Genomic DNA, 54,070 nt, shown 5'->3' on the forward strand with positions numbered 1-54,070 from the left:
CGCCTTGTCGGCCAACTCAACCAGCTTGGCTACCAAGTCTCGCTCCAATCGGTGGAGGTGGCCTGACCTGCAGAAACAGTGGATTTTCGTATCAGCCGGGCGTCAACTCGGGCCCTGTGATCGGTAGTCCTTCCTCGCCACGCGAGCGGCGGCCAGCCGGTCGGCATCCAGGTCGAGACGCTGCCGGGCGCCTCCTCCCCGCGCAAGCGAGGGTCAGCCGGGTCAGTGACCACCACCCCGAAGGCCGTCCTGCTCCTCCCCGCGCGAGCGGGGGTCAGCCGATCCGCGCCAACATCGAACCCGCCCTCACCACCGCCCGAGCCGCAAACGCACCGCCACCACCCACCGGACCCGCCCCCCACCACCCCCACCCGTGCATGATGACCCTCACCTGATGCCAGATCACCAAACGCAGCATCACGCAGCACCCATCACGGACCGGAGAGGCACACCGCATGAAGCTCGCATTCGGATGGAAGCTCCACGGCGACGGCCGCAGCCCCGCCCCCGGAGCCGTGGTCCGACCCGACGAACGCCTCTCCTGGGGCCGCACCCTCGGGCTCGGCGCCCAGCACGTCGTGGCGATGTTCGGGGCCACCTTCGTCGCGCCCGTGCTCATGGGGCTGGACCCCAACCTCGCCGTCCTCGTCTCCGGTGTGGCCACCATCTTCTTCCTGCTCGCCACCGGCGGCCGCATCCCCTCCTACCTCGGGTCCAGCCTCTCCTTCGTCGGTGTCGCCGCCGTCATCAAGACCCAGGGCGGCACCGCCGCCACCCTCACCGGCGCGCTGCTCGTCACCGGCGCCGTCCTCGCCGCCTGCGGCGCCGTCGTCCAGGCCTTCGGCGCCCGCGTCGTCCATGCCGTGCTGCCGCCCGTCGTCACCGGCGCCGTCGTCATGCTCATCGGCTTCAACCTCGCGCCCGTGGCCGCCGGCACCTACTGGCCCCAGGACCAGTGGACCGCACTGCTCACCACCGCATTCACCGCCTTCGCCCTCGTCGTACTGCGCGGGTTCTGGTCACGCATCGCGATCTTCCTCGGGCTGCTCTTCGGCTACGCCCTCTCCTGGCTCCTCGACCGCGCCTTCGGCAAGATCCACTCCTCCATCGGCGGCGCCCCCGCCACCGACCATTGGCGGCTCGACCTCTCCGCCGTCGGCCACGCCCGCTGGATCGGCCTGCCCCACACCCATGCGCCCAGCTTCTCCCTCTCCGCCGTCCTCGTCGCCCTGCCGGTCGTCGTCGCGCTCATCGCCGAGAACGCGGGGCACGTCAAGGCCGTCTCCGAGATGACCGGCGACCCGCTCGACGACCGCCTCGGCACCGCCATCACCGCCGACGGCGCCGCCACCGTCCTCGCCACCGCCGTCGGCGGGCCCGCCACCACCACCTACGCCGAGAACATCGGCGTCATGGCCGCCACCCGCGTCTACTCCACCGCCGCCTACTGGTGCGCCGCCGGCTTCGCCATCCTCTTCGGCCTCTGCCCGAAGTTCGGCGCCGTCGTGGCCGCCATCCCCGGCGGCGTCCTCGGCGGCATCACCGTCATCCTCTACGGCATGATCGGCCTGCTCGGCGCCCAGATCTGGATCCACAACAAGGTCGACCTCACCAACCCCCTCAACCTCGTCCCCACCGCCGCCGGCATCATCATCGGCATCGGCAACGTCACCCTCAAATTCACCGCCGACTTCCAACTCTCCGGTATCGCCCTCGGAACCCTCGTCACCCTCATCGGACAACACGCCCTCCGCGCCCTCGCCCCCACCCACCTCAAACAACCACCGACCACTCCGCTCCTCGACGCCGGCACCAGCAGCTACGACGACCCGGCCTGATCGGGTCGGCGCCGTCGCCGACGGCGTCCATCGTCCCGGCGCAGACGAGGTGCGGGGTGCGGCTCCCTACCGCCCGCCGGGGCAGCGCGCGTAGAGCATCGCCCCCGGTGCGGCGCCGTCGGGGTCGGTGAGCAGCTGGCCCTCGACCAGGAAGCCGGCCTCGCGGAGCCAGGCCGCCAGCTGGTCCGGGTGGCGGCGGTGGACGTACACCTTCATCGGGTGGCCGCCATAGCCCTCCGTCTTCAGCCGCGACCCGGTGCCGGCGTGGAAGCCGAGCAGCAGCGGTCCACCGGGACGCAGCACCCGGCGGAACTGGGCCAGGACCCCGGGGACGGCCTCGTCGGGGATGTGGATCAGCGACCAGAAGGCGAGCAGGCCGGCGACGGACCCGTCGGCGAGGGCGAGGTCGGTCATCGAACCCACCTCGAACCGCAGCCCGGGATGGTCGCGCCGGGCCACCTCGACCATCCCGGGCGACAGGTCGATGCCGAACGCGTCGAGGCCCAGCTCGCGCAGGTGGGCGGTGACGTGGCCGGGTCCGCAGCCCACGTCCGCCACCGGCCCGCCGCCGGCGGCGCGCACCAGGTCGGCGAAGAGCGCGAGCCCCGACCGCACGAAGGGTGCCCCCGCCAGCGCGTCGCGGATGTAGTCGGCGTAGCCGGCCGCGACGGTGTCGTAGGAGGTCCGAGTGTCCGTCAGCCAGCCGTCCGGGTTCATGCCCGGCACAGTATCGGAGCGGTCGAGCTCCCCGCGCCGCCCGGCGAACCGCGGGGACCGGGCGCACGGCCGGCCCCCGCGCACCTCAGGACTCCGCAGGCGACCCCGGCCGGAGCAGGAAGGTGACCCGGATGCGCTTGCCGCCGCCGGGCAGGGACTCGACGGCGCAGGTGGTCGCGAGGAGCTGGACCATGGCCCAGCCGCGACCGCCGGGGGCCGCCAGGTCGCGGCGGTCGAGCGTCTCGCCCTCGGGCCGGCCGTCGTTCGCGTCCTCGACCTCGACCACCAGGGCGTCCTGCTCGGGGTCCAGCCGGGCGTCGAAGCGCGTCATGCCGCCGCCGTGGCTCTGGGCGTTGATGACGAGTTCGGTGACGGCCAGTTTGGCGTCCTCGACGGTGGCCGGGCTACCGCCGTCGACCGTCGCGAGCAGGGCCGCGAGCCGGGAACGGGCCTCGGCGGCGGTGCGCACCGGCTCCGCCGGCCGCCGTCGGAGGTTCCCGTCCGGGCTCGAGACCAGTGCGTCGGGCTGGGACATATCACGGCCTCGAATCGGGTGGTGCACGCTGCGGACTGGGCGTTGGTCTCGGTCGGGCGACCTTGTCGCATGTACCCGTGAGGGCGGGGACGATACCTGTACGAGCCATGTCATAGCGGGCCCGCCCCGGACGGACGGGCGGCGGATGCGGCCCGCTCGGCCTCCTCGACGCTGCCGACGACGGTGAAGAAGCCGTCGGTGGAGGTGATTTCGAACAGCCGGAGCACGGCCGGGGCCAGCGGTCCCACCAGGACCATCCTGCCTCCCGCGTCCTCGATCCCCCGCTGTGCCAGGACGAGGGCGCGCAGCGCGAAGGAGTCGGCGAAGCTGACCCGCGAGAGGTCCACCGCCAGCACGGCCGATCCGCCGGCGATGGCCTCCTGCAGTGAGTCGGTGAGTCCGCGGCCGGTGTCGTAGTCCAGTTCGCCGCTGAGCGCGAGGACCGACACGCGCTCTCCCGGTGGAGGCGGCGCCAGGCTGTTGTCGTCCGTCATGCCGTCATGCTAGGCCCTCGTCCTACGGATCCTGCCGGGCGCGCTGTGCCGCCCGTCCGTCCGCCGGGCCACAATGGGCCGAGGACGGCACGGACGCCGAGTGGGCAGGAGGGCAGGTGGACCGGGTGACCGGAACGGATCGGGGCACCCCCGAGCACGACCCGTTCGGCGCGGACCCGTCGGTCGGCGCGGACCTGGCTCGGGTGGACTGGTCGGCCACACCGCTCGGGGAGCCGGGCGGCTGGCCGCAGAGCCTGCGCACGGCGCTGGACATCCTGCTCTCCTCGCGGTTCTCCATGTGGATGGCCTGGGGCCCGGAGCTGACCTTCTTCTGCAACGACGCCTACCGGCGCGACACCCTCGGCCACAAGTACCCGTGGGCGCTCGGGCGACCGTTCCGGGAGGTCTGGGCGGAGGTGTGGGAGGACGTCCGGCCGCGCGTCACCAGCGTCTTGGAGGAAGGCCGGGCGACCTGGGACGAGGGCCTGATGCTGCTCCTGCAGCGGTCCGGGTACGTCGAGGAGAGCTACCACACCTTCTCGTACAGCCCGCTGCGCGACGAGGCGGGCCGGGTGGCGGGTGTGCTGTGCGTGGTCAGCGAGGAGACCCAGCGGGTGATCTCCGAGCGGCGGATGGGGACCCTGCGCGACCTGGGATCGGCCCCCGACGCGGTGCGGACCGAGCGGCAGTTCCTCGGTTTCAGCGCGGAACAGCTCTCCCGCAACCCGTTCTGCCTGCCCTTCACCCTGACCTACCTCTTCGAGGAGGACGGCACGGCCCGGCTCGCCTCCTCCTCGGGCTTCACCGACCCCCAGGCCGCCGCCGCCCGCCGCTGGCCCGAGGAGGCCGCGGAGGCCGCCGGGCGGGGGCGGGCGTCGCTGGTGGAGCTGACCGGCGAACCGTTCGCCGGGCTGCCGTCCGGGGCCTGGCACGAACCCCCGCGCCAGGCGCTGGTGGTGCCGCTGGGCGTCGCGGGCGCCCGGCCGACCGGGTTCCTGGTCGCGGGCCTGAACCGGTTCCGCGCGCTGGACGACGGCTACCGCGGCTTCGTCGACCTGGTCGCCGGGCACCTGGCCTCCGGGGTGGCCAGCGCCCGCAGCTACGAGCTGGAGCGGCGCCGCGCCCGGGAGCTGGCCGAGCTCGACCGGGCGAAGACCGCGTTCTTCTACAACATCAGCCACGAGTTCCGGACGCCGCTGACGCTCATCGTGGGACCGGTCGAGGAGTTGCGGCGGCAGCTCGCGGACGCCGACGAGGCGGTGCGCGCGGACCTGGAGACGGTGCACCGCAACGGCCTGCGGCTCGGTCGGCTGGTCAACTCGCTGCTCGACTTCTCCCAGATCGAGGCCGGCCGCATGCGGGCCCGCCTCGAACCCGCCGACCTCGCGGCCGTCACCGCCGATCTGGCCGCCGCCTTCCGCTCCGCCGTCGAGCGGGCCGGGCTGGAGCTCGAGGTCGACTGCCCCCCGCTCCCCGCTCCGGTGCTGATCGACCGCGGCCTGTGGGAGAAGGTGGTGTTCAACCTCCTCGGCAACGCGCTCAAGTACACCTTCGACGGTGCGATCCGGGTCCGGGTGCAGGCGGCGGGCGGGAGGGCGCGGGTGGAGGTCGAGGACACCGGCGTCGGCATCCCCGCCGCCGAGCTCCCGCACCTGTTCGAGCGCTTCCACCGCGTCGAGAACACTCGGGCCCGATCGCACGAGGGGAGCGGGATCGGCCTGGCGCTGGTGAAGGAGGTGGTCGAGCTGCACGGCGGCACCATCGCCGCCGCCTCCGAGCCCGGCCGGGGCAGTCGCTTCACGGTCTCGCTGCCGCTGGCGCCGGCGCCCGCGCCGAACGGCGGCTCACCAGCGCATCGGGACACCGAGGACGGCCGGCTGTCCGGCCGCGCCGAGCCCTTCCTCCAGGAGGCGCTGCGGTGGCTCCCGGACGGTTCCGCGGCCGAGGCCCGCTCCGAGTCCTCCGCGGAACCCGCGAGCGCCGGGAACGGCCCGGTGCCCGCGCAGGTGCTGGTCGCCGACGACAACGCCGACATGCGCGACTACCTCGACAGGCTGCTGCGCGGCGCCGGCTACCGGGTCACCCTGGCCGCCGACGGGCTGGAGGCCCTGGCCTCGGCCCGGCGGGACGTGCCGGAGCTGGTGATCAGCGACGTGATGATGCCCGGTCTGGACGGCCTCCACCTGGTGGCGGGGCTGCGCGCCGACCCGCGCACCGCCACCGTCCCGGTCCTGCTGCTGTCCGCGCGGGCCGGCCAGGAGGCCTCCGTCGAAGGCCTCGGTTCCGGCGCCGACGACTACCTGACCAAGCCCTTCGCCACCACCGACCTGCTGGCCCGCGTGCGCTCGGCCGTCGAACTCTCCCGGCTGCGCGACCACCACTCGCGCTGGCGCGCCGCCCTGGTCGACTCCCTCCAGGACGCCTTCTTCGTCTGCGACGAGGACGGCGGGCTGGTCGAGACCAACGCGGCGTTCACCGCCCTGCTCGGAACCGGCGCCCAGGACGCCCCCGGCCCGGACGGCACCCCAGGCCCGGGACAGCCCGGCACCCCCGTCGACGCCGGCCTGCGGCGCCGGGCCGCCACCGTCGCCCGGCGCGCCCTCGACGGTGGCGGCCGCACGACGGTGCCCATGCGCGCCGCCGACGGCCGCCGCCTCTGGGTCCAGGTCGCCGCCAACCGGGTCCAGGATCCCGCGACCGGACGCACCGTCATCGTCGGCACGATGCGCGACGTGACGGCCGAGCACTACTCGGCGCGCCGCGAGCAGGCCCTCGCCACCCTCAACGACCGGCTGACCCGCGCCCCCGACACCGCCGGGGCCCTGACCCGCGCGGTGGAGCAGCTGCGCGACCTGTGGCGGGCCCGCCGGGTGCTGGCCGCCCGCTTCGTCCGCGGCGACCTCACCGCGCCGCCCGCCGAGCTGCTGGCCGTCAGCGGCACGCCCGGCCGGCCCGTCCCCGACTGGTCGGACCTGCCCCGGTTCGAGCGGGAGCGGCTCTCCGCACTGCGCCGGGCGCCGGTGCTGACGCCGACCCCCTTCCCCGGTGGGGCCGGGATCCTCCTCGACCACCCGGACGGCCCGCTGGCCCTCACCCTCGACCTGGGCGACCCGGGCGGCCCCGGCGGCCGGCGCCCGTTCGGCCCGGAGGACGGAACCCTGCTCGCCCTGCTGGCCGACCGCCTCGCACAGGGCCTGACCCGCGCCCACCGGATCGACCGGGACCGCGAGACCGCCATCGCCCTGCAGCGCGCCATCCTGGGCCCGGCCGACCTGCCGGACCGGTTCGCCGCCCGCTACGAGCCCGCCAGCCGCCCCCTGGAGGTCGGCGGCGACTGGTACGACACGATGGCCCTGCCCGGCGGGCGGATCGGCATCGTGGTCGGCGACTGCGTCGGCCACGGGCTCGAAGCGGCCAGCGTGATGGGCCAGCTGCGCAGCGCCTGCCGGGCGCTGCTGCTCCAGGACCACGACCCCGCCCGGGCGCTGGCCGCGCTGGACACCTTCGCCGCCACCATCCCCGGCGCGCTCTGCGCCACCGTGTTCTGCGCCGTCCTGCACACCGCGACGGGCGAACTGCGCTACTCCAGCGCGGGCCACCCGCCGGGCATCCTGGCCCGGCCCGACGGGACGACCGCCCTGCTGGAGGGCGGCCGCTCGCTGCCGCTGGCCGTCGGTCCCGGGCTGCCGCGCCCCGGCGCCACCGCGACGCTGCCGCCGGGCGCCGTCCTGCTGCTCTACACCGACGGGTTGGTGGAACGGCGCGGGAGCACGCTGACCGAGGGCATCGAGCGGGCCGCCGAGGTGCTCCGGGCGGATGCCGACCTGCCGCTCGACCAGCTGGCGGACCACCTCACCACCCGGCTGTCCGCGGCCGGCGGCTACGGGGACGACGTGGCCCTGCTGCTCTACCGCCACCGCGGCCTGCCCCGTGACGGTGCGGGGCGGGCCGGCTAGGCCCCCAGCCGATCAGCACGGCCACGAACCCCCGCAGGCTCGACGAGCCCCTGCCCCTACCCCTGCCCGCCGGCCCGGGCTCCCGCGGCGGCCAGCAGCGCGCAGGCCACCAGGTTCGTCACGGGGTAGGCGGTCAGCACGGCCACGAACTCCCTGAGCGTGGCGCTGGGCCAGTAGTACGCCGCCGTGGGCGAGCCGGCGGCCTCACCGCGGACGCCGGCCCGGCGAGCGGTGATGGCCGCCCGCAGCGCGTGGAAGTCGTTGGTCACGATGACGCAGCGGTAGCCGGGCCGCAGACGCTCCATCAGCTCGCCGCTGAACCGCAGGTTCTCCGTGGTGTTCACGGAGTCCCGCTCCTGCAGCAGGTGGTCCCGTGGCACCCCGCGCGCCGCCAGGTACTCCGCCATCGCCTCGGCCTCCGGCACCTGCTCGTCCGAGCCCTTGCCGCCGGAGGCCAGCAGCACCGGCGCCCGTCCGTCCGCCGCCTGCCGCCGGTACAGCGACAGCGCGCGGTCCAGCCGGGAGGCCAGCAGCGGCGGGACGGTGGAGCCGTCGACCAGTCCGGCGCCGAGCACCACCACGAAGTCGACCCGGCGGCGCGCCGGGAGCCGCTGGTAGAGCAGGGCGTAGCCGACGAAGCAGGCGCAGAGGAACGACAGGTACCCCGCCACCAGCAGGGCACCCCCGGCGATGGCCCGCAGCACGCCGTTCTCGAACCGGGCGGCGGCGGTGAGCAGGCCGAGCAGGCCGAGGATGGCCAGTCCGGCCGCCCCCGTGAGCAGGGTGGCCGGTCTGCCGCCGCCCTCCCGCCGGGCCACCCGGATCCCGTTGGCCAGCAGGAACCCGGCGGTCACCAGCGCGGTCAGCACGGCCCCGACGAGGATGCCGGCGGTCGCGGCCCGCGCCAGCGGGCGGGGGAAGCGGTCGAGTTCGACGATCGCGCCGGCGAGCAGCAGCACCGTGCCCAGGCCGAGCAGGACGCCGTTGCCGAACCTGCGCCGGTCGCCGCGGAAACGGCGCAGGAAGAGCAGCAGGACGAGGGCGGCGCCCAAGCAGTAGGGGGCGAACGGGGAGCTCACGGTGGTTCCTCGGGTGGGGTGCTGGTGGGGCGGACCGGACTCAATGCTCGCCCGGAGGGTCCGGCCGTGCCGCTTGCAGGGCCGTCAGGGCCTGGTCGAGGCGGGCGTGGTGGGACACCAGGCCGTCCACTCCGGTGAGGGTGAGCAGGTGCTTGAGGTCGGGTGGTGCCGCGACCAGTGGGAGCGGCGTGCCGGGGTGCGGGGGTCGTTGGGCGGCGAAGATGAGTTCGGCGATCCCCATCGAGTCGCAGAACCGCAGGCCGGTGAGGTCCAGTACCAGCGGGAGGCCGGCCGGGAGGCGTTCGAAGGTCCGGTGCAGCCGTGCTGCCGTGTGGTAGTCCAGTTCGCCGGTGAGCACGACGACGGTCGCGCCCGCCGGCTCGGCACGGACGTCGATGGTGAGGGTGTAGGCGGGCACCTGGGCTCCGGGGGCAGTCGGGCGGGTCGGGCGGGTCGGGCGGGTCGGGCGGGTCGGGCAGCGGGCCGGGCGGGGTCGGTGGAGCTGGGCGGGGTCAGTGGAGGTGGGCGAGCAGCAGGGCGACGTCGTCGGCCTGGGCCTTGGCGAAGCTGCCGAGCAGCAGGTCGCCGGCGGCTTCGGGGTCGGCCGGGGCGCCGGCGAAGAACTCGCGCAGGCCCGCGAGGCCGTCCTCCAGGTTCTCCCCGGGGACCTCGACCAAGCCGTCGGTGACCAGCAGGAGGGTGCTCCCCGGTGGTGTGTCGTGGGCGGCGGCGGGTGGTTGGGGCAGGTCCAGGCCGAGCAGGATGCCGTGTTCGGTCAGGTAGCGGACCGTGCCGTCGGGTGACCGCAGCAGCGGCGGCAGGTGGCCCGCGTTGGCGACGTGGATCCGGCGGCGCCCTGGTTCGATCAGCACGAGGCAGACGGTGGCGGTGACGCCGGGGCGCAGCCGCACCAGCAGGGTGTCCAGCCGGTGCAGCAGGGTCTGCGGATCGTGCCCCTCCAGGGCGTAGGCGCGCAGCGCGTGCCGCAGTTCGCCCATCACCATGGCGGCTTCCAGGGAGTGCCCGGCGACGTCGCCGATGGCGAGCAGCAGTCCGGCCGGGGTGTCGATGGCCTCGTAGAAGTCGCCGCCGATCTCGCTGCGGTCGGAGGCGGGTTCGTAGCGGACGGCGAGGTCCACGCCCGCGACGGCGGGGAGCCGGCTGGGGAGGAAGCTGCGCTGGAGGGTGAGGGCCAGCGCGTGTTCCTCCGCCTGGCTGCGCAGGGCTTCCAGGGCGAGCGCGGTGGCCTGGGTCAGCTGGGAGAGCAGCCGGAGCTCGTCCGGCCCGGCCGCCGCCCGCGGATCGACGGCCAGCGCCACCGGCGGGCGGCCCGGCTTGGTCCGGGCGGCGAACAGCGTGACCGGGCCCGGGGGCGGGGTGTCCCCCGGTTCGGTGTTCCCCGCCAGCGCGTCCTGCCACTCGGCTGCGGTCAGCTGCGCGGTGTCGGTGCCGGTGGCGTCGCCGAGGGCGTGGTGGGCGAGCGCGTCGAGGAGGTCCGGCGAGGCGGTCGCCACCCGGACCGCTGCCTGCTGCCCGGGCCCGGCGGTCCCGGGCTCGGAGCAGTGCGCGAGGTTGAGCGTCTCGCCGTGCGGGCCCAGCACGACGACGGTGGCCCGGGCGGCGCCGAGTTCGGTCGCGCCCGAGGCGGCGGCGGTGACCAGCGCCTCGGTGCCCCCCGCGCCGTAGAGCGCGAGGGTGCTGCGGTGGAGCGCGGCGACCTGGGCCGCGAGCCGTTCCGCCCGCCGCCGGGCCCGGGTGTACCGCAGCACCGCGGTGACCGTGGCCTGGAGTTCGGCCGGGTCGATGGGTTCGGTCAGGTAGGCGTCGGCGCCGCGGTGCAGGCCCTGGGTGCGGTCGCTGGCCTCGATGGCGGTGGCCGAGATGTGGACCACCGGCAGGTCGGCCGTGTGCGGCCGCTGCTTGATCCGCTCGCACACCTCGAAACCGGTCATGTCGGGCAGCCGGACGTCCACGATGGCCAGCTCGGGCAGTTCCTCGGGCCGGGCGGCGTCCAGCAGCTCCAGCGCCTGGGCGCCGTCGACCGCCTCGACGACGGCGTGCCCGGCCCGGCCCAGCCAGCTGCCGACGATGTAGCGGGTGGTGTCGTTGTCGTCGAGGACCAGGACCGTGGCGGGTCCGGCGTCGCGGGGCGTGCCGGTCACGATCGGCCCTCGTCGGCGTGTTCCGGCGCCGGGTGCTCCGGCCCGTCGGCGCGCAGGGCCAGGGCCAGCCGCCGGCCGGTCAGCGAGGACTTGCTCAGCACCGAGCGGGCGTGGGCCAGCCGGCCCCGGTCGACGGTGGAGAGGCCGGCCGAGGTGAGGATGACCACGGGCAGGGCGCTCAGGTCCGGGGCCGCCCGGAGCCGGGCGAGCACCTGGTAGCCGTCGAGGCCGTCCATCTGCAGGTCGAGGAAGAGGCCGTCGGGGCGTTCGCGCCGGACGGCCTCCAGCGCGTCCCGGCTGTCGGCGACCTCGACGACGCGGTCGGCGATCTGCTCCAGCAGCGGCCGCAGGACGGCGCGGAAGGCCGGGTCGTCGTCCACCAGGAGGAGCACCGCGGCGCGTTCCTCCTCGCCGGGGCCGGGCGCGGGACGGCTGGGCAGGGTCACCGTGATGGTGGTGCCGCACCCGGGGGCGCTGTCCAGCCGGATCGTGCCGCCGAGCAGCCCGACCAGGCGGCGGGCGTAGGGCAGGCCCAGCCCGGTCCCGGGGCGGCCCCGCTGGTGCGCGCCCCTGACCTGGTAGAACTCCTCGAAGACGCGTTCCTGCTGGTCGGCGGGGATGCCGATGCCGGTGTCGGAGACGGTGAGCACCAGCTGCGCGGGGCGGCCGGGTTCCGCTGGTCCGTCCAGGCGGGCGGCCAGCCGGACGGAGCCGGCCTCGGTGAACTTGAGGGCGTTGGACAGCAGGTTGCGCAGGATCCTGGTGAGCATCGTCTCGTCGCCCAGCAGCGGGCCGACGTGCTCGGGCGCCTCGACCACCAGGGTGACGCCGGGCCGGGCGAGGCCGCGCAGGGTGCCCTCGAGGTGGGCGAGCACGGCCCGCAGGTCCAGCGGCGCCCAGGCGGGTTCGAGGGTGCCGGACTCCGCCTTGGCCACGTCGAGGAGTTCGTCGACGAGGGCGAGCAGGGTGCGCCCGGAGTCGGCGATCAGGGAGAGCCGGTGCGCGCGCTCCTCGGCCGGGGCGTCCGCGTCGGCGATCGACATCTCGGCCAGCCCGACCACGGCGTTGACCGGGGTGCGCAGCTCGTGGCTGACGTTGGCCCAGAACCGGGACTTGGCCTCGCTGGCCTCGCGCAGCTGCTGGGACTTCTCCTCCAGTTCCGCGTAGAGGGCGACCACGCCGCGGTTGGTCTCCTCCAGCTCCTCCGAGAGTTCCGCGTAGAGCGCGACGACGCCGCGGTTGGTCTCCGCGAGTTCCTCGTTGAGATGCCTGAGCTCCTCGCCCTGGGCCCTGGTCTGCTCCAGGGCCGTGATCAGGTCGCGGGTCTGGGCCTGGGCGTCCTCCAGGTCGCTGCTGCCGGTGTGCGCGACCAGCAGCTGTTCGGCCTGCTCCGGCCCCTCGGCGGCGGGAGCCGAGGCCAGCCGCTGCTCCAACCGGACCCAGCCACCCGCGGCGCTCCGCCCCCGGTCGGTGGGGAGCAGGCGCGCCGCCGCCTCCAGTGCATCGCCGCTGGGGCCCGCTCCCCCGCGCCACTCGAGGGTGACGTGCAGTGCGGGCCGGGGCGCGCCGTGCAGGTCGAAGTGGGCGGCGAGCCGCTGCGAGCCGCACAGGTCGCGGCCGAGCTCGCTCAGGGCGGTCGCGAGCCGGACCGCCTCCTGGCCGTCCGAGCCGAGCAGTTCGGCGACCGCCTTGCCGGTGCGGCGCAGCGCGAAGGTGTCCTGCACCGAGGCGACGCCGATGCTCCCCAACCGCACGGGCGCCGGCTCCGTCACGCTGTTCACCACAGCCCCTTCGCGACCAGGACCCCGGCGTCGTCCCGCCGCACGCCCGCGTCGCGCAGCAGCAGCGCGGCGGCCGTGACGGGCAGGTGGGAGAGGGCGCGGGCCAGCCCGGGGACCTGCCAGCGGTCGGTCAGTCCGTCGGAGTGCATGACCACCGCGCTGCCGGGCGGCAGCTCGTGGCGGACCGTGTGCAGGGTGGGCATCTGGTGGCCGACGATGCCCGGTGCGGAGGGCAGCGACCGCCGGGTGCCGGAGTGCGGGTCCACCACGAAGGTGGCGATGTTGCCGACGCCGCAGAAGGTGACCCGGTTCTCGGCGGGCTCGACCAGCGCGACCGCCACCGCGCCGCCCCGGCCGGACCTCATCTCCCGGTGGATGTCGGCGAGCACTCCCTCGGGCGACCGTGCCGGGCTGCGGCGGAAGGCCTCCACCGCGGTCCGGGTGGCCCTGGCGGCCAGCGGACCGTGGCCCAGGCCGTCGCAGAACACCACCAGGAACCCGGTGGTCTGCGCGGGCGGCGCGGCCGGGTGCGGCCGCTCCTCGCGCGGGACCGGCCGCGGGCGCGGGGCGCTGCCGGTGAGCACCGACCAGTCCAGGCCGCCCGCGGGGTGGGCCACCCGGTGGACGCCGGCGCCGCCGTCGGCCGGCGCGGCGGGCGGCCCCGGCCGCACGGACCGGGCGGCCCACGCGTCCCCGCAGTGGTCCTGACCGCTCATCGGCCGGGTGATCCCCGCGACCACCGGTTCCCGGACGGCCGCGGCACGGCGGCCGCCGGGCGTGCGGTTCCAGAAGCGGGCGGTCATCAGGGTTCCTTCGCCGGGCACGGAGAGCAGGTCGAAGGTGTCGGCCAGGCGGGAGATGGCGCCAAGGCCGATGCCGAGGGTGCCGCCGGAGGAGACGCCGTCGGTGAGCGCGTGCGGGACGTCGGCCATCCCGGGTCCGCTGTCCAGGGTGACGAACTCCAGTGCCGCCTCCGTGTCGGTGCGCACCAGGCGGAGCAGCAGCGACCCGTCGACGGCGTGGCGGCGCAGGTTGGTGGCGGCCTCGCTGACCGCGAGTCCGACCTCGGCGACCCGCTCGGGCAGCAGGCCGGCCCGGTGCGCGATGGCCCGGGCCGCGGTGCGGGCGGCGGCGGGCAGCGTCTCGGCCTCCCGGAACCAGGCCGCGTCCTCGCACTCGAGCAGGGGGAGGGTCAGCGGGCCCATTTGGTCACCGACACCTTCGTACCGGTCCCGGCCGAGCTCTCCAGCTCGAACTCGTCCACCAGGCGGCGTGCGCCGCTGAGGCCGAGCCCCAGGCCGCCGCCCGAGGTCCAACCGTCGGTGAGGGCCAGGTCGAGGTCGGGGATGCCGGGGCCGCTGTCCTCGAAGACGGCGTGCACGCCCTGCCGGCCGTCCCGCCGCAGGGCGGCGCAGCGCATCGCGCCACCGCCTCCGTAGACCAGGGTGTTGCGGGCCAGCTCGCTCGCCGCGGTGACCAGCTTGGTCTGGTCGACCAGCGAGAGGCCGCACTGCTGGGCGAGGGTGCGGACGAGCTGGCGGGCCCGCACCACGTCGTCGTTGGAGACGATCGGAACGGTCTGTTCGACGGTGTCCGCGGGCCCGGTCATCCGCGGTCCGCGCGAGTGGCGCGGGCGCGCTCCAGCAGGGCGAGGCCCTTCTCGAGGGTCAGGGCGGTGCGCACGCCCCCGAGCGAGAGGCCGAGCTCGACCAGGGTGATCGCCACGGCCGGCCGCATGCCGACCACGACGGTCTCGGCGTCGAGCATCCGGGAGATCGCCGCCGCGTTGGCCAGCATCCGGCCCACGAAGGAGTCGACGATCTCCAGGGCGGTGATGTCGATGACGACGCCGACCGCGCCGGTGGCCACGATCCGCTCGGCCAGGTCGTCCTGGAGGTCCAGCACGGTCTGGTCCTCCAGGTCGATCTGGATCGACACCAGCAGGACCTGGCCGAGCTTGAGGATGGGGACGCGGTTGGTCACCGGGAACCGCCGACCACGGACCGGTCGGTGCCGATCCGCTGCAGCACGTAGCGCAGCGCGTCGGCCAGGGTCGCCTTGGTGACGATGTCGCCGAACTGCACGCCGAGTGCCACCAGGGTCTGGGCGATCTGCGGGCGGATGCCGGAGATGGTGCACTCGGCGCCCATCAGCCGGGCGGCCACCACGGTCTTGAGCAGGTGCTGGGCGACCTCGGTGTCCACCGCCGGCACGCCGGTGATGTCGACGATGGCCTGCTCGGACCCGGAGTCCACCAGGCTCTGCAGCAGCTTCTCCATGACGATCTGGGTCCGCGCCGAGTCCAGCGTGCCGACCAGCGGCACCGCCACCACGCCCTCCCAGAGCTTCACCACCGGGGTGGAGAGCTCGAGCAGCTGCTCGGCCTGGGCGCTGATGATCTCCTCACGGGTGCGGGCGTAGGACTCGATGGTGAACAGGCCCAGCGCGTCCAGCAGCCGGGCCAGCTGCAGGTAGGCGGTGATGTCCTCGGCGGAGGTGTCCGTGGTCGGCGCCAGCACGTCCTTGCAGGCGAAGACGCTGGTGGCGGTTTCGGTGGGGGTGAAGCCGTGCTGGGCCCGGCTGCGGGAGAGCTCCACCAGCAGGGCCCGGACCTCGGAGTACTCCTCGCCCTGCCAGTCCAGCCCGCCGTTGCGGAGGGCCTGGGCCAGCGCCTGGCAGAGGTCGGTCAGCTCCCGCTCCAGCTCCGCCCGGCTGATCCTGCCGCGGAGGATGCCGGCCACGGCCTCCACCCACTGGTCCAGTACCGACACGTCCCGCGTCAACAGCTCGACGAGCCGGTCGGACGATTCCACTACCGCCATCTGGCGCACTCCTCAATTCCTGCACAACGGTCACGGTCCGCCCCTGCCGGAGCCAACCCGGCCGCGTCTACCCCCGAACCCGCACCGCATGCGCACTTTTTCGGACGCGTGTCCGAGCGGCGGTCACGCGGGGCCGGGCGGGCCGAGCAGGTAGTCGGCGGTGCCGGTGAGCTCGAGGAGGCGGTCCAGCAGCGGAGGCCGGTGGTCGATCACCAGCCGCAGGCCGGCGGTGTCGGTGAGCCGGCGGACCTGGAGCAGGGCGGAGAGCCCCATCGAATCGCACATGGTCATGGCGCCGCAGTCCAGGCGGACGGCCCGCGCGGACGGGTGGGCACGGAGCGCGCCGGCGACGGCCGCCAGCAGGGTGTCGCAGGTCTCGTGGTCGAGGTCGTCCTCGACCCGGACGGTGACCGGGTCGGACGGGTCGGAGCCGGGATCCGGGGCGGGGTGTGCGGTCATGCCGGGATTCCGTGTTCTGGGGTCGGAGCGGTGGCCGGCGCACCGGCGGCGGCCGCCACCGCGCAACGGCCGTGGTCGAGCACGGCGACCGCCCGGGGCAGGTCGCGCAGCTCGTGGCGCAGCAGCGCCACGGCGGGCAGCAGGGAGGCGGCGGGCACGGCGCGGGCGGTGAGCACGCCGGCGGTCCAGCTCAGGAAGGTGCCGAACAGCTCCGGGTCGTCCGTGTAGAGGGCCGCGGCGAGGAAGTCCACCAGGTGGGCCACGTCCTCGGCGGTGTGCTGCAGCTGTTCCTCGGTGTAGTCGCGCACGGCCGGGATCCGCTCCGCGAGGCCGGCCATGACGGCCCGGACCAGGTGCGGCGCGCTCCGGCCGACCAGCGTGTACTCCTGGTCGGCGAGGTGCGGGAGGTCGTCGATGGGCTGGTGCCCGGGCACGGGGGCGGCGAGGCCCGCCGCGAGCCGGTCCGCCGCGCCGCGGGCGTCGGCCGCCCAGGCGTCGGCGCCCAGCAGGCGGGCGTACCGGCCGCCGGGCCCGAAGGCGGCGCCGCCCGCCAGCACCGGCACCCCGACCGCCTGGGCGGCGGTGATCGCCGTGTGGGCGGTGGGCAGCCGGGGGGCGAGGGAGGCGGACAGGGCCAGCGCGGCCGGTCCCGTCCGGTGCAGGTGCTCGATCAGGTGCGGGGTCGGCACCTGGGCGCCGAGGTAGTCCACCGTCCAGCCGCGCAGGGTCAGCACCTGGGCGAGCAGCCGGGCGGGGAAGGCGTGCCACTCCCCGTCGACGCAGGCCACGGTGACCCGTCCCAGTGTCGTGCCGGGCCCGGCGGCCAGGACGGCCGGGTGGTGGGCGAGGGCGGCGACCACCCGCTCGTTGATGGCCGTGGCGGCGTGCTCCTGGGCCACCGTCAGCCGGTCGGCGGCCCATTCGAGGCCCACCCGGGCCTGCACCGGACCGATCACGTCGAGCAGGACCGACTCCGGGCCCGCCCCGGCGGCCAGGGCGCCGAAGACGGCGGCGGCGGCCGCCGCCTCGCTGCCCCGGACGACCGCGGCCCAGAGCTCCTCGGCCAGCTCCGCGCCCGCGGCCGCCGGCGCCGCGGGGGCCGGTGCGGGGGCGGTCACGCGGCCGCCTCCCCGGCTCCGGGCTGGCCGGCCGGGGGCAGCCCGTCCGCCCGCGGCGCGGCGACGACCATGACGGCCATGTCGTCCTGCCGGCCGCCGGCCACCCACTGGGTGGCGAGCATCAGGACGCGCTCCACGATCGCCTCGGCGGGCATCCGCGCGCACTCCCCCAGGGCGCGCCGCAGCCGTTCCTCGCCGAACATCCCGTCGCCGAGGGGGCCGCCGCGGGCCTCGGTGATGCCGTCGCTGTAGAGCACGCAGGCCTCGCCGGGGGCCAGTTCCACGGTGTCCGACTCGACCGTGGTCTGCGGCAGCGCTCCCACCAGGCTGCCGCGGGTGCGGGAGGCCTCCACCCGCCCGTCGGCGCGGACGATGAGCGGCGCCGGGTGGCCCGCCGCCGACAGCCGGACCGTCACCCGGTCCGCCCGGCGCCGCACCGAGGCCAGCACCATGGTGGCGAAGCGGGTGTGGCGCGTGGTCAGCAGCGCGCGGTTCAGCAGGGAGAGCAGCCGCGCGTGGTCGTCGGCGAGCGGCAGCAGCGCGTGCAGGGTGTTGCGGATCTTCCCGGTCAGCACGGCGGCCTCCAACCCCTTGCCGCAGACGTCGCCGAGCACCGCCAGGGTCTCTCCGCCGGGATCCGCCGCCGGGTGCACGTCGTAGAAGTCGCCGCCGACCCGGTCCCGGTCCGCCGAGGCCCGGTAGCCGCCGGCGTAGTCGGTCCCGTCGACGTGCTCCAGCCGCGGGGGCAGCAGTTCGCGCATCAGCAGGTCGGTGACGGCGGCCTGCTCGGAGTACATCACGGCGGCGGAGACGGCAGCGCCCGCGCGGGCGGCGAACAGCCGGGCGAAGACCTCCTCAAAGGGCGCGAAGGTGCCCTGGCCCGGGCCTCGCAGCAGGACCAGCGCGCCGGCGGCGACGCCGTGGCCGGGCAGCGGCGTGACCGACACCGCGCCGATCGCCGTCATCCCTTCGGGCAGCAGCCAGTCCGGCGCCGCCTCCGGGTCGATCCACCGGGACGGCACCGGCGGGAAGCCGCGCAGCGCCTCCGCCAGTCCGGGCACCAAGGCCGGGTCGGCCCGGAGCTGTCCGCGCACCGGCTGTCCGCCGCGCACGCAGGTGACCAGGCGCAGCGTCCGGCCGCTGGTCGGGGAGATGACCACGGCGGCGTCCGCCAGGTGCTCGGCCGCCTGCTGGGCGGTGGTCTCCAGACACCGCTCGACGTTCAGTGAGGAGAGCAGCAGGCCCGACAGGTGCGCCAGCAGCTCCCAGCGCGCCTCCTCGACGGCGGCCGCGAGCCTGCGGTCCGCTCCGTCCACCAGCCACCACACCGCGCTGCCGTCGGAGCGCGGGGACGGATGGGCCTCCACCTCGCGTCCGGCGAGGACGCCGCGGGCCGGGGCCCGCGGTTCCGGTGGCCCGGCCGGCCCGCCGTGCGGGGGCTGGTGGCGGAGCCGCAGGTGAGCCTCGATCAGCCAGGGCGCCGCCTCGGCGAGGTCCGCCTCCGGGCCGCCTCCGATCAGCTCCCAGGCGGCCTCGCTGCCGAGCAGGACCGTCCCCTCGGGGGCCAGCAGCAGGAGCGGGTGGGGCGCTCCGGCGAGGAAGTCGAGCTCGGCTTCCAGCCGGGTGCGGGAACTGTCCGTCGGAAAGGATGCCATCGCGCGGGCCCTGTCGGACCATCACCTCGTCACTTGTCTCGGCCGGCGGCCGGTGGCCGCCGCGGTTCGCGGGCGAACGGAGCCGACCGCGCCGACGGCCGCCAGGGGGGTGGACCGACGGAGACCAACCTTACTCCCAGGCACGGACCTGCCCCGATGTCGACATCGCCTGGCATGTATTCCGGGAGGGCGGGTAGTCGGGGGCAGTCCGTGCTGGAGCGACGGAGGACGAGGACAGACATGGGAACTGCCAGTACCGAGCTGATTCCGCCCGCGGAATGCCCGGCGGTGACATCGCCAGCCCCGCTCGGCGGGGTTTCCGGCCGCGCGGCCGCACCCGAGCTCGCCGGGATCGAGGACCCTCGCGAGGTGGCGCCCGCGGACGCCCGCGAGTTGACCCGGACCCTGCTGGTCCGGCTCGCCTCGCTGGAGGAGGGCACCCGTGAGTACTCGTACGTGCGCGGCACCCTGGTCGAGCTCAACATGTCGCTGGTGCGCTTCGTGCTCCGCCGGTTCCCCGTGCAGCGGGACAACCAGGAGGACCTGCTGCAGGTGGGCGCGCTCGGGCTGATCAAGGCGATCGACCGCTTCGACCCGGACCACGGTGTGGAGTTCATCACCTTCGCGGTGCCGACCATCTCGGGCGAGATACGCCGTCACTTCCGGGACAACACCTGGGCGGTGCACGTGCCGAGGCGGCTGCAGGAGCTGCGCCTCACCCTGGCCAAGGCCCAGGACCTGCTCGCCCAGCGGCTCGACCGCGCGCCGACCGTCGCCGAGCTCGCGGAGCACCTGGAGCTGCCGCAGGAGGAGATCGTCGAGGGTCTGACCGCGGCCGGCGCCCGCACCGCCGGCTCCCTCGACCTGCCGGTCGACACCGGGGACGAGGACGGCCTGCCGCTGGTGGAGCGCCTGCTCGGCTCCGACGAGGACCACGCCGGGCGGGTGGTCGACCTGGTCTCGCTCAAGCCGCTGATCGCGGCGCTGCCGCCGCGCGAACGGCTGATCCTCTCGCTGCGCTTCACCGAGGACCTGACGCAGTCTCAGATCGGGGCCCGGCTCGGCCTCTCCCAGATGCACGTCTCACGCCTGCTCAGCCGAACGCTCAAGCAGCTGCGCGAGGGGCTGAACGCGACGACGGAGCCCACGCGGCCCGGCCCGGACGGCCGGCGCCCGTGAGGCCCGGGAACGACGATGGAGGGCAGATGAGCGGCTCGGATCCGGCACCCGAGGCGGCGCAGGACGGCGGCCTGGTCGTACGGGTGCGCCGCGAGGACGGGGAGGTGGCCGTCTGCGGGCTGGCCGGCGAGCTGGACCTGGAGACCAAGGCCCCGGCCGCCGCCGCGATCGACGAGCTGATCGCGGAACGCCCGGCCGTGCTCGTGGTCGACATCGCGGGCGTGACGTTCTGCGACTCCTCCGGCCTCAACCTGCTGCTGCGGGCCCGCACGGCGGCGGCGGGCGAGGGCATCGACTTCCGGCTCGCGCACCCCTCCCCCGCGGTGGCCAGGGTCCTGCAGATCACCGGGACCGACACCGTCTTCACCGTCCTCGACGACGGCGACGCCGTCCTCCGTGCGGCAAGCCGATGAGGCCGGGGAGCGCCGGGCGGACCCGGCGGCGCTCCGGGGACCGGTCATGACCCCCGCGCTGGCGGTGCTCGAGGACCGCCGTGCGGCCGCCGTGCGGCCCCGCCCGGACGACGGGCGGGTCCGCTGGCTGGAACTCGCGGGGGTCCGCGGGCCGGTCGCCCGCGCCAAGGCGTTCACCCGGCAGGCGCTCGCCGACTGGTCCGGTCCCGAGGGCTCCGCACTGGCCGAGCAGGACACGGTCCTCCTGGTGGCCGAGCTGGTCACCAACGCCCTGGTGCACGCCGGCGGCCCCCGGGACATCGCGCTGCGCCTGCGCGGCGGCGTCCTGCGGGTCGAGGTCGGCGACCGCTCCCGGCTGCTCCCCGTCCCGCGCGCTCCCCGCACGGCCGGCACACCGGGCGGCCGCGGCCTGCTCATCGTGCAGCTGGCCAGCCTGCGCTGGGGTGCGGAACCGCACCGCCTCGGCAAGACCGTCTGGGCCGAACTGCGGATCGCCCCCGAGACGACGCCGCGGTGACCGGCCGGGCGGGGTGCGGGGAGGACTCGGCCGCACCCGTCCGACTGCCGCGAGCCGCTGCCCGGTCGCTGCCGGGCGGCTTTCTGGGAATCATGACAGGAGGCCTGACGGCCGCGCGGCGCTCCTCGCCGCACGGGCGGGGCCCCGAGGAGGTGGCCTGATGAGTTGGTGGCTCTGGGTGATCATCGTCGTGGCCGTGCTGACGGTGCTGACCGCGGCGGTGGTCTGGGTGCAGGCGAGGCGGCGCAGCGGGTCGGTCATCACCGTGCGCCGCGGGCACCGCGGCGGCAAGGGAGGTGTGCGATGACGCTCTTCCTCCTGGCCGGCGAGATCGCGAAGCTGCCGGTGGTGACCCTGGGCGGGGAGGCCGTCGCCCAGGTGAAGGACATCGTCTTCGAGGGCACCTCGGGACGGGTCGCCGGCCTCACTCTGAGCGGGCGGGGCCTCTTCGCCGGTCCGCTCAAGCAGGGGCTCCCCTGGTCGGGGGTGCACGCGCTGGGCCGGGACGCCGTGATGGTCGCCGACACCGACCGGTTCGAGCCCCGGACCGAGGTGGTGGCGACCTCCCAGGCCCAGGAGGGCGACGTGCTGGGGTCCCGGGTGCTGACCGACAAGGGTGTCGACCTGGGCGAGGTGGTCGACGTCGTGATCGCGGTCGGCGCCACCGCCGAGGTGGTCGGCTACCGGATCGCGGCGAACCGGCCGGACGACCGCCGGACCCGCCACCTGCTCGTCCCGGCGCCCGAGACCCTCGCTGTCTCCGGCGAGGCGCTGATCGTCCCGGCGGCCGCCGCCGATGCCATGACCGAGGAACTGCCGGAGTTCGAGGCCGCGCTCCGGACCTTCCGCGCCCGCCTGGGAGGAGACGCCTGATGCGCTTCACGGAAACCACGGGGCACCCCGTGGTGAGCGCCACCGAAGCGACCACCGTGGGGGTGGTCGCGGGCTTCGTGCTCGACCCGACCGGCGGGCGGGTGGCCGCGCTGCGGCTGCGGAAGACCTCGGGGGTGGGGAACCTGCTGGCCTGGTCCCGGATCCACGCGGTGGGCCCGGACGCCGTGATCGTCCGCCCGGACGAGGCACCGCCCGCCGATGACGAGGAGGCGGCGGCCGCCCTCGACACGCTCGCCGACAAGCACCGCGAACCGCTCGGCAAGCGGGTCCTCACCGAGCTCGGTGAGGAGGCCGGCACCGTGACCGACCTGGACTTCGACCCCGAGACGGGTGAGGTCCTGACGCTGTACACCACCGCGGGCGAGGTCGCCGGCCACCGCACCATCGGCCTCGGCGGCTACGCCCTGGTGATCGGCGCGGCGCCGTCCGGCTGATCGCGTTGCTCCGCGGCCGGACTGTTCCGCCGCGAACGGGTCAGACGAGGGGGAGCGGCAGCGACCGTGCCGCTCCCCACCCCACAGAACCGGAGAGAGACCGTGGCCGATTTCGTCACCGACGTCCAGACCCTGCGGACCCGGGCCCGCCAGAACCTCGAGCGGGGCCCGGTCACCGACGCCTACGGGGCCGACCTCCCGAAGGTGCTCGACATGCTCAACACCGCGCTGGCCACCGAGATCGTCTGCACCCTGCGCTACCGCCAGCACCACTTCACGGCCAAGGGGCTCGACTCCGAACCCGTGGCCCAGGAGTTCCTGGCCCACTCCGTCGAGGAGCAGGACCACGCCGACCGGCTGGCGAGCCGCATCGCGCAGCTCGGCGGCACGCCGGACATGGACCCCTCGCGCCTGCTGGACCGGGCCCACTCGGAGTACGTCCCGGCCGCGGACCTCAAGCAGATGCTCACCGAGAACCTCGTCGCGGAGCGGATCGCCATCGCCTCCTACACCGAGATGATCACCTGGCTGGGGGACGCCGACCCGACCACCCGCGGGCTGCTCGAATCCATCCTGGCCCGGGAGGAGGAGCACGCCGACGACATGCTGACCTTCCTGGGCGCCGGCGGCTGAGCCGCCTCCCGGCCGACGCGTGTGCGGCCCGCAGCCTCCGGGAGGCTGCGGGCCGCACACCGTTGTCCGACAGCGGTCACGGCGCCTCGCGGGGCTCCGGTCCGTCCTCCTGATCGCCCTTGGCCCGGGCCCGGGCCCGGACGTCGGCCGGCGTGGGTGCGGTGATGTCGCGCTGCTCGGCGGAGCGCTCCCTGACGTCCCGGTGGTCCTCGGGCCGGTCGTTCCGGTCCTTCTGCTGGTCGTGCGTCGCCATGGGGTCCCGTCCTCTCCTGGTTCGAAGGGTGCACTCCTCGTCTGTCCGGGATTCCCGACCCGAACCCCGGACCGCCCGGACACCGGGTACCGTGGCGGTCGTCCACCGTGCCGGAGCCTTCGGCACGGAGGAGTGAAAGCCGCTGGGTGGGAGGACCGTGATGACCCTTCGTTTCGATTGCTCGGATTCCGCCGGGCGCGCCCCGGGCCTGCGCGCCGCCGTGTCGGCGGTGCGCCGGGGGGAGCTGGTGGTGCTGCCCACCGACACCGTCTACGGCCTGGGCGCCGATGCCTTCAGCCCCGCGGCGGTGGCGCGGCTGCTCGGTGCCAAGGGCCGGGGCCGGCAGATGCCCTCGCCGGTGCTCGTCGGCTCCCCCGGCGATCTCGGCCTGCTGGTCGACGAGCTGCCCCCGGCCGCGCGGGAGCTCATGGCGGAGTTCTGGCCCGGCGGGCTGACCCTGGTCGCCCGGCACCGGCCCTCGCTCGACTGGGACCTGGGCGAGACGAACGGCACCGTCGCCGTCCGGATGCCCGCGCACCCGGTGGCCGTCGAACTGCTGCTGGAGACCGGCCCGCTGGCCGTCTCCAGCGCCAACCTGACGGGGCAGCCGTCGCCGCAGGACTGCGCGGCCGCGCTGGGCATGCTCGGGGACTCGGTGGCCGTCTACCTGGACGCGGGCCCGACCCCGGCGGCCGTGCCCTCCTCGATCGTGGACGTCACCGGCCCCGCGCCCGTGCTGCTGCGCGCGGGAGCGGTCACCGCGGAGCAGCTTCGGAAGGTCGTCCCGGATCTGGTGGAGCGCTGACCCTTCGGGCGGTCGGCGGTGCCGCGTCGATCCGGCTGGCAGGCGCGGGTCGGACCGGTCACCAGCGGTACCAGCGCCTGCGGCCGCCGGACGGGTGCGCGCCGCGGATGACGAAACCGAGCAGCCAGAAGACGAAGACGACCACGGCGACCCACCACAGGGCCTTGAGCGCGAAGCCGGCGCCGAACAGGACCAGCACCAGGAGCAGGGCCAGGATCACGGCGAGCACGGAGACCTCCAGGAGTCGGTGTCGCCCCCGCGTCTGCCCCCGAGCGGCGGGAGCATGCCGGTGTGCCGCCGCTGCGGCCGGTCAGCCGTGCGCGGCCGCTCCGGGGACGGCGGTCTCGGCCCAGACGGTCTTGCCGCGGCCGTGCGGTTCGGCGCCCCACCGCCGGGCGGTGCGCTGCACTATGAAGAGCCCGTGGCCGCCCGGCACCCCGGGCAGGTGCGGTTCACGGGCGGCGGGCAGCACGGGAGAGCTGTCGCTGACCTCGACCCGCAGGGTGCCCTCGCTGGCCCGGAGCGCCAGTTCCAGCGGGCCGCCGGCGTGCATCACGGCGTTCGCGACCAGTTCGGCCACCAGCAGGAGGACATCCTGGGCCGCTTCCCCGGCGTACCCGGGCTCGGACCAGTCGGCGAGCGCCTGTGCCGTGAAGGCCTTGGCCCGGGAGACCGGTTTCGGCACCCCCGCCAGCATCAGGCGCCTGAGCTGTCCGCCGCTCACTCCCACGGTGTCCGCTTCCGCTTGGTTGTCGTCCAGGGTCGCCCCGTTGGCCTTCATGTTCCGTTAGCCCCCGTCCGCTTGGCTGTCCTCATACCGGCTCGGCTTCCCGCCGACAGCCGGATCATGCCACGTGCCGCGCGGGCCGGAGCCCGATCGGTTCACGGACGGCCGTCAGGCCCGCCGGACGGCCCGGGCGGGCGGGCCGCCGTCCCCTTCGAGTCCTTCCCGCAGGGTCCTGAGCGTGGTGCTGAGCAGGCGTGACACGTACATCTGGGAGAGGCCGAGCCGGGCCCCGATCTGGGCCTGCGTCAGGTCCTCGGTGAACCGCATCGACAGGATCAGCCGCGAGCGCGGCGGCAGCGCCGAGATCAGCGGCTTGAGGGCGACCAGGTCCGTGACCTGCTCCGTGCGGTCCTGGACGGCCCCGAGCAGCAGGTCGGCCAGCGAGGGGGCGTCCGACCGGCCGGGCTCGACCGACAGGTCGAGGGAGCCGGCGGTGCGGGCGTTGGCGGCGGTGAGGCCCTCGATCACCTCCGCCTCGGGCAGGTCCAGGTGCTCGGCCAGTTCGGGGACCGTGGGTGCGCGGTCCAGGCGGTGGGAGAGCTCGTCCCGCGCCTTGACCAGGGCGAGGCGCAGCTCCTGCAACCGCCGGGGCACGTGGACCGCCCAGGTGTTGTCGCGGAAGTGGCGGCGGATCTCGCCGGCCACGGTGGGGATGGCGAAGGTGCTGAACTCCGCCCCGCGGTCCGGGTCGAACCGGTCGATCGCCTTGATCAGCCCGATCGCGCCGACCTGGAGCACGTCGTCCTGGCTCTCCGGCAGGGTGTTGAAGCGGCGCGCCACGTAGCGCACCAGGGACATGTTGAGCTCGATCAGCGTGGCCCGCACGTAGGAGTAGTCCCGGGTGCCCTCCTCGAGGGAGGCGAGCCGGACGAAGAGGGTGCGGGTCAGCTCCCGCGCGTCGGCCGGGGCCACCTCGCGCGGGTCCCCGACGGCCGCGAGCTCGGGCAGGAGCGCGCGGTGGGCGGCGGCTTCCGCGCCCGGTGGCGGTACCGGACGGGTCGCGTGACCGGTGAGCCGGTTTCCTGTCGCACCCATGGATGTCCTCGTCTTCCCTCGCCTCGGCACTGCCCGTGCCCGGTTGCCCGTTCTCGCGAGAAGCATGCCGGGCAATGTCATGGAGATTCTGTGAATACTCGCAGCGGCGGTCAGCGGCTGATGTGCACGGCGCAGATGTCGTCGCTGCGGGAGTCCGACACCACCAGGGCCGGCACCAGCCCGTCCAGGAACCGCGGGGAGCCGGTGTGCTCCGGTGCGGTGCGGGCCAGCCGCTCCATGGACTCGTCCAGCGACTCGCCCCGGTTCTCGATCAGGCCGTCGGTGTAGAGCAGCAGCTCGTCGCCGGGCAGCAGCTCGAGGGTGGCCTCCTCGTACCGGGGGTCGGCGGTCGCGCCGAGCAGGACTCCCGCGGGCGGCGCGAGGAACCGCGCCGCGCCCTCCCGGATGAGCAGCGGGGGGAGGTGGCCCGCCTGCACCCAGGTCAGCCGGGAGTCCTCGGGCCGGTAGCAGCCCATGATCATGGTGGCCGTGCCGCCGGGCCGCTCGGCGGTGTGCAGCAGCAGGGTGTTGAGCCGGGCCAGGACGGCGGGCAGCGGCGTGCCGGTGATCGCCATGCCCTTGGCCGTGAAGCGCAGCAGGGCCATCGCGGCCACCGCGTCCAGTCCGTGCCCGGCCACGTCGCCGACGACCAGCAGCACGCTCCCGTCCGGCAGTTCGAGTGCGCTGTACCAGTCGCCGCCGAGCCGGAGCCCGGCCTGCACGGGCCGGTAGGCGACGTCCACGGTGAGGCCCCCCAGGTGCAGCACCTGGTGGGGCACCGGAAGGAGGGTGTCCTGCAGCCGGGCCGCCAGGTCGCGCTCGGCTGCCAGCAGGCTGCGCTGCTCGATCGCCGCCTGCCGGTGCTCCAGCAGCAGCCGCTCGGTGTGCTTGGCGGTGGTGAGGTCCTGGAAGAACCCGTGCACCTCGACCGGGTCGCCGTGCGCGTCCAGCTGCGCTTCGGCGACGAGCCGCAGGTGCCGCACCGCACTCCCGGGGAGGGCGACCCGGATGGTGCGGTCGATCGGATCGCCGGCCCCGGTCAGCCGCCGGATCGAGTCCAGCAGGCTCGGGCCGTCCTCCTCGCCGTCGTCCTCGCCGTCCGGTTCGGCGTGGGCGGCGAGCTGCTCCAGGGTGAGCGGTCCGAGGGACGGGCTCCGGCCGACGATCGAGTAGACCTCCGCGGACCAGGTGACTCCGCCGCGGACCAGGTCCTGGTCCACCCAGCCCGTGCGCCCCAGCCGCCGCATCAGCGCCTGCCTCGCCTGGTCGCGCTCGCCGTTGTCCAGCCGGGTCCAGGAGACGACGAGGCCCCCTCGGGAGGGCACCGCCCGGATGCGGAACCGGGAGAGCCGCGGGATGCCGGCCGCGACCTCCTCGTACGCCAGCTCGCCGTCGTAGGGCACGCCACTGCGGAAGGCCCTGAGGTAGCCGTGCCACAGGTCCGAGCCGGCCACGCCCGGGTAGGTCACCAGCACGGTGCGCCCGAGCAGGTCCGCGCCCCGGCGCCCGGCGATGTCGATCGCGTCGGGCGAGGCCGCCGCGAACCGGAAGTCGACCACCTCGCCGGCCGGCCCGAGGACCGGCTCGAGGTGGACCATCGACCCGAGGGCGGCGGCCAGCACGTCCTCGACCACTCCGTCCGCCAGCGGCCCCCCGGTTCTCGGGTCGCCCTCGGCCTCCTGCTGCGGGACCGCTGCCCGCTCCTGGTCCATCACGCGACGAGCATGTCACATCCCCGCACCGCCGCCCCAGGCCGCGCGCTGCCGACGAGCCCGTTCATCGGATCATCGCATCGGTTCGCTCCGCTCGGGCGGCGGGGAGGCGGCCTGGGCCGGGGGGAAGGCGACGGCGACCTCCGCCCGCGCCGTGCCGGCCGCCGCGGTGGCGTAGGAGGTGTAGGCCAGCCGGTCCGCCTCGGTCAGCGGGGCGGCGTCGGAGAACGGGGCGGTCAGACCGCGCGGCCAGAGCCGCCGGACCCGCACGGCCGCGCTCTCCGCGCAGAGGACCAGGGTCAGGGCGGCCAGGTAGATCCAGGCCATCAGGCCCAGCACGATCCCGAACAGCCCGTAGGTCGCGGTCGCCCCGCGCAGCGCGTGGCCGATGTAGTAGGTGCCGAGCGCCAGCAGCGCCTGCCAGACCAGTGCGGCGCCCAGCGCCTCCGGCCACAGCTGCCGCGCCCTCAGGTGCCGGTCGGTCAGCAGTTTGAGGCCGAGCAGCAGCAGGCCCGTGTCGATCGCCACGGAGACCGGGACGGCGCCGATCCGCAGGCCCAGGCCGAACCAGCCGGGCCCCGCCTGGGGCGCGGCGGTGACCGCGGCGAGCGCGCCGGAGCTGCCGACCGCGGCACCGAGCAGGCCCAGCAGCGGCAGGCCGCGCAGCCGGGCGGCGGCCGCGTTGCGGCGCCGGTGCCGCGGCACGGCCCACACCGTGTCGAAGGCGTTCTGGATCGCCTGCGCCACGCCGAGCGCGCCGTAGAGGCTGCCCGCGATGCCGACCGCCAGAGCGGGGCCGCTGCCCTGGAAGGAGTGGATGTTGTGGCCGATCTGGTCGCCGATCACCGGGAACTGGCTGAGCGCCGAGTGCAGCACCTGCTGCTGCAGCTGGGGGTCGCCGTGCAGCGCGAACCCCAGCACGGTGACCAGGAGCAGCAGCATCGGGAAGAGCGAGAGGAACCCGTAGTAGGTGATGAGCGCGGCCAGGTAGCCGCCCTGGTCGTCGGAGAACTTGTAGGCCACCGCGACCGGCAGGCCCAGCCGGCGGTGCCGCTGCTGGTAGGCGTCGAGCCGGCCGAGCAGGCCCGCGGGCCCCGGGTCACCGGTCAACGGAGGGCCCGGGTCTCGGTGCGGCCGACCCGGTGTGTGGCACGCCACACCCGCCTCGGCGCGGCTCCGGCGGCGCCGAGCAGCAAGGCGGACATCAGGAGGAGGAGCAGCAGGGGGAGCATGGCAGCCTTTCGGTCGGCGACGGCATGCTCCTGCCCCCGGCTCCGCTGCTCATGCGCTCGCCGACACACCCGACAACCCTCGTTGTCGCACGAGGGGCCATTCGCCGTAGACTGCCGCCATGGCACCCGCCCCTTTCCTCGCACTGATGAGTGAGCAGCAGATCGCCGCGCTCGCCGAGGCGGCCGTGGCGGACCTGGCGGCGCGGCTGGCCGCACGGGCGTTCCCGCCGCCGGCCGGACCCGTCCGGGCCGACGCCGACGGCCCGGTGCCGGCCTGGGAGGCGCCCGCCCGGGCCGATGCGCTGACCCGGCTGCACGCGCTGCTGCACCTGCAGCACGCGGTGGAGCGGCTGGCCGACCGCGCCGCCGGCGAGGCGGCGGCGGCGGGGGCGGGCTACCCCCAGATCGGCCAGGCCTTCGACATGAGCCGCCAGGGCGCGCGCAAGCGCTGGCCGGGCCTGGTCGGCCCGGCGGCCCGGGCCGGGGGCTCCGTCCTGCCGCCCGGCTAGTTCCGCCGGACGGTCAGAGCTGCGGGAGCACCGCGGCCGTCTCCAGGTAGAACGAGTCGATGCTCTGCACCGCGCGGGTGAAGTCGTCGAGGTTGACCGGCTTGGTCACATAGGCGTTGGCGTGGTCGCTGTAGGCCCCGGAGATGTCGTCCGGCGAGCCCGAGGTGGTGAGCACCACCACCGGGATCACCCGCAGCTCCGGGTCCCCCTTCAGCACCGCCAGCAGCTCGCGGCCGTTCATCCGCGGCATGTTGAGGTCGAGGATGATCAGGTCGGGCAGCGGCAGCGTGGCCCGCAGGTGCTCCAGGGCGGCGACCCCGTCCTCGGCCCTGGTGATCGTCCGCGCGTCGCCGCGGTCGAAGAGCGCCTCCTCGATCAGGATCGCGTCCGCGTGGTCGTCTTCGACCAGGAGCACCGAGTATGGCTTGCTCGAGCCGGGATGGGGCATCAGGAACTCCGATGATCGGGGAGCGGCACCGCGAACCGCTGATCGGGCGCGGCCGAACTGTGGCTCGGTTCACGCCAGCCTATACCGGCATGTTCCACGGTCGACAACTCTGGTTGTCGACGAGGTTGTACAGTACCCCTGCTCCAACGGAACGCGTGGTTCCCGCGCGACGAAAGGAAGTGCCGGATGCCGCAGGAGATCCCGTTCGCGGACAGCGAGGGCGGCAGCTCCGACGGCTCCGGCCGACGGGCCGCGGGCACGAGCCGGTGGACCACCCGGCGCTGGCTGCTGACCGGCGTCGCCGCCTCCTCGGCGCTGCTGATCGGGCTCGGCAGCCTCGGCGCCTGGGTCTTCCTGCGGGCCGACGACGCGACCGACCGGCTGGTGAACCGCACCTCCCCCGCCCTGGTGGCGGCCGTGCACCTGGAGACCGGCCTGCTCGACCAGGAGACCGGCATCCGCGGCTACGGGCTCACCGGCCGGACCGACTTCCTGACGCCGTACCAGGACGGCCTCGCCGAGCAGCGGCAGGCGACCGGCGACCTGCGGAGCGCGCTGGCCGGGGACGGCCCGGCGCTCGCCGACCTCGACACCGTGCTGCAGCGCGCCGAGGCCTGGCAGCGGGCCATCGCCCAGCCGCTCGCGGCCACCCCCGCCGGCACGCCCGCCCCGGCGGCCGGCGCACTGGCCGACCAGGGCAAGTCGCTCTTCGACTCGCTGCGCGCGGCCATCTCCGTCCAGCAGCGCCACCTGCAGAGCGAGGAGGCGGCGGCCCGCGCGGACCTGGCCGCCGCCAAGCGGCTGCGGGACCTGGTGGTCGCGCTCATCGCCTGCGTGCTGGCGGCCCTCGCGGCCCTGGTCTTCGAAGGGCTGCGCCGCGGCGTCACCCGCCCGGTGGGGCAGCTGGCCCACGACGCGGCGCTGGTGGCCGGGGGCTCCTTCGAGCACCCCATCACCCCCACCGGCCCCGCCGACCTGCGCCAGCTCGCGCACACCGTGGAGGCGATGCGGCGCCGCCTGGCGGACGAACTGGCGTTCAGCGTCGGCGCCCGCCGCACCCTGGACGAGCAGGCGGCCGACCTGCGGCGCTCCAACACCGAGTTGGAGCAGTTCGCCTACGTGGCCTCGCACGACCTCCAGGAGCCGCTGCGCAAGGTGGCCAGCTTCTGCCAGCTGCTGCAGCGCCGCTACGCCGAGCAGTTGGACGAACGCGCCAACCAGTACATCGAGTTCGCCGTCGACGGTGCGAACCGGATGCAGACCCTGATCAACGACCTGCTCGCCTTCTCCCGGGTCGGCCGCCTGCACTCCGACGTCGAGCCGGTCGCGCTCGACGCCCTGCTCGAGCAGACCCTGCGCACGCTCAGCCTCCGGCTGGAGGAGAGCGGGGCCGAGGTCACCCACGATCCGCTGCCCACGGTCACCGGCGACCCGACCCAGCTGGGCGCGCTGCTCCAGAACCTGATCAGCAACGCCGTGAAGTTCCGCAGCCCCGAGCGGCCCCCGCGGATCCACCTGGAGGCGGAGCCCGACGGGGAGCAGTGGCGGTTCGCCGTGCGCGACAACGGCATCGGCATCGATCCCGAGTACGCCGACAAGGTGTTCGTCATCTTCCAGCGGCTCCACACCCGGGACGCCTACCAGGGCAACGGCATCGGGCTGGCCATCTGCAAGAAGATCGTGGAGTTCCACGGCGGCGCCATCGACGTCGACCAGGACCACTCCCCCGGTGCCCGGATCACCTTCACCCTGCCCGTGCCCGAGGAGCGGTCGCCTGCCGGACCGGCGGACGCCGAGGGCGAGTTCGCCGCGGAGGAACTGGTATGACCACCACCGTGCCGGTGCGCCGGGCCGACCCCCTGCTGGACGGCCCGCACACCATCCTGCTCCTCGAGGACGACCCCGGCGACGCGATGCTCTTCGAGGAACTGCTGCGGGACACGGCGCTCCGCCCGAGCCTGCGCTGGCAGCAGTCGCTGGCCGGCGCGCTGGCCGACCTGCGCCGGGCGCCGGCCGACTGCATCGTGGTCGACCTCCACCTGCCCGACGCCTCGGGCCTGGGCGTGCTCCGCGCGGTGCGCCGGGCCTGCCCCGACGCCGCGCTGATCGTGCTCACCGGGGTCAGCGACTCCCGGGCCGGCGTCGAGGCGGTGTCGATGGGCGCCCAGGACTACCTGGTCAAGGGGCAGGTGGAGGGCGACCTGCTGCAGCGGGTGCTGCGCTACGCGGTGCACCGCAAGCAGGCCGAGCAGGCCGGCGCCGAGTTGCGGGAGAACCGGATCCGGGAGCAGGAGAACGCCCGCCTGGAACGGGGGCTGCTGCCCACCGCGCTGCTCACCTCGGACCGCGTCCGGGCCACCACCCGCTACCTGCCCGGGCGCGAGCGGACCCAGCTCGGCGGGGACTTCCTGGACGTGGTGGAGACCCCGGACGGCACCGTGCACGCCGTGATCGGCGACGTCAGCGGCCACGGCCCGGACGAGGCGGCGCTCGGCGTCTGCCTGCGGATCGCCTGGCGGGCGCTGGTGCTCGCGGGGCACCGCGGCGTCGAACTCCTGGACCTGCTGGAGCAGGTGCTCGTCGCCGAGCGGACCCGCCCGGAGAAGTTCGCCACCTGCACCCTGGTCGAACTCGACCTGTCGGCCCCGCAGGCCACCGTCTACCTGGCCGGCCACCACGAGCCACTGCTGGGCGAGGCCGCCGGGTGGCCGGCCGCGCCCGTGCAGGCGGCCCACGGGCTGGCCCTCGGCATCGCGCCCGGCATGCGGCTCTGGCAGGCCAGTCCGGTCGCCCTCCCGCCCAGCGGCGCACTGCTGCTCTACACGGACGGCCTGATCGAGGGCCACGGCGGCGCGGACGGCGGGCGGTTGGGCACCGAGGGCCTGCTGGGGCTGCTGGCCCGGGTCCGGCGGAGCGGGGCCGCCGCCATGCTCGACGAGCTGATCGGCACGGCGCAGCGGCTGAACGCCGGCCGGCATGCCGACGACCTCGCCATCCTCCACCTGGCCTGGGGGCCGCCCGGCCTGCGCACCGTGCCGGGCCCGCAGCGGCGCGGCTGACCGCGCCCCACCCGTTCCTCCGATCGCCCGTTGTCCCGGATTTCTCCGGAGCAACGGGCGTCCGGCATTCCAGGGGGGTTTTCCGACCGGTCCGGGAATGCCGTACCGGTCGGAAAAACCCCCGGAAAAGAGCTTCCGGGCCCCGCGTGCATTCCGGGATCCGGGGCAGACGGAACAGCACATCAAGCAGATCGACCTCGCGGAGGATTGCATGAACACATCCGTGCCCTATCGCATCGGCGACTTCGTCCAGTGCGCGGACGGCGAGGGCGGACCGCTCGACCGGGTCGTCATCGATCCCGTGGCAGGCCGGGTCACCCACCTGGTGGTCGCCGACCGGCTGGTGCCGGTCGAGCTGGTCGTGGACGCGCCGGAGGCGCAGGCCGGCGGCATCCTGCTGCGCTGCGACCGCGCGGAGCTGGAGCGGCAGGCTCCCGCCGAGGAGACCTCCTACCTGCGCCCCGAGACGGATCCGGAGGGCTACGCCCGGGACGAGGCGCTGCTGCTGCCCTACTACGGCCTGGGAGCCGGCGGGGTCGGGCTGACCCCGAACATGCTGCTGCCCACCGGGGAGCCGGAGGTGGAGGTGCACGAGCGCGTCCCGGCCGGCGAGGTGCAGATCCGGCACGGCGACCGGGTCGAGGCCACCGACGGGTCGGTGGGCAAGGTCCAGGGCCTGGTGGTCGACCCGGACGACCACAGCGTCAGCCACATCCTGCTGCAGGAGGGGCACCTCTGGGGCCGCAAGACCGTGGCGATCCCGCTGCGCGTGACCGACTGGATCGGCGGCCGGGTCAACGTGCACCTGACCAAGGCCGAGCTGGCCGACCTGCCCGAGGCCTCGTTCGGCTGATCGCGCCCGCCCCGGCCGGACACCGCCCCTTTCCGGTCCGGCCGTGCCGCTCCCGAATTACCCGCAGCCGCTGCGGAAATTCCGGGAATGCTCTTTCCGATACGGGGCAGAAGCCTTTCCGAAAAACGATTCCGGAGGTCACCATGGTTCCCCTTGTTCTGGTCCTGCTGCTCGCTCTTCTCCTTTTCGGGCTCGGCTTCGCGCTGAAGCTGCTCTGGTGGGTCGCCGTGGTCGTCCTGGTGATCTGGCTGGTGGGCTTCCTGGTCCGCAGCACCACCTCCTCCGGCGGCCGCGGCCGCTGGTACCGGTGGTAGTCCCAACAGTTCGACAGCCCGTCCGAGGGTCCGGGAGAGGCGCACGCGTCGCGTGCGCCTCTCCCGTGCTTCCTGGCGACGAAATGCCGCCCGGACTTGAACGGACGGGCATCCGATCCGCTTTACGGGGCAGGCGACAAGCCAGACCGAACGACGTGAGGAGCGAGGGAACATGGGTATCGGTGGCTGCATCGGACTGTTCGCCCTGGGCGCGATTCTGGCTTTCGCGACCAACTGGCACCTCTCCGGCATCAACATGCACCTGGTCGGGTGGATCCTGATGGCCGCGGGGCTGCTCGGCCTGATCACCTACTCCAGCATCCTGCGCCGGCGCCGGCTCGGCGGCCGGATCGGGGCGGACGAGGTGGTCGAGGAACGGCGCTACTACGACGGGCCCTGACCGGCGCTGCTGGCGCGCCGAGAGCTCCGCAGGCATGATCGAGGTCCAGCTTCCCCAGTCGATGGGATCGATCACCGATGTCAACGCACGACACCTACCCGCTCGCGCCGGAGCCGCCGCTTCGGATCGCGACCCGGCGCGGGTCCGGCGCGACCGTGGTGGCCCTGGCGGGCGAGGTCGACCAGGACCAGCGCGAACTGCTACGGACCCACCTGGCGGGCGCGCTGGACGTCGAATCCTCCTGCCTGGTACTGGACTTGGCCGAGTTGCGGTTCTGCGACTCGAGCGGCCTCAACGCCTTCCTGCAGACCCGTCTGGAGGCCGAGGCGAGGGGCGTCGCCCTGGTCCTGGCCAACCCGACCCCGCATGTCCGCCGACTGCTCGAACTCACCGGCGCGGAGCAGGTGTTCACCATCCGCAGCGGCGCTCGGGAGAGCTGAGGACGGCGGCGGGCAACCCGGCTCGGGCCGGCTTGCCCCGGGACCGCCTGGACGGCCACGGCCTTCACCTGGTGAAGGCCGTGGCCGTCCAGGCGTCGGTGATCGGTGCGGCGGTCGCCGAAGCGTTGATCGCCGGGAGGCCGTACATGTCCTCGACGGTGCGCAGCATGCTGTAGTGGTCGATCGTCTCGGGGTAGCTGCCGGGCAGCACGTGCGCGCCGTAGAAGACGGTGGGCAGGTGGTTGGCCGGGGTGAAGTCGTCCTCGTCCCAGGTGACGATCAGGTCGCTGTTGTGGGTCCTGGCCCACTTCGCGTAGCCGCCCACGGTGTGCTCGAGCCAGGTGTCGCCGGCCAGGATGTCGCCGTCGTGCATCGACTCCTGCGGGTTGCCGTGCACGAAGGTGACGGTCGGCAGGTGTGCGTAGCCGGCGGGGTCGGCCGGGAAGCCGCAGGCGCGGCGGGGGTGCGGGGACGGGCAGTGCAGCCAGCGGTCGACCGGGTTGGGGGCGGTGGCGGTGCCCGGGAGGTCGGCGAAGCGGAGCCAGGCGGCGGGGGTGGCCTCGTCGGAGTAGTCGGCGAAGCTCAGGCCGTGCCGGGCGAGTTCGGCGGGCAGGTTGTCGGAGGCTATCGAACCGACCGGCGGCGGCGTGCTGTCGGTCAGGCCCTGGGTCGAACCGGACAGCAGCGCGTAGTAGTTCGGCAGGCTCGGGTGCCGTTCGCCGTGCGCGTCGCTGAACGAGGCGCCGTGCCGCACCAGGGAGTTGAGGTACGGCGCCGCGGCGGTGTTGCCGATGATCGAGCTGTTGTCCTCGTTCTCCATCATCACGATCACCAGGTGCCGCGGCTGGGGCAGCGCGGAGACGGCGGTGGCGGCGGGTCGGGCGTCCGCAACGGCACCGACGCCGACGCCGGCGCCCACCCCGGCCAGGACGAGGCCGACGGAGAGCGAGGTGGCGAGCAGCACGCCGAGGGCGCGCGGGGTCAGGCGTCGTGGCACGGGTCGGTCCTTCGTCGGTGCGGGTACGGTCTCCCTTCGGCGGTCGTGAACCTATCAGGGCGCCAGGACGCCTCCGCGCGGTTCCGGCGGATTCGCCGCTTCTGGCCTCCGGAGCTCCACCGAGTTGCGGTGCGGCGTTCGCCGGATGTTAGAAATCCCTGGTGACCGATGATCCCGAACCCTCGACCCGGCGCGTCTTCGTGGCGCTGGCCCCGCCCGACGACGCCAAGGAGGAACTGGTCCGGGCCCTGCGGCCGACCTACGACCGGTATCCGCGGCTGCGCTGGAACCGGGTCGAGGACTGGCACATCACCCTGGCCTTCCTCGGTGAACTGCCCTCCACGGCAGTGCCGTTGCTGCAGTCCGTGCTGGCCGGCGCGGCACCGGGGCAGCCCGCGCTGCGGCTCGGGCTGCGGGGCGGCGGGCACTTCGACGACCGGACGCTGTGGAGCGGCATCGCCGGGGACCTGGACGGGCTGCACCGGCTCGCCGGCGACGTCCGGGAGCTGGTGCGGTCCTGCGGGATCGAGTTCCGGGAGCGCCCGCTCAATCCGCACCTGACGCTGGCCCGGGCCCGGCGCGACGACCCCCTCGGCGTGCCGGGCGGCGCCGCCGACCTCGACGGGTTCGTGGGCCGGATGTGGTGGACCGAGAAGCTGCACCTGGTGGGCAGCGACTTCGGCCGCGGTCCCGGGCCGATCCGCTACCGGGACATCGACGCCTGGCCGCTGCGGGCGGCTCGGCGGGGCTGAGCCGCCGGGCCTGCTCGGCCCGGCGGCCCCACCGGCTACCGCAGCGGCTTCACGCCCGCCACGCCGTAGAGGATCTTCGTGGACTTCCCGCTGCGCATCCGCACGGTGTAGGCGCGCCCGAGGGACCAGGAGAGGATGTCCCGGGTGACCGGCACCACGCCGAACACCTCCACCGGGACGCCGTTGGCCGCGCACTCCTCGGCGAGCCGGGCGGGGGCGATGAAGTCGCGGTGGTCGTGCGAGCCCTTGGGCGCGGCCCAGCTGACCGGCAGCCCCTCGCCCGCCGTGATGACCGCGAACCGGGCCAGCAGGGTGTCCGCGATGGTGTCCATCACCAGGGTGCCGCCGGGCCTGAGCAGGCGGCAGCACTCGGCGACCACGTCGAACGGGCGCTCCACGTGCTCCAGGCAGTAGCCGGCCACCACCACGTCCGCGCAGCCGTCGGGCAGCGGGATGTCGTGGATGTCGTGGAGCAGCACCTCGTCGACGCCGTGCCGGCGGGCCACCTCGGCGCTCTTGGCGGAGACGTCGATGCCGAGGTGGCGGTAGCCCTTGTCCGCGATGTGCGGGTGCAGCAGGCCGCCGCCGCAGGCGACGTCGATCAGCAGGGCGCCGGGCCGGCTGGCCGGCGGGATGTGCTCGGCGCGGACGCTGGCGCACCAGTGCAGGATGGCGAGCGGGCCGCGGCGCTGCCACCAGTACGTCGACCAGGAGTCGTACTCGGCGGGCTCCGCCGCCGCGGGCTCGGCCTGCACCGGCTCGGCGCTCGGGGCAGGCGTCCGGCGCGCGTGCAGGGCGAGCGCCCGGAGCGCGTACGCCTCGGCGCGCACGCTGCCGGACGGCGGCCGGTCGGCGTCCGGGCGGAGCAGGAAGGCGGCCGCCGCCTCGAGCCGCGGCGCGTCGAGAACGCCGGTGGTGTAGGCGGCGATGACGCATCGCGCCGTCTGCACCGCCGAACTCGGCGTGCCCGCCGGCCCGTCGCTCCACCCGCCGTCCGGGTTCTGCTGCCGGTAGATCCACTCCATCGCGCCTTCCGCGGCGAGGTGCCCGGCACGCACGCCCGCCGCTTCGAGGCCGAGCAGGACCTCGGTGGTGGCACGCAGCGGGCCGTCGCGGCGGTCGTTCCAGCAGCCCTCGACGGCCTGCTCCGCCAGCAGCAGCCGGACGGCTCGCCGCACGGCCGGATGCCAGCCGTAGCCCTCGCCGCACAGCGCCTCGACGGCCTGGGCGGTGACGCCCGGCGCGGTGGGATCGACGGCGCCGGAGCCGTGCAGACCGTGGCGCGACCACCCGCCGTTCGCGGCCTGCCGTTCGAGCAGCCAGTGGACGCCCGCCGCGGCCACGGCGTCCGTCTCGCGGGTGTGCGGGGCCTGGACGGCGTGCAGGGCGCTCAGCACCGCGGCGGTGCCCGCCACGTCGGAGACGGCCATGGGGGCGAGGGCCGTGCGGGGCAGCAGCCGGTCGAGCGCGCGGTCCACCGCCGGGTCCGCGCCGGCCCGCTCCTGCGCCGCGGCCAGGCAGCGCAGCACCAGGGCGGCATCCACCGCGCCGGCCGGGAGCACGACGGCCTCCGGCGAGGCCAGGGCGTCGAGGGCGGCGCGCATGGCGGGGTGCCGGACCCCGTGGCCCAGCGCCCAGAGGGCCAGCGCGCAGACCGCGGTGTGCGCCCGGTCGCCGCCCCAACTCCCGCCGCTCTCCTGCCCGTCGAGGAGCACCCGGGCCGCCTCCGGACGCCGCCCGGCCCGGGCGCGGATGCCCTGCGCGGCACGCCGCACCGCGCCGCCCATGCGGCCACCGCCGCCGACCCGCAACTCCTCCACCTCGAAGCCGAGTTCACGCACCGGCCGGAGAACGCCCAAGACACCGGCCGCAGCAGCCAGCGCACCCGGAGCACCACCGGCCGCGGTGCCCAGCGCTCCTGAAGCACCGCCGGCCGCATCCCAGCCGATCACCCCCGCCACCGCCAGCAGCACCTGCGCGGGCTCCGGCGCGAGCGCCTCGACTCCGCCGCGCGCCACCACGAACCACGCCGCGCGCCGCAGCCCCCTGCCCTCCGCGTCGCCCCCGGCCACCCGCAGCGCCAGGTACGCGAACACCGTCGCGCAGAGATCCGACGGACCGTCGGCTTCCCGCGGGAACCCGCCGTCCCCGTTCTGCCGCGCGGCGATCCACTCCGCCCGCTCCGCCTCCCGCACCGGGTCGACGGCGTCGAGCAGCCGGCGCACCAGCAGCTCGACGGTCTCCCCGTGGAGGTCGGCCCCCGTCTCCTTCTCCAGCCGGTCGGCCAGCGCCGCACGCGAGGCCGCGAACTCCCCGGTCACCATGCGATCGGCAGGGTCTCGGGGCCCCGGAAGAGCACGCCGGTCTTCCACTCCACGTCCTCCGGATCGCAGGCGAGCCGCAGCCCCGGCATCCCCGCCAGCAGTGCCCCGAGCGCCACCTGAAGCTCCATCCGCGCCAGCGAGGCGCCGGTGCAGTGGTGCGCGCCGTGTCCGAAGGAGAGGTGCTGGCGCCCGTTGGCCCGGGTGAGGTCGAGCAGGTCGGGGCCGTCGAAGACCTCGGGGTCGCGGTTGGCGGCGTTGGTCGAGGTGAGCACCGGGCAGCCCACCGGCACGGTGCCGCCGCTGAGTTCGACCTCGGCGGCGGCGTAGCGCGGGTAGGCGGCGGAGACGGTCAGCGGGGTGAAGCGGAGCAACTCCTCGACGGCGTCGGGCAGGAGCTCCGGCCGGGACTTGAGCAGCGCCAGCTGCTCGGGGTGGGTGAAGAGCACGTACGCGAAGTCGGCGATCTCGTTGGCGGTGGTCTCGTAGCCGGCGATCAGCAGCAGCATGCAGAGGAAGACCAGTTCCTCCTCGGTCAGCCGGTCCTCCCGGTCCCGGGCCGCGACCAGCTCGCTGATCAGGTCCGCGGCCGGCTCGGCCCGCCGCTTCTTGACCAACTCTCCCATGTACATCAGGAGTTCACCCATGCTCGCCATCCTGGCCTGACCGCCGTCGCCGCCGACCAGCCGGTTGACCTCGGTGATCCAGTGGTGGAACCGGTGGCGGTCCTCGAACGGCACCCCCAGCAGCTCGCAGATCACGCCGATCGGGAACGGGACGGCGAAGTCGCGGACCAGGTCGGCCGTCGGCCCGGCTTCGACCATCGCCGCGACCAGTCCGGCGGCCAGCCGTTCGGTCGCCGGGCGCATCGACTCGGCGCGCTGGGCGGTGAACGAGGCCGCGATCAGGCGGCGGATCCGGGTGTGCTCGGGCGGGTCCATGTCCATCAGGCCCAGCGGCACCAGGTCGGGGGTGACCCGGGGCTGGTCGACGCCGGCCGGCACGGCCCGGCGGAAGCGCGGGTCGGCGAACACCGCCTTGACGTCCTCGTAGCGGGTGACCAGCAGGCCCGGATCGCCGTAGGGCATCCGCACCGGGCAGAGCGGTTCGTTCTTGCGCACCTGCTGGTAGAGCGCGTGCAGGTCGAGCGACCGGGTCGGCGTGAACGGATAGGGCCGTTCCGGCCCGGGTCCGTCCTGCTCGGCCAGGCCTGGGTCGCGGCTCTCGGCGGTCATGCCCCACCCCCATCGTCCGGAAGTCAACTCCCCGCTTTCACCGGGGCGATGACGGCGGACACTAACAGGCCGGTGCGCTGGTTCGCAGGGTCACCGATGTCCCCACCGGACATCACTGTCTCTGGACGGAGGGGTTCCGCCGGACTTCAATCTTCCGGGTATCCGGAAATCGACCCCGCTTTCCCGGGGCCATCCGCGAGGGGGAAGAGGCGAGAATGTCGCAGACCCGGTTGGAAAGGCCAGCGCCCCCGCCCGCCGCCGCCCCCGTCCCCTGGGTGCGGGCGTGGATTTCGGCGATGGGGCTGCGGATGACCGTGGTGATCCTGCTCCAGGCGCTGTTCGCACTCTCGGTGGCCCGCCATCTCGGCACCCTCTCCACCGGCCGGGCGCTGCTCACCCTGGCGCTGTTCGTGCCCGAGTCGATCGCCCGGCGCCTGCTCAACGACTACGACGACTTCAAGCGCGGCGTGGACGTGCCGGAGAACGCCCGGCGGGGCAGCGCGCTGGCGCTGGGCCTGTCGATGCGGCGGGTGCGGGCGGTCGGCCTGGTCTGCTTCGCGGCGGGGGCCGGCACGATGGGCTGGCTGCTGTACACCACGAGTCCGTGGTCACTGGTCGCGTTCCCGCTCTCCTTCGCCGTGCTGGTGTATTCCGGCGGGCCGGTCCCGCTCGGCCACCGCGGGCTCGGTGAGGCGCTGGACTTCGTGGCCGGCGGTTTCTACGTGGTGGCCGCGGTGATCTGGGTGAATGTGCACCGGATGCCGTTGGCGGGCGTGACGGCGGCGGCCACCGCGGGATTCCTGTTCGCCGCGACGATGTTCCACAACGACCTGCGCGATGCCACCGAGGACATCCGGGCCGGCAAGCGCACGCTCGCCCACGCGCTCTCGCCGCTGGCCTCCAAGGTCTGCTACGCGGTATTCGTGCTCGGACCGTTCCCCTGCCTCGCCGTGACCGCCTATTCGGTCCACTCCTGGCGGTTCGCCGTACCGCTGGTGCTGCTGCCGTACGCGCTCTGGCTGGTGGTCGGGGTGGCCCGGTCCCGGCTGGGCGGCACGATGCCGTCCTGGGGCCACCTGCCGCGGCTGCTGACGGCGGTCTTCGCCCTGCTCTCGCTCGCCGTCTGGATCTGACGGTCTGTCAGCTCCGACGAACCGTCACTCAACTCCGACCGTGGTCGAGGTGGTCACCGAATGTCTGTCCTGTGCCCTCCAGAGGTGCACTTCCCCGAGCACGAGGTCACCCTCGAGGACACGCTCGCGGCGGCCCGGCGGCTGCATCCGCGGCATCCGCGCCTGGACACCGTGCTGAGCCTGATCGAGAACACCGGGGTGCGCACCCGCCGCATCCTGCAACCGCTGGAGGCGACCCTCGCCCACCCGGGGGTGGCCGCCCGCACCGGCCTCTACTGGCAGGCGGTCCGCACCCACCTGCCGGGCGTGGTCGCCGGGGCACTGGAGCGGGCCGAGGTCTCCCGCGACCAGATCCACGCGGTGGTCTTCGTCTCCTGCACCGGCTTCAGCATGCCCTCGCCGATCGTCTGGATGGTCAACGAGCTGGGGCTGCCCACCGGCGTCGACCAGATCCCGCTGGCCCAACTCGGCTGCGCGGCGGGCAGCGGGGCGATCAGCGCCGCCGCCCGCTACTGCCGGGCGCATCCGGACCGCAACGTGCTGATCGTCGCCTTCGAGCTCTGCTCGCTCTGCTACCAGCCGACCGACAGCGACGTGGGCGCGCTGCTCTCGGCCGGGCTGTTCGGCGACGGCTTCGCCGCCGCGGTGATGCGCGGCACCGCCCGCTCCGGTCTGCGGATCGAGCGGTCGGCCTCCGAGACCATCTCGGGCACCGCGGACTGGATCTCCTACGACGTCCGGGAGACCGGCTTCCACTTCCGGCTGGACAGCCGGGTCCGGCACACCATGCGCGCGGTCACCCCGTCGATCGGCAAGCTGGTGGCGGAGGCGGGCACGACCACCGGGCAGCTGGACTTCGTGCTGGCCCACGCGGGCGGTCCGCGGATCCTGGCGGACCTGACCCGGTACCTGGACATCGACCCGGCGCTGCACCGGTTCAGCCGGGCCGCACTCTCCGAACACGGCAACACCGCGAGCGTCCTGATCTTCGACTCGTTGGCGCGGTTCTGGGACGACGGGGCGGCCCGACCGGGCGCGCGCGGCATCATCGCCGGCTTCGGCCCCGGGGTCAGCGCCGACTTCTCCCTGGGGGTGGTCCTGTGAACGACACGCGAGGCTCGGCACGCCGGGCGGGTGCGTCACCGGTGGTGCTGATCACCGGCTGCTCCTCCGGCATCGGGCGGGCGGTCGCGCTGCGGGCCGTGCGCGCGGGCTTCACCACCGTGGCGACGGCCCGCCGGCCGGAGACGCTGGCCGACTTGGAGGCCGCCGGCTGCCTGGTGCGCGCGCTGGACGTGACCGACGACGAGTCCCGCCGCAAGGTGGTGGCGGAGCTGGAGGAGCGGTTCGGCGGTGTCGACGCGCTCGTCAACAACGCCGGCTACGGCGAGTTGGGCCCCTTCGAGGAGGTCCCGCTGGACCGCTGGGACCGGCAGTTCCAGACCAATGTCTTCGGCCCGGTGGCGCTCGCCCAGCTGGTGCTGCCGGGGATGCGGGCCCGCGGGCACGGCCGGATCGTCAACGTCAGCTCGCTGGCCGGGAAGATCGTGCTGCCGGTGGGCGCCGCCTACCACGCCAGCAAGTTCGCGCTGGAGGCCGCGATGGAGGGGCTCTGGCTGGAGGTGCAGCGGTTCGGCGTCGACGTGAGCCTGGTGCTGCCGGGCGCCGTCAACACCAAGTGGGCGGCGAACGTGCCGGAGCAGCAGGAGTACGCCTCCGGCGCCTACGGCGACCTGGTGGCCGAGCTGGCCCGGGAGATGGCCAAGCGGCTGCCGCGCGGCGCCTCGGTGGAGTATGCCTCCTCGGTGGTGATGCGCGCGCTCACCGACCCCAGGCCGCGGCTGCGCTATCCGGTGGGGCTGGACGCCAAGCTGCTGCTGCCGGTCAGCCGGCTGGTGCCCGGGCGGCTCTGGTCGGCCTGGGTGCGCAGCCACTTCCCGTCGATGCGGCGCACCCCGGCGCGGGCCGTCGAGCCGCCGGTGCGGGACGGGGCGCGGCGGTGACCGGGGCGGACCGGGGCTCCCGGGTGGCGGCGGCCGGGGTGCTGGCCTGCGCGGCCGGGCTGGCCGTGGCGTTCCGGGGTCCCGAGCGGGCGCACTGGCGCACGCTGGCGCTGACCCACGGCGGGTTGGGGCTGGCCGCGGCGCTGGTGGAGCCCGCCGCCCGGCACCGGTCGGCGGGCCGGGAGGACGTGCTGACGGCCCTTCGGACCGGCACGGGCATGGTCGCGGGCGGCATGCTGCTCGACACGGTGGCCCGGCGCGCCCTGCCCCGGGTCGCGGCGGACGCGCGGAGCCTGCGGAAGCTGGCGGGCACGGCCGGCCCGGTGCGGATGTGCGCGCACCTGCTGCTGGTGGTCGCGCCCGCCGAGGAGCTGTTCTGGCGGGGCCTGGTGCAGGACCGGCTGACCCGCCGCCTCGGCCCCGGCCGGGCCGCCGCGGCGACCACCGTGCTCTACACGCTGGCCCACGTGCCGGCCGGCAACGCGGCGGTGACCGGCGCCGCCTCCGCACTCGGCGGCACCCTGTCGCTGCTGCGCGCCCGCGGGGCGAGCCTGGAACGCCTGGCCCTGGTGCACGCCTGCTGGGTGGTCCCGGCGCTGCTGGCCGAGCGGCTCCGCACCCCCGCCGAGGAGAAGGGGCCCGCCATGACCGCGGAACCGGCCGGCCGGACCGTGACCCGCTGGGGACGGCTGGCGCAGCTCGCCAACAACGCCGTGCACACCGCCCTCTACGAGCGCACCGGCGGCCGGCTGGGCGGGCGGATGCTGGGCAACCGGGTCGGCATCCTGACCACGGTGCGGCCGCGCGACGGCCGGCCGTACTCGGTGCCGCTCTTCACCTTCCGGGACGGGGCGGACGTCATCGTGGTGGCCTCCTACCGGGGTTCGACGGGCGATCCGCGGTGGTTCCGCAACCTGCTGGCCGAGCCGGACGCGGAGCTGCGACTCGGCGGCCGGGTGCGGGCGGTGCGGGCGCGGGTGCTGAAGGCGGAGGAGCGGGAGGCGGCCTGGCAGCGGGTGGTGCGCGGCTTCGCGGGCTACGCGGAGTACCAGCGCCGGACGACCCGGGAGATCCCGCTGGTGCGGCTCTCGCCGCGACCGGGGCGGGGCTGAGGTGCCCGGCCCGGAGCAGCCCTCCCCGCGCGCCGTCGAGGCGGGCCAGGCGCTGTACTCCCGGTCCTTCCTGCGGGTGTACGACACCGTGGTCTACCGGATCAACTCCCCGCTCACCTGGCGCTGTCCGAAGGCGCGCCTGGTCGCGCTCTACGACCGGCACGTCTCGGGCCGCCACCTGGACGTCGGCGTCGCCTCCGGGGTGCTGCTCGACGAGTGCCGCCTCCCCGGGCCGGCGCCGGAACTGACGCTGATGGACCTCAACCCGCACTCGCTGGCGGCCGCCTCCCGCCGGCTGCGCCGCTACCGGCCGCGGCTGCACCGGGGCGACGTGCTGCGCCCGTGGGGGCTGCCGGACGGGTCCGTGGACTCGGTCGGCATGGTCCACCTGCTGCACTGCCTGCCGGGGTCGCTGCCCGGCAAGGCCGTGGTCTTCGAGCACGCCCGGCGGGTGCTGCGGCCGGGCGGCACGCTGTTCGGCGCGACCATCCCCGGCTCGGGGGTGCGGCACAACCGGTCGGCGCGGCTGCAACTGGCGCTCGCCAACCGGCGCGGGATCATGTCCAACCGGCTGGACCGGCTGGCCGACCTGGACGCGGCCCTCGGGTCCGTCTTCGCCGACCACCAGGTCGCGGTCGCCGGGTCGGTGGCGCTCTTCTGGGCGCGGACGAGCTGAGCGACGGGGCTCGGTCCCGTACACGAAGGGGAAAGTTCGACCGGGAAGGGCCGGGTGGCATCACGGCGCAGTAAATCCGCCGCCCGGGCCGCGCCGTTGACCCATTGCAATACCACCGGCATGATTGTCGTGTCATCATCATTTATCGATCTTGTCGCACGTTCTGGTTTTCGCACGAGAAGCTGCTGCGGGCCCGCACGTTCCCGGCCGGCCCGAAGTGGACCACCGTGAGGGGGAGACTCCGTGTTGGGTCCGAATCGGATGAACGTGGCACGAACGCTCCGGCCTGAGCAGGCCTTCGCCGCCGAAAGGGAATTACCGATTCCTGATTGTTCCCCGGAGGAACAGGGCCAGGCCGAGGGGCACTTCCAGGACGCGCACGAGGCCGTGCGGCTGCTCTCCGGCAAATGGGTCTTCGCCGTGCTGGTGCAGCTCGCCGAGGGCCCGCAGCACCACAACGAACTGGCACGTTCCACGGGCGTGGCCGAGAACAAACCGCTGGACCGCACCCTGCACCGCCTGCTCCGGATGCGGCTGGTCGACCGCACCGTCCACAATGTCGGCGGCTCCGCACCCCGGGTGCGCTACCAACTCACGCCCCGCGGCCATTCCGTGCTGCCGATCATCGACGAACTGGCGGGGTGGTGGCAGGCGGCGGAACTCCCGGAGCATTGATGGACGCCGGTCGGAAATCCACGAATCCTTCACTGACCGTGGGCGAAGAACTCGCCCGGGAACGCGGCTGGAATTTCCTGGCCACCGCCGCCGATACCCTCCCGCCGGCCTCCCTCGCCTTCGAGATCGACCTGCGCACGCCGGTCTCCCCCGCTGAGGTGGTCCGCCGCGCCCGGGCCGAACTGGGCGTCGAGCTCGACTTCCTGCCGCGCGACGAGGGCTTCACGGCGATGCTCGCACTCGACAACCTGCCCCATCCGCTGCCGCCCCGCGCCCGGCCGCTGCTGCCCGGCCTGCTCCGCACCATCGAGTCCTGCCGCTGGCAGGGCCGGTACCGGTTCTTCCCCGGCGTGCCGGAGTTCGCCGCGGACACCGACTGCACGGCGCTCGCCACGGCCGCGTTGCACCGGCACCGGTCGCTGCTGCGCTCCCGGCTGGCCGAGACCGGCCGCCACCTGCTGGCGGCCGGCGCACCGGTGGCGGCGGGCCTGCGGCCGGGCGCGGTGATGGTCTACTGGGAGGACGGCGCGGAGCCGCTGGCCCGGCCGCGCGGCCGCAAGCACGACGCGGTGGTCAGCGCCAACGTCCTGCGCGCCCTGCACCTCGCGGACCGGCGGCACGGCCCCGTCGTCGAGGCCACCCTCGGCCAGGTCGAGGACCACCTCCGGTCCGGGCGGTACCTCGGCGGCACCCGCTACTACCCCTCCCCCGCCACCTTCCTGCACGCCGCCGCCCGGCTCTGCGGCCAGTGCCCGGCCTGCGCGGCCCGCCTCGGCCCGCCACTGCGCAGTGCCTGCGCCGCCCACCCCGCGCCGGCCAACGCCCTGGACCTGGCGCTGCTCACCATCTGCGCCCGGGCCTGCGGCCTCCCGGCCCACGGCACCCACCGGGCGGCCCTCACCCGCCTGCAGCGGCCGGACGGCGCCTGGCCGGCGCACGGCTACTTCCGCACCGGCCGGCTCCCGGTGTACTTCGGCTCCGCCCACCTGACCACGGTCTTCGCCCTGCGCGCCCTGGAGCCTGCCGCCGCGCGGTGAGGCGGCGCCGGTCAGGGCGTGAGCAGGCCCCGCCGGTAGGCCTTGACCAGGTTGCGCGGCACCAGGTGCTCGCGGCCGTCGATGGTGAGCGGGACGAGCTGGGGCGCCGCGGCCTTCCACCGGGCCCGGCGGTGGCGGGTGTTGCTGCGGGAGGTCCTGCGCTTGGGGACGGCCATGGGGCGGCTCCTCTGTTCGGTTCGGCGGGCAGCGGTACACGGTCGGGCGACGGGTTCAGGTGACGGGGTCCAGCAGGTCCTCGAAGGCGTCCGGCAGCGCCTTCCAGCCGGGTTCGCCGGCGGCGAGTTCGGCGTCGGTGAGCAGGCAGGAGTCCAGCAGGCCGGTGATGCCGTCCGCGTCCAGGCCTTCGGCGGTGAAGGCGAGTTGCTGGATCCGGTCGCCGTGCAGCGGGTGCCAGTCGAGGGCGGCGGCGGCCCGCCGGGCGGGCGGGTAGCGGTCCCAGGCGGAGTCGCCGAGCGAGGCCAGCCAGGGGCCGCACTCCTCGACCACCAGGTTGGCCCCGGCCGCGTCCCAACCGAGCATCAGGTCGGGGCGGTTGGCCAGCCAGAACCGGCCGCGGCTGCGCTGCGCGGCGGGGACCAGCTGGTCCAGCGCCTGGTAGAACCGGCCGGGGTGCAGCGGGCGGCGGCGCTCCCAGACCAGGGTGGCGGTGCCCGCCTCGTCGCGCTCCTGGGGCAGCAGCGCGAGCGCCGGGTTGACCCGGTCCCGGGCCGCCGGGACGTCGAAGCCGCCGAGCGCGGCCCGCACCAGCGCACCGGTGCCGATCCGCACCACCCGTGCGGTGGAGTGGAGTTGGTGCAGCATGGCGAGCCCGGAGCGGCGCTCGGGGGCGTCGCCGAGCGGCCCGGCCCGCGGCACGGCGAGCACGGTGGCGTACTCGATCTGGTGGGCCAGCGCCTCGGCCCGGGTGCGGGTGTCCCGGACGGCGGTGTGCAGGCCGTGTTCGGCCAGCCCGTCCGGCACGGACAGCTCGCCGACCAGCCGCAGCGGGTCCACCGCCGTGACCACGCCCGCGAGTTCGACGGCCCCGGCCAGGCCGCGGTCGCCGGCCTCGCCGCCGGCGATCAGCTCGGCGGCCGGGTGCGGATCGCTGCCGCCCCACAACTCGACGACGGCCAGGCCGTACTGGCCCTCGTCGGCGATCCGCAGCAGTTCCGGCAGCAGGTCCTCGCGCAGCGCGCAGCAGGAGCAGTCGTTGGTCAGCGGCACCCGCGCCGCCGCGAAGCCGTGCCGCTGGTCGCGCAGCCGGCGGTGCACGGTGCCCTGCGCGGCCTCGCGCAGGTCGTGGTGGAGCACCACGGCCTCCAGGCAGCCGTGCAGCAGTTCGTCGACGGCCTGCCGGCGCTCCTCCTCGTGCAGGCCGGCGACCAGCACGACGGGCAGTTTGGGGTAGTCGGTCATCGTGGCCCCGGCTACCAGCTGGCCTTGCGGACGCCCGGGAGCTGTCCGGCGTGCGCGAGGGTGCGCAGGTTGATCCGGGAGAGCCCGAAGGCGCGCTGGTAGCCGCGCGGGCGGCCGTCCACGGCGTCCCGGTTGCGCACCCGGGTGGCGCTGGCGTCGCGCGGCTGGCGGCCCAACTCGGCAGCGGCGGCCGCGCGTTCCCCGGCGTCGCTGGTCGGAGCGGCGATCACCCGCTTGAGCTCCGCACGGCGCTCGGCGTAGCGGGCGACCACGGCGCGGCGCTGCTCGTTCTTGGCGATCTTGCTGCGCTTGGCCATCAGATCCGCTCCCCGCGGGCCCGGAGCCGCGCCACGGCGGCCTCGATGCCGATGCTGTCGACGGTCTTGACCGCCTTGGCGCTGAGCGTGAGCCGGACGTGCCGGCCGAGGCTGGGCACCCAGTAGCGCTTCTGCTGGACGTTGGGGTCGAAGCGGCGCCGGGTGCGCCGGTGCGAGTGCGAGATGGCGTTGCCGAAGCCCGGCTTGCGGCCGGTCAGTTGGCAGTGGGCGGACATGGGTCCCCCTTCGGTGGCTGGACGTGCGGGCAGGACGGGCCGCACGGCGCCGCGCAGGGCGGGCCGGCTCCCGGGTACGGCCCAACGATAGCTCAGATGAAAACGAGTTTCATTTCGGGTAGTGTCGCCGCCGACCCCGACCCGGAGGGAAGGACCCCGCCATGGCCCGCAACGAACTGCGCCCGATCGTCAAACTCCGCTCGACCGCCGGCACCGGCTACACCTACGTGACCCGGAAGAACCGCCGCAACGACCCCGACCGCCTGGTGCTGCGCAAGTACGACCCGGTGCTCGGCCGCCACACCGAGTTCCGCGAAGAGCGCTGACCGCCCCGATCCCCCGAGGAGCACACCCATGAAGCCCGGCATCCACCCCGCCTACCGCCCCGTCGTCTTCCGCGACCGGGCCGGCGGCCTCGCCTTCCTCACCCGGTCGACCGCGACCAGCGACCGCACCGTCGAGTGGGAGGACGGCCGCACCTATCCCGTCATCGACGTCGAGGTCTCCTCCGCGAGCCACCCGTTCTACACCGGCAGGTCCCGGGTGGTGGACGCGGCCGGCCGGGTCGAGCGGTTCAACCGCCGCTACGGCACGCCCGGCCGCTGACCGGCCGCTCCGTCACTTCACCGAGTCCGTCACTTCACCGAGGCGGAGCGCTCCCCGGCCTCCGCCCGCACTCCGCCGGCCGCCTCGCCCGGCGGGCCGCCTGCCGCGGCTCCGGCGCGCATCAGCGCCGCCGCCGCGATCAGCAGCACGGCGACCACCGCGAACCCGTTCGCGCCGAACCGCGTGGTGAGCCAGGCCAGCACGGCGGGGCCGAGCACGGCGACGGCCTCCGGGCCGGTGCCGAAGAAGCCCAGGTAGAGGGCCTGGCGGCGGTCCTCGGGCGCGAGTGCGAAGGAGAGCGTCCAGCCGGCCGTGACCTGGATGATCTCGCCGAGCGTGAAGCAGAGCACCGCCAGCGCCAGCGAGGCCACCGCCAGGGCGGTCGGCACGAAGGCCGCCAGCGCGAGCAGCCCGCACCCGGCGGCCAGCAGTACGGCGGCCGCCCAGCCCGCACGCACCCCGCCGCGCAGCCCGCTCACCCGGTTGCCGATCGGCACCTGGAGCGCCACCACCGTCAGCGTGTTGAGCAGCAGCAGCACGCCCATCAGCGCGGGCGCCACGCTGGTCCGGTGGGCCAGCCAGAGCGGGGTCATCACGCTGATCAGCGGGATGTGCGCGGAGAGCAGCCCGTTGCCGGCGGTCAGCAGCACGAACCGCCGGTCCCGCAGCGGCAGCAGCGCCGACCGGACCCGCGCGCCCAGCCCCGCCGCGGGAGCGGTCCGCTCGCCCTGCTCGGGCCCGAGGTCGGCCATCCGCCAGGTGGCGCGGGCCAGCAGGGCGGCGGAGAGGAAGAAGACCAGCGCGACCAGCAGCACGATCGCGTCGAAGGCACCCCGGCGCACCTGCAGCAGGCTGGCCGCGCCGAGCATCGCGCCCAGCGTGACGCCGATGTTGGTGGCCACCTGGATGCCGGCCATGGTGCCGGCCCGCTCCCCCTCCGGGACGAACCGGCCCACCATGATCTGGCTGAACATCTTGCCCGGCCCGTCGGCCACCGAGACCACGGCCAGCGCGAGGTAGAAGGTCGTGGTGGAGTCGACGGCCAGGAAGCTGAGGAAGGAGAGGCCGCGGAAGACCTGCAGCACGGTGGCGACCCGCCCGGCGTGGAACCGGCGGGCCAGCGAGGAGATCGGCATCATCGCCAGCAGCCCGAGGATGCCGCCCATCGCCAGCCCCTCGCCGACCTGATCGGCCGTCAGGCCGAGCAGCCGGGTGAAGAAGAGGGTGGAGGCGGAGATCCAGACGCCGGTGCCGATCCAGCCGGTCATCGCGGCGCCGGCCACCGCCCGGCCCACCGGGTGCGCGGGGACCTGTCCGCGCACCCACCGCACCAGTGCCGAGCTCACCGGGCGGCCCCGGCGGCGCTGCGCCGGTACTGGCGCAGGGCGGGCACGCCGAGCACGTCGATCGGGCGCCGCACCGGCGCCAACCGCCGTTCGGAGACCAGGTGGTAGAGCGCGCCCTGCCAGAGCGGCAGCAGCGGCAGGTCGTCCAGCACCAGTTGCTCGGCCCGCCGGTAGCGGTCCCGCCTGGCGGGGGCGTCGGCGGTGGCGCGGGCGCTGTCGATCAGGGCGTCGACCTCCGGGTTGCGGTAGCGGGGGTGGTTGCTCTCCCCCACCGCCTCGCTGTGCACCAGCGGATGCAGAGCATTGTCGTAGGAGAGGTGATCGAGAGCCCAATTCATACGGAAAGGTGTATCCGCGGCAGGGAGTTCACGCAAGTAAGCGGGCCAGTCGAGCGGGCGTGGCGCGATCTCCCAGCCGAGGCCGTCGCGGATCGAGCGCACCACGTCGGCCACCCAGCCCTCGTGCCCCTGGCCGCCGTTGAAGAGCAGGGCGGTGCCCCGCGGCGGCGCGCCGACGCCGTGCTCGGCGAGCAGCCGGCGCGCGCCCCGCGGGTCGTGGGCGAGCCGCAGTCCGGGGCCGCCGGGGTCGACCACGGGCGGCACCACCCGGTCGGCGACCGGCCGGGTGCCGGCGAAGTGCCGGGCGCCGATCGCCTCCCGGTCCACGCACATCGCCACCGCCCGGCGCACCACCGGATCGTCGAAGGGCGCGACGGCGGTCGGGAAGCCGAGGTAGGTGACCATCGGGTTGGGCGTGCTGTGGAAGGCCGCCGGCTCCTCGGCCGCGGCCTGGCCGATCAGCTCGGAGGGCAGCTCGGTGACGTCCAACTCGCCTCGCTGAAAGGCCTGGTGGGCCTCGGCAAGGGTCTGGTGGACATGGAACTCGATCCGCTCGCTCTGCCCGGCGCCGCCGTGCGGCAGCGCCTGGTTGGCCCCGTGGTAGCCGGCGAACCGCTCCAGGGCGAGGCCGATGCCGGGCCGCCAGGGCTCGACCACCGCGTAGGGGCCGTTGCTGACGGGCCGTCGGGCGAAGCCCTCGGGGTCGGCCTCGACCAGCTCCTGCGGGACGGGGGCGGTGACCCGCTGGGTGAAGACCCGGGCGATCTCGTGGAACGGCCGGCTCAGCCGCACCTCCAGCAGCAGCGGGCCGAGCGCCCGGACACCGCTGAGCATCCGCTCCCGCCCGGCCGCCACCTCCTGGTAGCCCGCCACGGCGGCCAGCCCGGCGGCCAGCGCCGAGTCGGTCTCCGGGCGGACCACCCGGGAGAGCGAGTAGCGGTAGTCCTCGGCGGTGACCTCCCGGCCGTGGTGGAACCGGACGCCGGGGCGCAGCTCGAAGCGCACGCCCAGGCCGTCCGGCGCCACCTGCCAGGCGCGGGCGGCGGCCGGGGCGGGGGCCCCGGTCGCCGGGTCGCAGTCCACCAGCGGGTCCGCCAGCAGGCCGGCCACCAGCGCGCCGTCGTGCTCGAAGGCGCGCCCGGGGTCGATCGCCGAGGGCTCGCCGAGCTGGACCCGCAGCGGCTGCTCGGTCACCGCCCGTCCGCCTCGGCGCCGCCGGCCGGCTCGACGTCCATCCGGTAGCCGTCGATCGCCGTGTGCACGGCGCGCTCGACGGCCGCCCGGTCGGCCCCGCGCAGCAGGAACCGGCCGCCGGCGTGGTCGTAGCCGCCCTCGCCGTCGAAGACGTGTCCGGGCTCGGGCAGGGCCTCCGCGTAGACCTCGGGGACGGTGCCGACCAGGGACGGACGGGCTGTCAGCCGCTGCGGCCAGGGGGTGGGTTCGGGGAAGATCAGCCAGCCGCCGGCGCCCGGCAGCGCCAGCGGGTCGGCGGCCTCGGTGAGCGGGTCCAGGCCGAGGCTGGTGCGGAAGGCCTCGGCGAACAGGTCGATGCCGAAGAGGTCGCGGTGCAGGAACGGCACGCCGGCGCCGCCGGGGCGGATGCCGACCTCCAGGAAGACCGGCTGGCCCGAGGGCCGGACGATCAGCTCCAGGTGGAACGGGCCGTCCCACAGCTCCAGCGCGTCCAGGCAGTCGGCGGCGAAGCCCAGCAGCTCGCCGCGCTCCTCGCCCGGGTCGAGCAGCACCGAGCCCAGCGGGGCGCCCCGGGTGTACTCCAGGCAGGTGTTGACGTAGGCGGAGACGGTGGCGAAGTGGAACTGGCCCTTGGTGCGGATGCCGTCCACGTGGTGGATGGCGCCGTCCACGTACTCCTCGGCCTCGTACTCGCCGTCCGCGGCGATGCCGGCCAGCTCCCCGGCCAGCTCCTCGCGGGTGGCGACCAGGCGGACCCCGCGGGAGGCGGCGCCGTCGCGCGGCTTGAGGATCAGCGGCAGGCCCAGCTGCTCGGCCACCGCGGCGGCGTCCGCGCCGGGGCCCAGCTCCAGGTAGCGCGGGGCGCGCACCCCGGCCCGGCGCACCCAGTCCTTCATCACGGCCTTGTCCCGGAACCGCAGCACGTAGTCGGTGCTCCAGCCGGGCACGGCCAGCGCCTGGCGCAGCTGCGCGGCGGTGAGCAGGTCGAACTCGGAGACGCCGACGATCCCGGCCAGCGGCCCGTACTGCTCGGTGAGCCGGCGGGCCTGCGGCAGCAGGGTCTCGTACCGCAGGTCGGGCACCACCACGGTCTCCACCGCACCGGCCCGGTCCAGCGGGGCCACCGCGTCGGGGGTGGTGAGGTAGGCCAGCCGGTGGCTGCCGTCGGGCACGAAGCGGTGGTACTCGCCGAACTCGTCGTCGAAGCGGTTGATGACCAGCAGCAGCGGGCTCGCCTCGGAGCCGGCGGCGGATTCGTCGGGCAGGTGGTCAGGCAAAGGACACTCCAAGGTCGAACGTCTGCCGCAGCGCGAGGGCGTCGGCGTAGGAGTCGCTGGTGTAGAGGACGTGTCCGAGCCGGCCGCGGAAGTCGTGCAGCGGCGGGATCGGCTCGCCCGGTGCCAGGTAGAGCTCGGCCGCCAGCACCTCGGGCCGCTCGCGCAGTTGCTCCAGTCCGCGCACGGTGCGGTAGCTGGCCAGCTCCGGGGCGGTGAGGAAGTGGATGGCCGCGTACTTGGCCCGGGGCGCGCGCAGCGGCACGTCCTGCGGGTCGAGCCCGGTGTAGGCGGCGACCGCCAGGTGCGGCAGCGGCACGCCGGTGGCGGTCTCCACCAGGTCGGGGATGTGGTCCCCGCCCAGCCGGGCGGCGAGTTCGATCAGCACGGGTTCGCCGCCGGGCAGCCGCAGTTCGCAGTGGAACGGGCCGAGCGTCACGCCGAGCGCGGTGAGCGCCGCCGAGACGTAGGCGTCCACGGCCCGGCGCTCGGCCGGGCTCAGCTCGGCCTGCACCACGTGCCCGAGCTCGACGAAGTGCGGTTCGGCGCCGAGGAGTTTGCGGGTGACGGCGGCGATGAACACCTGCCCGTCGTTCGCCACGCAGCCCTCGACCGACACCTCGGGGCCGTCCAGGTACTCCTCCAGCAGCACCCGTCCGTCCAATCTCCGCCCCAGGTCCAGTCGCTGATCCATCGTCAGGCTTTGGTAGGCGGCGCGCAACCGTTCCGGCGTGTCGACCCGGCTGACGTGTACGCTGCCCGCCGAGTCGGTCGGCTTCAGCACGCAGGGGAAGCCCACCGCCTCGGCCGCGGCGTCGAGTTCGGTGGCCGAGGCCGCCGTGGCATAGCGCGGTACGCGCAGCCCG

The 54,070-nt window shown here is 74.7% G+C and carries 59 protein-coding genes (1 of these 59 cut by a window edge); 27 read left to right on the forward strand and 32 right to left on the reverse strand.

The window, feature by feature from the left end:
* Positions 1-455: 455 nt before the first annotated feature.
* Positions 456-1,838, forward strand: coding sequence for a uracil-xanthine permease family protein (locus ACFYNO_RS30950; RefSeq protein ID WP_388020043.1), 1,383 nt, complete (start codon positions 456-458; stop codon positions 1,836-1,838).
* Positions 1,839-1,904: 66 nt separating this feature from the next.
* On the opposite strand, the gene ACFYNO_RS30955 is transcribed toward ACFYNO_RS30950, so the two are convergent.
* From ACFYNO_RS30955 to ACFYNO_RS30965, 3 genes are all read right to left on the reverse strand, one after another.
* Complete coding sequence (locus ACFYNO_RS30955; RefSeq protein WP_388020046.1) at positions 1,905-2,555, reverse strand: class I SAM-dependent methyltransferase; 651 nt, start codon at positions 2,553-2,555, stop codon at positions 1,905-1,907.
* Positions 2,556-2,640: 85 nt separating this feature from the next.
* The gene (locus ACFYNO_RS30960; protein WP_388020049.1) at positions 2,641-3,090 is read right to left on the reverse strand and encodes an ATP-binding protein; all 450 of its coding nucleotides are present in this window, start codon (positions 3,088-3,090) and stop codon (positions 2,641-2,643) included.
* 110 nt (positions 3,091-3,200) lie between these two features.
* Positions 3,201-3,584, reverse strand: a complete 384-nt coding sequence (locus ACFYNO_RS30965) for an STAS domain-containing protein (RefSeq protein ID WP_388020052.1) — start codon at positions 3,582-3,584, stop codon at positions 3,201-3,203.
* 296 nt (positions 3,585-3,880) lie between these two features.
* Between ACFYNO_RS30965 and ACFYNO_RS30970 the strand changes: the two genes are divergently transcribed.
* A complete protein-coding gene (locus tag ACFYNO_RS30970; RefSeq protein WP_388020413.1) occupies positions 3,881-7,540 on the forward strand; it encodes a SpoIIE family protein phosphatase in 3,660 nt (1,219 codons plus the stop codon).
* A 56-nt stretch (positions 7,541-7,596) separates the two neighbouring features.
* Here the strand turns inward: ACFYNO_RS30970 and ACFYNO_RS30975 are convergent, their stop codons facing one another.
* The 11 genes from ACFYNO_RS30975 to ACFYNO_RS31025 form a co-directional block, all read right to left on the reverse strand.
* Positions 7,597-8,619 (reverse strand): YdcF family protein, encoded by a 1,023-nt coding sequence (locus ACFYNO_RS30975; RefSeq protein WP_388020055.1) that lies wholly within the window; start codon positions 8,617-8,619, stop codon positions 7,597-7,599.
* 40 nt (positions 8,620-8,659) lie between these two features.
* A complete protein-coding gene (locus ACFYNO_RS30980; RefSeq protein WP_388020058.1) occupies positions 8,660-9,037 on the reverse strand; it encodes an STAS domain-containing protein in 378 nt (125 codons plus the stop codon).
* Positions 9,038-9,131: 94 nt separating this feature from the next.
* A complete protein-coding gene (locus tag ACFYNO_RS30985) occupies positions 9,132-10,781 on the reverse strand; it encodes a SpoIIE family protein phosphatase (RefSeq protein ID WP_388020061.1) in 1,650 nt (549 codons plus the stop codon).
* Positions 10,778-12,562, reverse strand: coding sequence for a hybrid sensor histidine kinase/response regulator (locus tag ACFYNO_RS30990; RefSeq protein WP_388020064.1), 1,785 nt, complete (start codon positions 12,560-12,562; stop codon positions 10,778-10,780). Before ACFYNO_RS30990 ends, ACFYNO_RS30985 begins: the two co-directional genes overlap by 4 nt.
* A complete protein-coding gene (locus ACFYNO_RS30995) occupies positions 12,559-13,767 on the reverse strand; it encodes an ATP-binding SpoIIE family protein phosphatase (RefSeq protein ID WP_388020067.1) in 1,209 nt (402 codons plus the stop codon). Before ACFYNO_RS30995 ends, ACFYNO_RS30990 begins: the two co-directional genes overlap by 4 nt.
* On the reverse strand, positions 13,755-14,171 hold the full coding sequence (locus tag ACFYNO_RS31000) for an anti-sigma regulatory factor (protein WP_388020070.1): 417 nt from the start codon (positions 14,169-14,171) through the stop codon (positions 13,755-13,757). Before ACFYNO_RS31000 ends, ACFYNO_RS30995 begins: the two co-directional genes overlap by 13 nt.
* Complete coding sequence (locus tag ACFYNO_RS31005) at positions 14,168-14,545, reverse strand: STAS domain-containing protein (protein WP_388020073.1); 378 nt, start codon at positions 14,543-14,545, stop codon at positions 14,168-14,170. Before ACFYNO_RS31005 ends, ACFYNO_RS31000 begins: the two co-directional genes overlap by 4 nt.
* Positions 14,542-15,384, reverse strand: a complete 843-nt coding sequence (locus tag ACFYNO_RS31010) for an STAS domain-containing protein (protein WP_388020076.1) — start codon at positions 15,382-15,384, stop codon at positions 14,542-14,544. Before ACFYNO_RS31010 ends, ACFYNO_RS31005 begins: the two co-directional genes overlap by 4 nt.
* A 123-nt stretch (positions 15,385-15,507) precedes the next feature.
* Entirely contained in the window at positions 15,508-15,843 is a 336-nt protein-coding gene (locus ACFYNO_RS31015) for an STAS domain-containing protein (protein ID WP_388020079.1), read from the reverse strand.
* Positions 15,840-16,961, reverse strand: coding sequence for a B12-binding domain-containing protein (locus ACFYNO_RS31020; protein ID WP_388020082.1), 1,122 nt, complete (start codon positions 16,959-16,961; stop codon positions 15,840-15,842). Before ACFYNO_RS31020 ends, ACFYNO_RS31015 begins: the two co-directional genes overlap by 4 nt.
* Complete coding sequence (locus tag ACFYNO_RS31025; RefSeq protein ID WP_388020085.1) at positions 16,958-18,616, reverse strand: PP2C family protein-serine/threonine phosphatase; 1,659 nt, start codon at positions 18,614-18,616, stop codon at positions 16,958-16,960. Before ACFYNO_RS31025 ends, ACFYNO_RS31020 begins: the two co-directional genes overlap by 4 nt.
* A 240-nt stretch (positions 18,617-18,856) precedes the next feature.
* On the opposite strand from ACFYNO_RS31025, the gene ACFYNO_RS31030 reads away from it, so the two are divergent.
* From ACFYNO_RS31030 to ACFYNO_RS31060, 7 genes are all read left to right on the forward strand, one after another.
* On the forward strand, positions 18,857-19,795 hold the full coding sequence (locus ACFYNO_RS31030; protein ID WP_388020088.1) for a SigB/SigF/SigG family RNA polymerase sigma factor: 939 nt from the start codon (positions 18,857-18,859) through the stop codon (positions 19,793-19,795).
* A gap of 26 nt (positions 19,796-19,821) precedes the next feature.
* Positions 19,822-20,208 carry an STAS domain-containing protein gene (locus ACFYNO_RS31035; RefSeq protein ID WP_388020091.1) on the forward strand — a complete coding sequence of 129 codons (387 nt, stop codon included), beginning with the start codon at positions 19,822-19,824 and terminating at the stop codon, positions 20,206-20,208.
* A gap of 46 nt (positions 20,209-20,254) precedes the next feature.
* Entirely contained in the window at positions 20,255-20,725 is a 471-nt protein-coding gene (locus ACFYNO_RS31040) for an ATP-binding protein (protein WP_388020094.1), read from the forward strand.
* A 160-nt stretch (positions 20,726-20,885) separates the two neighbouring features.
* A complete protein-coding gene (locus ACFYNO_RS31045) occupies positions 20,886-21,032 on the forward strand; it encodes a hypothetical protein (RefSeq protein ID WP_388020097.1) in 147 nt (48 codons plus the stop codon).
* The gene (locus ACFYNO_RS31050; protein WP_388020100.1) at positions 21,029-21,598 is read left to right on the forward strand and encodes a PRC-barrel domain-containing protein; all 570 of its coding nucleotides are present in this window, start codon (positions 21,029-21,031) and stop codon (positions 21,596-21,598) included. Before ACFYNO_RS31045 ends, ACFYNO_RS31050 begins: the two co-directional genes overlap by 4 nt.
* Entirely contained in the window at positions 21,598-22,053 is a 456-nt protein-coding gene (locus ACFYNO_RS31055; protein ID WP_388020103.1) for a PRC-barrel domain-containing protein, read from the forward strand. The genes ACFYNO_RS31050 and ACFYNO_RS31055 overlap by 1 nt, the downstream gene beginning before the upstream one ends.
* Before the next feature lie 102 nt (positions 22,054-22,155).
* Positions 22,156-22,686 (forward strand): bacterioferritin, encoded by a 531-nt coding sequence (locus ACFYNO_RS31060; protein ID WP_388020106.1) that lies wholly within the window; start codon positions 22,156-22,158, stop codon positions 22,684-22,686.
* 76 nt (positions 22,687-22,762) lie between these two features.
* Here the strand turns inward: ACFYNO_RS31060 and ACFYNO_RS31065 are convergent, their stop codons facing one another.
* Positions 22,763-22,939, reverse strand: a complete 177-nt coding sequence (locus ACFYNO_RS31065; protein ID WP_388020109.1) for a hypothetical protein — start codon at positions 22,937-22,939, stop codon at positions 22,763-22,765.
* A 160-nt stretch (positions 22,940-23,099) separates the two neighbouring features.
* Between ACFYNO_RS31065 and ACFYNO_RS31070 the strand changes: the two genes are divergently transcribed.
* Complete coding sequence (locus ACFYNO_RS31070) at positions 23,100-23,744, forward strand: L-threonylcarbamoyladenylate synthase (RefSeq protein WP_388020112.1); 645 nt, start codon at positions 23,100-23,102, stop codon at positions 23,742-23,744.
* 58 nt (positions 23,745-23,802) lie between these two features.
* Here the strand turns inward: ACFYNO_RS31070 and ACFYNO_RS31075 are convergent, their stop codons facing one another.
* The 5 genes from ACFYNO_RS31075 to ACFYNO_RS31095 form a co-directional block, all read right to left on the reverse strand.
* Positions 23,803-23,973, reverse strand: a complete 171-nt coding sequence (locus ACFYNO_RS31075; RefSeq protein WP_388020115.1) for a hydrophobic protein — start codon at positions 23,971-23,973, stop codon at positions 23,803-23,805.
* Positions 23,974-24,054: 81 nt separating this feature from the next.
* On the reverse strand, positions 24,055-24,525 hold the full coding sequence (locus ACFYNO_RS31080) for an ATP-binding protein (RefSeq protein ID WP_388020118.1): 471 nt from the start codon (positions 24,523-24,525) through the stop codon (positions 24,055-24,057).
* A 114-nt stretch (positions 24,526-24,639) separates the two neighbouring features.
* Entirely contained in the window at positions 24,640-25,566 is a 927-nt protein-coding gene (locus ACFYNO_RS31085) for a SigB/SigF/SigG family RNA polymerase sigma factor (RefSeq protein WP_388020121.1), read from the reverse strand.
* Between the two features lie 110 nt (positions 25,567-25,676).
* The gene (locus ACFYNO_RS31090) at positions 25,677-27,278 is read right to left on the reverse strand and encodes a PP2C family protein-serine/threonine phosphatase (protein WP_388020416.1); all 1,602 of its coding nucleotides are present in this window, start codon (positions 27,276-27,278) and stop codon (positions 25,677-25,679) included.
* A 72-nt stretch (positions 27,279-27,350) separates the two neighbouring features.
* Positions 27,351-28,388, reverse strand: a complete 1,038-nt coding sequence (locus ACFYNO_RS31095; RefSeq protein WP_388020124.1) for a YihY/virulence factor BrkB family protein — start codon at positions 28,386-28,388, stop codon at positions 27,351-27,353.
* A gap of 268 nt (positions 28,389-28,656) precedes the next feature.
* Between ACFYNO_RS31095 and ACFYNO_RS31100 the strand changes: the two genes are divergently transcribed.
* Positions 28,657-29,019, forward strand: a complete 363-nt coding sequence (locus ACFYNO_RS31100; RefSeq protein WP_388020127.1) for a hypothetical protein — start codon at positions 28,657-28,659, stop codon at positions 29,017-29,019.
* A 13-nt stretch (positions 29,020-29,032) separates the two neighbouring features.
* On the opposite strand, the gene ACFYNO_RS31105 is transcribed toward ACFYNO_RS31100, so the two are convergent.
* Positions 29,033-29,434, reverse strand: a complete 402-nt coding sequence (locus ACFYNO_RS31105) for a response regulator (protein ID WP_388020130.1) — start codon at positions 29,432-29,434, stop codon at positions 29,033-29,035.
* Positions 29,435-29,653: 219 nt separating this feature from the next.
* Between ACFYNO_RS31105 and ACFYNO_RS31110 the strand changes: the two genes are divergently transcribed.
* From ACFYNO_RS31110 to ACFYNO_RS31135, 6 genes are all read left to right on the forward strand, one after another.
* Positions 29,654-31,294 carry an ATP-binding protein gene (locus tag ACFYNO_RS31110; RefSeq protein WP_388020133.1) on the forward strand — a complete coding sequence of 547 codons (1,641 nt, stop codon included), beginning with the start codon at positions 29,654-29,656 and terminating at the stop codon, positions 31,292-31,294.
* Entirely contained in the window at positions 31,291-32,526 is a 1,236-nt protein-coding gene (locus tag ACFYNO_RS31115) for a PP2C family protein-serine/threonine phosphatase (RefSeq protein WP_388020136.1), read from the forward strand. The genes ACFYNO_RS31110 and ACFYNO_RS31115 overlap by 4 nt, the downstream gene beginning before the upstream one ends.
* Before the next feature lie 211 nt (positions 32,527-32,737).
* The gene (locus tag ACFYNO_RS31120) at positions 32,738-33,379 is read left to right on the forward strand and encodes a PRC-barrel domain-containing protein (protein WP_388020139.1); all 642 of its coding nucleotides are present in this window, start codon (positions 32,738-32,740) and stop codon (positions 33,377-33,379) included.
* Between the two features lie 143 nt (positions 33,380-33,522).
* Positions 33,523-33,693, forward strand: a complete 171-nt coding sequence (locus tag ACFYNO_RS31125; protein WP_388020142.1) for a hydrophobic protein — start codon at positions 33,523-33,525, stop codon at positions 33,691-33,693.
* Positions 33,694-33,865: 172 nt separating this feature from the next.
* Positions 33,866-34,093, forward strand: a complete 228-nt coding sequence (locus tag ACFYNO_RS31130) for a DUF6458 family protein (protein ID WP_388020145.1) — start codon at positions 33,866-33,868, stop codon at positions 34,091-34,093.
* A gap of 77 nt (positions 34,094-34,170) precedes the next feature.
* Positions 34,171-34,533, forward strand: coding sequence for an STAS domain-containing protein (locus tag ACFYNO_RS31135; RefSeq protein WP_388020148.1), 363 nt, complete (start codon positions 34,171-34,173; stop codon positions 34,531-34,533).
* Positions 34,534-34,597: 64 nt separating this feature from the next.
* Here the strand turns inward: ACFYNO_RS31135 and ACFYNO_RS31140 are convergent, their stop codons facing one another.
* The gene (locus ACFYNO_RS31140; protein WP_388020151.1) at positions 34,598-35,530 is read right to left on the reverse strand and encodes an alkaline phosphatase family protein; all 933 of its coding nucleotides are present in this window, start codon (positions 35,528-35,530) and stop codon (positions 34,598-34,600) included.
* Positions 35,531-35,691: 161 nt separating this feature from the next.
* On the opposite strand from ACFYNO_RS31140, the gene thpR reads away from it, so the two are divergent.
* Positions 35,692-36,282 carry an RNA 2',3'-cyclic phosphodiesterase gene (gene thpR / locus ACFYNO_RS31145; protein WP_388020154.1) on the forward strand — a complete coding sequence of 197 codons (591 nt, stop codon included), beginning with the start codon at positions 35,692-35,694 and terminating at the stop codon, positions 36,280-36,282.
* A gap of 35 nt (positions 36,283-36,317) precedes the next feature.
* Here the strand turns inward: thpR and ACFYNO_RS31150 are convergent, their stop codons facing one another.
* Together ACFYNO_RS31150 and ACFYNO_RS31155 are read right to left on the reverse strand one after the other, a co-directional pair.
* Positions 36,318-38,606, reverse strand: a complete 2,289-nt coding sequence (locus ACFYNO_RS31150) for a methyltransferase domain-containing protein (protein ID WP_388020157.1) — start codon at positions 38,604-38,606, stop codon at positions 36,318-36,320.
* Positions 38,600-39,838, reverse strand: a complete 1,239-nt coding sequence (locus ACFYNO_RS31155) for a cytochrome P450 (protein ID WP_388020160.1) — start codon at positions 39,836-39,838, stop codon at positions 38,600-38,602. Before ACFYNO_RS31155 ends, ACFYNO_RS31150 begins: the two co-directional genes overlap by 7 nt.
* Positions 39,839-40,146: 308 nt before the next feature.
* On the opposite strand from ACFYNO_RS31155, the gene ACFYNO_RS31160 reads away from it, so the two are divergent.
* The 7 genes from ACFYNO_RS31160 to ACFYNO_RS31190 all read left to right on the forward strand — a co-directional run bounded on the left by ACFYNO_RS31160 (position 40,147) and on the right by ACFYNO_RS31190 (position 46,474).
* Entirely contained in the window at positions 40,147-40,971 is an 825-nt protein-coding gene (locus ACFYNO_RS31160) for a prenyltransferase (protein WP_388020163.1), read from the forward strand.
* Positions 40,972-41,031: 60 nt separating this feature from the next.
* Positions 41,032-42,075 carry a type III polyketide synthase gene (locus ACFYNO_RS31165; protein ID WP_388020166.1) on the forward strand — a complete coding sequence of 348 codons (1,044 nt, stop codon included), beginning with the start codon at positions 41,032-41,034 and terminating at the stop codon, positions 42,073-42,075.
* Positions 42,072-42,974, forward strand: coding sequence for an SDR family oxidoreductase (locus ACFYNO_RS31170; RefSeq protein WP_388020169.1), 903 nt, complete (start codon positions 42,072-42,074; stop codon positions 42,972-42,974). Before ACFYNO_RS31165 ends, ACFYNO_RS31170 begins: the two co-directional genes overlap by 4 nt.
* Entirely contained in the window at positions 42,971-44,086 is a 1,116-nt protein-coding gene (locus ACFYNO_RS31175) for a nitroreductase/quinone reductase family protein (protein WP_388020172.1), read from the forward strand. Before ACFYNO_RS31170 ends, ACFYNO_RS31175 begins: the two co-directional genes overlap by 4 nt.
* 1 nt (position 44,087) lies before the next feature.
* Positions 44,088-44,762 (forward strand): methyltransferase domain-containing protein, encoded by a 675-nt coding sequence (locus ACFYNO_RS31180; protein WP_388020175.1) that lies wholly within the window; start codon positions 44,088-44,090, stop codon positions 44,760-44,762.
* A gap of 267 nt (positions 44,763-45,029) precedes the next feature.
* Positions 45,030-45,437 carry a winged helix-turn-helix transcriptional regulator gene (locus tag ACFYNO_RS31185; RefSeq protein WP_388020178.1) on the forward strand — a complete coding sequence of 136 codons (408 nt, stop codon included), beginning with the start codon at positions 45,030-45,032 and terminating at the stop codon, positions 45,435-45,437.
* 38 nt (positions 45,438-45,475) lie between these two features.
* A complete protein-coding gene (locus tag ACFYNO_RS31190; RefSeq protein WP_388020181.1) occupies positions 45,476-46,474 on the forward strand; it encodes a hypothetical protein in 999 nt (332 codons plus the stop codon).
* Between the two features lie 11 nt (positions 46,475-46,485).
* Here the strand turns inward: ACFYNO_RS31190 and rpmF are convergent, their stop codons facing one another.
* Genes rpmF through rpmB form a run of 4 tightly spaced genes read right to left on the reverse strand, consistent with a single transcriptional unit; the run spans position 46,486 to position 48,446 of the window.
* Positions 46,486-46,650 (reverse strand): 50S ribosomal protein L32, encoded by a 165-nt coding sequence (gene rpmF / locus ACFYNO_RS31195; RefSeq protein WP_388020184.1) that lies wholly within the window; start codon positions 46,648-46,650, stop codon positions 46,486-46,488.
* Positions 46,651-46,705: 55 nt separating this feature from the next.
* Complete coding sequence (locus ACFYNO_RS31200) at positions 46,706-47,893, reverse strand: CobW family GTP-binding protein (protein ID WP_388020187.1); 1,188 nt, start codon at positions 47,891-47,893, stop codon at positions 46,706-46,708.
* 11 nt (positions 47,894-47,904) lie between these two features.
* On the reverse strand, positions 47,905-48,210 hold the full coding sequence (rpsN, locus tag ACFYNO_RS31205) for a 30S ribosomal protein S14 (protein ID WP_388020189.1): 306 nt from the start codon (positions 48,208-48,210) through the stop codon (positions 47,905-47,907).
* Positions 48,210-48,446 carry a 50S ribosomal protein L28 gene (rpmB, locus tag ACFYNO_RS31210; RefSeq protein ID WP_388020192.1) on the reverse strand — a complete coding sequence of 79 codons (237 nt, stop codon included), beginning with the start codon at positions 48,444-48,446 and terminating at the stop codon, positions 48,210-48,212. Before rpmB ends, rpsN begins: the two co-directional genes overlap by 1 nt.
* A 161-nt stretch (positions 48,447-48,607) precedes the next feature.
* On the opposite strand from rpmB, the gene rpmG reads away from it, so the two are divergent.
* Positions 48,608-48,772 (forward strand): 50S ribosomal protein L33, encoded by a 165-nt coding sequence (gene rpmG, locus ACFYNO_RS31215; protein WP_388020195.1) that lies wholly within the window; start codon positions 48,608-48,610, stop codon positions 48,770-48,772.
* 28 nt (positions 48,773-48,800) lie between these two features.
* Positions 48,801-49,052: a type B 50S ribosomal protein L31 gene (locus ACFYNO_RS31220; RefSeq protein ID WP_388020198.1), complete on the forward strand. Its 252-nt coding sequence runs from the start codon at positions 48,801-48,803 to the stop codon at positions 49,050-49,052.
* A gap of 29 nt (positions 49,053-49,081) precedes the next feature.
* On the opposite strand, the gene ACFYNO_RS31225 is transcribed toward ACFYNO_RS31220, so the two are convergent.
* The 4 genes in view from ACFYNO_RS31225 to ACFYNO_RS31240 are tightly spaced (at most 20 nt apart) and all read right to left on the reverse strand, a layout consistent with a single transcriptional unit that may run on beyond the window.
* Positions 49,082-50,374: an MFS transporter gene (locus ACFYNO_RS31225; RefSeq protein ID WP_388020201.1), complete on the reverse strand. Its 1,293-nt coding sequence runs from the start codon at positions 50,372-50,374 to the stop codon at positions 49,082-49,084.
* A 20-nt stretch (positions 50,375-50,394) separates the two neighbouring features.
* A complete protein-coding gene (locus ACFYNO_RS31230) occupies positions 50,395-51,930 on the reverse strand; it encodes an ABC transporter substrate-binding protein (RefSeq protein WP_388020204.1) in 1,536 nt (511 codons plus the stop codon).
* Positions 51,927-53,207 carry an acetyl-CoA carboxylase biotin carboxylase subunit family protein gene (locus ACFYNO_RS31235; protein ID WP_388020207.1) on the reverse strand — a complete coding sequence of 427 codons (1,281 nt, stop codon included), beginning with the start codon at positions 53,205-53,207 and terminating at the stop codon, positions 51,927-51,929. The genes ACFYNO_RS31230 and ACFYNO_RS31235 overlap by 4 nt, the downstream gene beginning before the upstream one ends.
* Positions 53,200-54,070 carry the 3' portion of an ATP-grasp domain-containing protein gene (locus ACFYNO_RS31240; protein WP_388020210.1) on the reverse strand. Its footprint extends 386 nt past the window's final position, so 871 of the gene's 1,257 nt are visible here — the last part of the coding sequence; its start codon lies beyond the right edge, outside the window — the gene reads right to left on this strand; the stop codon is at positions 53,200-53,202. Before ACFYNO_RS31240 ends, ACFYNO_RS31235 begins: the two co-directional genes overlap by 8 nt.

The organism is Kitasatospora sp. NPDC006697, from assembly GCF_042869935.1.
Taxonomy (GTDB): domain Bacteria; phylum Actinomycetota; class Actinomycetes; order Streptomycetales; family Streptomycetaceae; genus Kitasatospora.

What these genes read in the sequence shown, in the direction of transcription:
- ACFYNO_RS31085 (WP_388020121.1), bottom strand. Translation starts at nt 25,566, where the DNA reads ATGGGTGCGACAGGAAACCGGCTCACCGGTCACGCGACCCGTCCGGTA.
- ACFYNO_RS31010 (WP_388020076.1), bottom strand. Translation starts at nt 15,384, where the DNA reads ATGGCGGTAGTGGAATCGTCCGACCGGCTCGTCGAGCTGTTGACGCGG.
- ACFYNO_RS31115 (WP_388020136.1), top strand. Translation starts at nt 31,291, where the DNA reads ATGACCACCACCGTGCCGGTGCGCCGGGCCGACCCCCTGCTGGACGGC.
- ACFYNO_RS30970 (WP_388020413.1), top strand. Translation starts at nt 3,881, where the DNA reads ATGTGGATGGCCTGGGGCCCGGAGCTGACCTTCTTCTGCAACGACGCC.
- ACFYNO_RS31165 (WP_388020166.1), top strand. Translation starts at nt 41,032, where the DNA reads ATGTCTGTCCTGTGCCCTCCAGAGGTGCACTTCCCCGAGCACGAGGTC.
- ACFYNO_RS31050 (WP_388020100.1), top strand. Translation starts at nt 21,029, where the DNA reads ATGACGCTCTTCCTCCTGGCCGGCGAGATCGCGAAGCTGCCGGTGGTG.
- ACFYNO_RS31090 (WP_388020416.1), bottom strand. Translation starts at nt 27,278, where the DNA reads ATGGACCAGGAGCGGGCAGCGGTCCCGCAGCAGGAGGCCGAGGGCGAC.
- ACFYNO_RS31130 (WP_388020145.1), top strand. Translation starts at nt 33,866, where the DNA reads ATGGGTATCGGTGGCTGCATCGGACTGTTCGCCCTGGGCGCGATTCTG.
- ACFYNO_RS31155 (WP_388020160.1), bottom strand. Translation starts at nt 39,838, where the DNA reads ATGACCGCCGAGAGCCGCGACCCAGGCCTGGCCGAGCAGGACGGACCC.
- ACFYNO_RS31040 (WP_388020094.1), top strand. Translation starts at nt 20,255, where the DNA reads ATGACCCCCGCGCTGGCGGTGCTCGAGGACCGCCGTGCGGCCGCCGTG.
- ACFYNO_RS31135 (WP_388020148.1), top strand. Translation starts at nt 34,171, where the DNA reads ATGTCAACGCACGACACCTACCCGCTCGCGCCGGAGCCGCCGCTTCGG.
- ACFYNO_RS31000 (WP_388020070.1), bottom strand. Translation starts at nt 14,171, where the DNA reads ATGACCGGGCCCGCGGACACCGTCGAACAGACCGTTCCGATCGTCTCC.
- ACFYNO_RS30965 (WP_388020052.1), bottom strand. Translation starts at nt 3,584, where the DNA reads ATGACGGACGACAACAGCCTGGCGCCGCCTCCACCGGGAGAGCGCGTG.
- ACFYNO_RS31055 (WP_388020103.1), top strand. Translation starts at nt 21,598, where the DNA reads ATGCGCTTCACGGAAACCACGGGGCACCCCGTGGTGAGCGCCACCGAA.
- ACFYNO_RS31200 (WP_388020187.1), bottom strand. Translation starts at nt 47,893, where the DNA reads ATGACCGACTACCCCAAACTGCCCGTCGTGCTGGTCGCCGGCCTGCAC.
- ACFYNO_RS30960 (WP_388020049.1), bottom strand. Translation starts at nt 3,090, where the DNA reads ATGTCCCAGCCCGACGCACTGGTCTCGAGCCCGGACGGGAACCTCCGA.
- ACFYNO_RS31120 (WP_388020139.1), top strand. Translation starts at nt 32,738, where the DNA reads ATGAACACATCCGTGCCCTATCGCATCGGCGACTTCGTCCAGTGCGCG.
- rpsN (WP_388020189.1), bottom strand. Translation starts at nt 48,210, where the DNA reads ATGGCCAAGCGCAGCAAGATCGCCAAGAACGAGCAGCGCCGCGCCGTG.
- ACFYNO_RS31030 (WP_388020088.1), top strand. Translation starts at nt 18,857, where the DNA reads ATGGGAACTGCCAGTACCGAGCTGATTCCGCCCGCGGAATGCCCGGCG.
- ACFYNO_RS30955 (WP_388020046.1), bottom strand. Translation starts at nt 2,555, where the DNA reads ATGAACCCGGACGGCTGGCTGACGGACACTCGGACCTCCTACGACACC.
- ACFYNO_RS30995 (WP_388020067.1), bottom strand. Translation starts at nt 13,767, where the DNA reads ATGGGCCCGCTGACCCTCCCCCTGCTCGAGTGCGAGGACGCGGCCTGG.
- ACFYNO_RS30950 (WP_388020043.1), top strand. Translation starts at nt 456, where the DNA reads ATGAAGCTCGCATTCGGATGGAAGCTCCACGGCGACGGCCGCAGCCCC.
- rpmB (WP_388020192.1), bottom strand. Translation starts at nt 48,446, where the DNA reads ATGTCCGCCCACTGCCAACTGACCGGCCGCAAGCCGGGCTTCGGCAAC.
- ACFYNO_RS31160 (WP_388020163.1), top strand. Translation starts at nt 40,147, where the DNA reads ATGACCGTGGTGATCCTGCTCCAGGCGCTGTTCGCACTCTCGGTGGCC.
- ACFYNO_RS31125 (WP_388020142.1), top strand. Translation starts at nt 33,523, where the DNA reads ATGGTTCCCCTTGTTCTGGTCCTGCTGCTCGCTCTTCTCCTTTTCGGG.
- ACFYNO_RS31220 (WP_388020198.1), top strand. Translation starts at nt 48,801, where the DNA reads ATGAAGCCCGGCATCCACCCCGCCTACCGCCCCGTCGTCTTCCGCGAC.
- rpmG (WP_388020195.1), top strand. Translation starts at nt 48,608, where the DNA reads ATGGCCCGCAACGAACTGCGCCCGATCGTCAAACTCCGCTCGACCGCC.
- ACFYNO_RS31035 (WP_388020091.1), top strand. Translation starts at nt 19,822, where the DNA reads ATGAGCGGCTCGGATCCGGCACCCGAGGCGGCGCAGGACGGCGGCCTG.
- ACFYNO_RS31150 (WP_388020157.1), bottom strand. Translation starts at nt 38,606, where the DNA reads ATGGTGACCGGGGAGTTCGCGGCCTCGCGTGCGGCGCTGGCCGACCGG.
- ACFYNO_RS31015 (WP_388020079.1), bottom strand. Translation starts at nt 15,843, where the DNA reads ATGACCGCACACCCCGCCCCGGATCCCGGCTCCGACCCGTCCGACCCG.
- rpmF (WP_388020184.1), bottom strand. Translation starts at nt 46,650, where the DNA reads ATGGCCGTCCCCAAGCGCAGGACCTCCCGCAGCAACACCCGCCACCGC.
- ACFYNO_RS31070 (WP_388020112.1), top strand. Translation starts at nt 23,100, where the DNA reads ATGACCCTTCGTTTCGATTGCTCGGATTCCGCCGGGCGCGCCCCGGGC.
- ACFYNO_RS31045 (WP_388020097.1), top strand. Translation starts at nt 20,886, where the DNA reads ATGAGTTGGTGGCTCTGGGTGATCATCGTCGTGGCCGTGCTGACGGTG.
- ACFYNO_RS31100 (WP_388020127.1), top strand. Translation starts at nt 28,657, where the DNA reads ATGAGTGAGCAGCAGATCGCCGCGCTCGCCGAGGCGGCCGTGGCGGAC.
- ACFYNO_RS31065 (WP_388020109.1), bottom strand. Translation starts at nt 22,939, where the DNA reads ATGGCGACGCACGACCAGCAGAAGGACCGGAACGACCGGCCCGAGGAC.
- ACFYNO_RS31080 (WP_388020118.1), bottom strand. Translation starts at nt 24,525, where the DNA reads ATGAAGGCCAACGGGGCGACCCTGGACGACAACCAAGCGGAAGCGGAC.
- ACFYNO_RS31110 (WP_388020133.1), top strand. Translation starts at nt 29,654, where the DNA reads ATGCCGCAGGAGATCCCGTTCGCGGACAGCGAGGGCGGCAGCTCCGAC.
- ACFYNO_RS31025 (WP_388020085.1), bottom strand. Translation starts at nt 18,616, where the DNA reads ATGGCATCCTTTCCGACGGACAGTTCCCGCACCCGGCTGGAAGCCGAG.